Origin of the sequence: Thalassospira sp. A3_1, assembly GCF_017744215.1 — a bacterium.
In the GTDB taxonomy this organism is placed as follows: Bacteria; Pseudomonadota; Alphaproteobacteria; order Rhodospirillales; family Thalassospiraceae; genus Thalassospira; species Thalassospira lucentensis_A.
This window is the reverse complement of the sequence record NZ_JAGHQQ010000001.1, coordinates 864375-922045: the sequence shown is the minus strand read 5'-3', so window position 1 is coordinate 922045 and position 57671 is coordinate 864375. Positions and strand designations below refer to the sequence as shown.

Genomic DNA, 57671 nt, shown 5'->3' with positions numbered 1-57671 from the left:
ACATTGCTGATCGCGCCGGCGCTCAAACGTGCCGGGTTTGATTTGCGGCATCTGGTTTCCGACGGGCGTGTTGAAACCCAGGCCGAAACGGAAAAGCGCATGATTGCGATCAATAGCGGCGACACGGCAGATTTGTTTGCTGCCAGCGCACCGGATCCCGATGCAGAGCTGGTTCTGGCACTTCAGAAGCAAATTGTAAAAGCGGCTCCGCTTGCAGATGACGCAATAAAATCCGGAAAACGGCAAAATAATTTCTAATATTTCATGTATTAAAATGCGTTATGGTCATTTTTTGAAAATGGTCATTTTGTATAATTTAAGTTTATATTTCATTCTATTTTACGAATATTGATACGCACAGGAATATGTATTTAAATCTGTAGTTGATGTTGTCAGCTGCAGGAGGATTCCATGGCGGTCGTTACAGGAACGGAAGGCAATGATAGCCTTGTCGGATCAGGTGATAATGACACGATTTATGGCTTGGCCGGAGATGATCAGCTTTATGGAGCTGGCAGGGATGACGAGCTGACAGGCGGGCCGGGAGCGGATTTGCTTGACGGTGGCCCCGGCGGACGTGATAGCGCCAACTACGATACCGATACCGCAACAGAAGGCGTGATTGTTGACCTTCAGGATGGAACAGGTCATGGCGGCGAGGCACAAGGTGACCGGCTTGCTGGTATCGAAGTGGTTGAAGGAAGTCCGTTCGACGATACTTTAATTGGCGATGCCGAAAGTAATGTGCTGTGGGGGCGTGGCGGCAGCGATTTGCTGCTGGGCGGTGACGGGGACGATTTCCTGTATGGTGATTATCTTGGCAATGATCCCGGCAATGACACCCTTCTGGGGGGCAGAGGGGACGATACCATCACGGGGCGCGACGGCGAGGATACCCTGTTGGGGGGTGATGGGGACGATATGCTAAGCCCCGGTGCCGATGCTGATTATGTCGACGGCGGCGCTGGAAGCGACACACTGCGCTACAATGGAGACAGCGGCGTTTCGATCAACCTTGAAACCGGTGTTTTTCAGGGCGGCGAAGCCGAAGGCGACGTTGTCCATGATATCGAAAATCTTTACGGCACAATCCATGATGACCTGTTGATCGGCGATGCTGGTCGGAATGTCCTGCAGGGGCATTTTGGCGATGATGTTCTGCGTGGTGGGGACGGGCATGATGTCCTGCACGGTGGAAATGGTCATGACATCATCGAGGGTGGCGATGGCAACGATTTCCTGCGCGGCAATAGTGACAGATATCCGCAGGATGATGGCCCCGATACGTTTTTGTGGCGGGTGTTCGAAGGGGGTGCCGAACGCGACCGGATTGCCGATTTTGAAACCGGCCCCGATGGTGACAGGCTTCAGCTTGGAAGCGAGTTTCAGGAAAAAAGCGGCATCCACGATTTTTCCGACTTCATCGCCCACGCCGAAGAAACAGACGCCGGATTGTATGTCGATTTCAGCGATGGTCGCCCCTATGACTATGGCGTGCTGATCGAAAATGCCGATCTTGCCGATTTCACCGAGGACAATATCGTCTTCGAAGATAGTGTCATCGGTTAGCAGCGGCGTTTTCCGGCCCTAGCCCATGATGTTATAGCCACCATCGACATGGATTACGTCGCCGGTAATCCCGCGTGACCGGTCGCTGGCAAGAAACGCCGCCAGTTCGCCGATCTCGTCGATGGTGACAAGCCTGCGCCCCGGTGATCGGCTTTGGGCCGTGTTCATCAGGGTGTTAAACTCGGCAATGCCCGATGCCGCGCGTGTCAGAAGGGGGCCGGGTGAAATCGCATGGACCTGAATGTTTTTCGGGCCAAGTTCGGCGGCCATGTATCGGGTTGCACTTTCAAGCGCGGCCTTGACCGGGCCCATGACCCCATAATGGTCAATAACCCGTTCCGACCCCATATAGGTGACGGTCAAAAGTGCGCCGCCATCAATCATCAATGGTTCGGCGCGTTTTGCCAGTCGCTGAAACGAATGGCACGAAATATCCATTGCGGTCAGAAAGCCGTCGCGTGAACAGTCGATCACCCGCCCATGCAGGTCATCGCCGGGGGCAAATGCGATGGAATGCAGGACAAAATCCAGTTTCCCCCATTGATCGGCGATCCTGTCAAACAGCCGATCCATCTGATCTTCGTTCTGAACGTCAAGCGGGGTGATGATCGGGGCACCGAGTCCTTCTGCCAAAGGTCGGACATGCTTTTCGGCCTTGTCATTCAGATAGGTGATCGCAAGCTCTGCACCCTCCCGGTTGAAAATTCGGGCGCAGCCATAGGCAATCGATTTGTCGTTGGCAATTCCGACGATAAGGCCCTTCTTTCCTGCCAGCACGGGGCATCTCCTGCTTTATTGTGTTTTGCGGATGCGAAACGGACTTCTGATTCGCGCACCAGATAAAGCTTAGATGATTTTGCAGCGCAGCAAAGTGTAAAATTCTGTGACAATCCCCAATTGGAATACAGGGTTCCGTCGATCTGAACCTATTGAGCGAACGATTTTTTTTTGTGCAGAAGCATAGTTTTTAGGCAGATGATCCGCTATGTGTAGCCTTGGAAGGAAGCTGCAGTTTTCCGTCATTTCCGGGTGTGGGGAACTTCAGGTTGTCTTCCCAAATACATGTGACATCCGAGGTGTGTAGTGCCGCCCGCAAAGGTCGGCACTTCGGTTCTGGCAAACAGAATCGATAAAAAGGGAAATTGGACATGAAAGCCCGAAGCGACGACCCGAAACGGGAAGTCATCGACAAGGTTGTCGAACAGATCCAGCAACGCTTGACCGGTAAGATGGCGAAGGATGCAGAAGCATTCGTTCGCCTTTTTTACAAGGATGTACCGCCTGACGACATGGCAGGTCGATCCGTCGACTCGCTCTATGGCGCGGCACTGACTTTATACAAATTTGCGCAAAAGCGCCCATCGGCCAATGCCGCCAAGATCCGGGTCTATAATCCCGATCTTGAAGAGCATGGCTGGAAATCCGATCACACCGTGATCGAGATGATCAACACCGATATGCCGTTCCTGGTGGATTCCGTGACATCTGCCCTTCACGAATTCGACCTGACGGTTCATCTGGTTATCCACCCGATCATGCGTATCGCGCGTGATGATCGTGGTGAATTGCAGTCGGTCGAAGGGGTCGAAAGCTCGGATGCGCCACGTGAGTCCGTGATGCATCTTGAAATTGACGAACAGACCGACGAAGCCGTTCTGCAGAAAATCCGTGACCGTCTGGAAGATGTTCTGACCGATGTCAGTCTTTCGGTCGAGGACTGGCAGGCAATGCTGTCAAAAGTCGCCGAAGTTCTGGAAGGCATCAGAACCGCACCAACCGGTATTTCTGCAGAAGACCAGAAAGAAGCCCAGGATTTCCTGGGCTGGGTTCATAACGACCATTTCACCTTCCTTGGCTACCGGGAATATAAATTCAGCGGTACGGGCAAGAAAGCCAAGGTGGACGTTAATCCCCAAAGCCAGCTCGGGATTCTGCGCCGCGAAGGCACCCACATCTTTGACGAACTGCGCCAGATCGGCAACCTGTCGTCCGAAGTGCAGGCCTTTGTGGCACAGCCAAGCCTTCTGATGGTGACCAAGGCCAATAAACAGTCAACCGTGCACCGTCCGGTGCATCTTGATACCATTGTGGTCAAACAGTTTGATGACGATGGCAAGGTCATCGGCCAGCACCTGTTTGTCGGTCTGTTTACCTCGGTCGCCTATAACCTCAGCCCGCGTCTGATCCCGCTTCTGCGTATGAAGCTCGCCGAAACCATCAAGCGCGCCGGCTTCCCGCCAGCCAGCCACGATGCCAAGGCGCTGGTCAATATCCTTGAAACCTTCCCGCGTGACGAGCTGTTCCAGATCGAACTCGACGATCTGTATCATATCTGCATGGGCATCCTGCATCTGCAGGAACGCCAGCGGATCGCACTGTTCGTGCGCCGTGATGCCTTTGAACGGTTTGTTTCCTGTCAGGTTTTCTGCCCGCGGGATCGGTTCTCGACCAAGCTTCGCATGAAGTTCCAGTCGGTGATCGAAGCCGCCTTTGATGGCAAGGTCACGGCACATTACACCCTGATCGGCGATAGCCCCCTTGCGCGGTTGCACCTTCTGGTCAAAACCACGCCGGGCGAACTGCCGGAATACAATGTTGCCGATATCGAACGTCAGCTTGTCGAAACCGCACGTGACTGGGCCGATACCCTGCGTCAGGTGCTGGTGCGTGAAATGGGCGAAGAACGCGGTCTGGCACTTTACCGTCGTTACGGCGAAAGTTTCACGGGCGACTACCGTGATCGGTTCGGTGTCGATACCGCGGCTCTTGATATCGACCGTATCGAGGACGTGATCAAATCATCGGACCTGCGGGTGAACCTGTATCGCCCGATCGAAGCGGCCGAGAATGAACTGCGCTTCAAGATATACAACCCCGGTGCACCGGTGCCGCTTTCTGACGTCTTGCCGATGCTTGAAAACATGGGGCTCAAGGTCATTACCGAGAACCCGTTCAAGGTTGAACCGCGCGATACGGATGTGAATGTCCGCATTCACGATTTCGGGGTGCTGGTTGACGGCGAATTCCACCTGCATGATGTGCGTGACAAGTTCCAGGAACTTTTCATTCGCATGTGGCATGGCGAAGTCGAAAACGACGCCTTTAACCGTCTTGTTCTGCTGGGCGGGCTGCATTGGCGCGAAGTCGTCATCCTGCGGACCTATGCCCGATACATGCGCCAGATGGGATCGGCCTTCTCGCAGGATTACATGGCCAAAACACTCGCCAATAATGCGGGTCTTGCGGCAACGATTGTTGATCTGTTCATTGCGCGCTTTGATCCGGATCGCGATCCGGGGCTGGCTGTTGAAGCCGAGGCCATCGAAGGCGATATCATCACCCGTCTTGAAGATGTGATGAACCCGGACGAGGACCGCATTCTGCGCGCCTTCCTCAATCTCGTTCAATCAACGCTTCGCACCAACTATTTCCAGTATGGCAAGGACGGCAATCCGAAACCCTATCTGTCGGTAAAATTCAATTCCGGCATGGTAGAAGATCTGCCGCTTCCGCGTCCTTGGCGCGAAATATTTGTCTATTCACCGCGGGTCGAGGCCGTCCATCTGCGTGGTGGTCCGGTGGCGCGCGGTGGTATCCGCTGGTCAGACCGTCAGGAAGATTTCCGGACCGAGATTCTGGGTCTGGTAAAGGCCCAGATGGTCAAGAACGCGGTCATTGTGCCGGTCGGCTCCAAGGGCGGCTTTGTCGTTAAACGGCCTCCGGTCGATGGCGGTCGCGAAGCATTCCTTGAAGAAGGCATTGCCTGTTACAAAACGCTGATGTCCGGGATGCTTGATATTACCGACAATATTGTCGGTGGCGACATCATTCCGCCGGAACGTGTGCGCCGTCTTGATGACGATGATCCCTATCTGGTTGTTGCTGCTGACAAGGGGACTGCGACCTTCTCGGATATCGCCAATGGTGTTGCCCGTGATTATGGCTTCTGGCTGGACGATGCCTTCGCATCGGGTGGCTCGCAGGGCTATGACCATAAGAAAATGGGCATTACCGCACGCGGTGCATGGGAATCGGTCAAACGTCATTTCCGCGAAATCGGCAAGGACATCCAGAAAGAACCCTTCACCGTTGCCGGTGTGGGCGATATGTCGGGTGACGTGTTTGGCAACGGCATGCTGTTGTCCGAACAGATCAAGCTGGTTGCCGCCTTCAACCATATGCACATTTTCGTCGATCCCGACCCGGATCTGGCGAAAAGCTTTGCCGAACGGCAGCGACTGTTTGATATGCCGCGTTCAAGCTGGGCCGATTACGATACCAAGGTCCTGTCAAAGGGCGGCGAAATCTTTGACCGCAAGGCCAAGACGCTTGATCCCTCGCCCGAGGTCCGCAAGCTGCTTGATCTTGGCACCGGCAAGGTAACACCGGCCGAGATGATGAAAGCCATCCTGAAATCCGATGTTGAACTTCTGTGGTTCGGCGGGATCGGGACCTATATCAAATCATCGACGGAATCGAATGCCGATGCCGGGGACCGGGCCAACGATGCCATTCGCATCAATGGCAAGGATATCCGCGCAAAGGTCATCGGCGAGGGTGCCAACCTTGGTTGCACACAGCGCGGTCGTATCGAGTATGCCCATGCTGGTGGACGGTTGAATACGGACGCCATCGATAATGCGGCGGGTGTCAACTGCTCGGATCACGAGGTCAATATCAAGATCCTTGTGGGCGAGGTGGTGGCCGCCGGCGACATGACCGAAAAGCAGCGTAACAAACTGCTGGTCGAAATGACCGACGAGGTCGGTGATCTGGTGCTGCGTGATAACTATCTGCAAAGCCAGGCGATCTCGAACGCCTTTGCCGGGGGCGGGGATGCGCTTGATGCGCAGGTTCGCCTGATCCGGATGCTCGAACGCGAAGGTCGCCTGAACCGGGAAATCGAATATCTTCCCGATGACGAGGAACTGGCACGTCGCACGGCTGCCCATCAGGGCCTTACCCGTCCGGAAATCTCGGTTCTGATGCCCTATGCCAAGCTGTGGCTGTATGACGAGGTGCTTAAATCCGATCTGCCCGATGATCCGATCCTTGTCGAGGAACTGGTGCGGTATTTCCCGACGGCAGTTCGTAAAAAATACAGCGCGGCGATTTCCAACCATCGTCTGAAACGCGAAATCATCGCAACCGTGGGAACCAACAGTCTGGTCAACCGCGTTGGCGGGACCTTCGTGCATGACATGATGGAAGCAACCGGGCTTTCGGCGGTGGATGTATCGCGCGGTTATCTGATTACCCGTGCGGTGTTCGGCCTGCGCAAACTGTGGTCGGGTATCGAGGCCCTCGACAACAAGGTCGATGCCAAGGTTCAGATCGCGATGTTCTCCTACATCAATCGCATGGTCGAAGATGTGACCCTGTGGTTCCTGCGCAATTGCGAGGAATTGAATGTCGGGGCAAAGATCGCGCTGTTCCGTCCGGCGGTTGCCAAGGTGATCGAGGCGTTTGACGATATTGTCCCTGCCGATGCGGCCTTCCGCACGACCCTGGATCAGAAATCGCAATCCCTGATCGACCGGGGCGTGCCCGAAGATCTGGCCCGCCGGGTGGCAGCGATGCAGCAGATGGTCGCCGTTTGCGATATCGTCCGCATCGCCGAGGCAACCGGGCGTGATGTCATCGATGTCGGGGCAACCTATTTTGCCATCGGCGCACGATTCCAGCTTGGCCTGCTGCGTGCAGCAGCCGAGTCCATCGAAGCCGAAACCCATTGGCAGAAACTGGCCCGTGCAGCCGCAATTGATGATCTGTTCGGTCATCAGCGCGAACTGACACGTGTGGTGCTTGCTTCCGGCAAGAATGGCACGGTTGGCGGTGATCTGGTTCGGAAATGGGTTGATGATCATCAGCGCGGTTGTGCCCGTTGTGACCAATTGATCGACGAGCTGCGTGCCGCAGGGCAGATCGATCTTTCGATGATCACGGTGGCCAACCGTCAGATCAGGGCCATGGTCGGCGGCTGATCGGCCCGTCACGGATTTTCGCAAAAAGGGGGCGCTTCAGTGCCCTCTTTTTTTTGGCTTCGCCGGGGTGTGGATATCTCCCGAAATGTCAGGAGCACCCGGATGCCAGTTGGTTGGCAACTTTTTTAAAGAGGGTACAGGCCACGAAGTAATTGAATCGATTTAATTTACTGCCATCCTCCTGCCGTTTTTATATGATGAAAATACAATAAAGGCCGTGGAAGCCTTGAAAAATACCAACCGGTACGTATATTGAATACAGAAGACGAAAAAAATGGTGTGAAAATGAGGAACGCTGCCGAGACCCGGACAAAGCTGCTGGAGACAGCCATACAATTGCTGTGGACCAGCAGTTATCACGATATTGGTGTCAGTGATGTCTGCAAGCATGCAGGGGTCACCAAGGGCGCATTCTATCATCACTTTGACAGCAAGGCGGCCCTGTTTGCCGCCTCTGCCCGTCATCACTGGGACAAGGGCAAGGATGAACTCAGATCCATCTTTTCCCCTGAAATCGCCCCGCTTGATCAGTTGAACCGCTATATCGACCTGGTCATGAACAAGCAGAAAACACAGGGCGTACCGGGCGATACAGAGGTCTGTGTCTGCCCCATCTTTACCGCCGGTGGCCAGGTCGGCCCCGAAGACATCGAAATTCAGGACTGTTCACGCGAACTGGCCGAGGAACAGATCAAGTATCTTGCCTCGATGATTCGCGGCCTGAAGGGCGAAGGCATGCTTTCGGGCGATGCCGACGTCACGACTCTTGCGCGTCTTGTTTTCCAGTTCGTGCATGGCACGCTGACATATGGCAAGGTTTTTAACTGTGCCGATACTGTTCGGTCTGATTTGCGTGTCGGCATCTGCCGAATCCTTGATTTGCGCTGTGAATTCAGGGATATGAAGGCCAAAGAGGCCCCATTGTCGGCTGCCGAATAATCCGTAAAATTTAGAACGGCTGCAATTTTTTTTCATTTCGCTCTTGCGAACAAACCGATCGGTACGCATCTTCCCGTTATTCTGTCCGCGAATGCGCGGGTAACGCTATTGGGAAATGGAAAGATGCAATCACGATCCAAACTGAGAATGTTGCTGCCAGCCACAGCTGCAATCGTTGCGATTGCTGCCGGTGGTTACGGGCTTAGCATGATTGGTTCCGCCGGTGCCGACGAAGCCGTCGCACAGGCCGAACCGCAAATCACCCCTGTTACCGTCCAAGGCGTCCATAGCCAGTCCGTAAGGCTGTGGAACAATTTCTCCGGCCGCTTGAGCGCGGTTGAGGAAGTCCAGCTTCGCCCGCAGGTCAGTGGTGCGATTGTCGATATCCGTTTCGAAGACGGCCAGATCGTCAAGGAAGGCGATATTCTGGCAGTCATCGATCCCCGCACCTACAAGGCCGCCGTTGACGAAGCCAAGGCCGAACTGGCGGCTGCCCGCCAGACCCTGTCGCTTGCCGCCAAGGAAAAGGCACGTGCCGAGAAACTGGTGGCCAATGGCACCGTTTCCAAACGTGTCTTTGACGAACGCGTCAACACCCATCAGGTCGCTCAAAGCCAGGTCAACCGCGCCCTGGCGCAGCTCGAACTTGCCGAAATCGAATTTGATCATGCCTTCGTCAAGGCACCGATTGACGGTCGCGTCAGCCGGGTTGAGCTGACCGTCGGCAATCAGGTGAATGCCGGGCCGAACGCACCGGTTCTGACCACGATTGTCTCGACAGGTAAAATCTATGCCGATTTCGATCTGGACGAACAAACCTATTTCGCCAGCATCTATGATGCCAACAAGGTCGGCGGTGCAGCACAGCAAATCCCGGTTCGCATGACTGTCGCCGGTGGCGAAACCATTTCCGGCTTCGTTCACAGCTTTGATAACCGGATTGATACCCGTACCGGAACCATCCGCACCCGTGCCCTGTTTGAAAACAGCAACGGCGCCCTGCTGCCCGGAAGCTTCGCCAGCCTGCAGCTTGGTACACCGGGTCAAAAGGATGTCATCCTGATTTCACCAGAAGCAATCAGCACCGATCAGGACCGTAAATTCGTTTACGTGGTCCAGTCGGATAACACGGTTGCCTATCGTCAGGTGACGCTGGGTTCCGAAGTTGACGGGCGCCGCATCGTGACATCCGGGCTTGAACCCGGTGACATGGTGATTGTGAACGGGATCATGAAAGTTCGACCCGGTATGCCTGTTGCTCCTGAAATTCTGCAGGCCTCGGCATCCTGACGGATGCTTGACTGCGCGCAAAGACTAGGCTGACCGTTATGCAGAATATATCCAGATTCTTTGTGGATCGCCCGATTTTCGCTGGCGTTCTATCCGTCCTGATATTGTTATCAGGTTTAATTGCCATGCTGAATTTGCCGATTTCCGAATATCCGGAAGTCGTGCCGCCGACCGTCGTGGTCGAAGCGCAATTCCCCGGTGCAAACCCGGCCGAAATTGCGCAAACCGTCGCCTCCCCGCTTGAAGAACAGATCAACGGGGTCGAGGGGATGCTGTATGTCAACTCGCTGGCAACGACCGATGGCCGTCTCAGCCTGACCGTGACCTTTGAAATCGGGACCGATCCCGATCTGGCACAGCAAAAAGTCCAGAACAGGGTATCGCAGGCCGAACCGCGTTTGCCCGATATCGTCCGTCAGCTTGGCGTGACGGTGTCAAAGCAGTCCCCGGATCTGACGATGGTGGTGCATCTGCTCTCGCCAAATGACCGCTATGACATGCTGTATCTGCGCAACTACGCGACCCTGAATGTCAAGGATCAGCTAGCGCGTATCAAGGGCGTCGGGCAGGTCGGTCTGTTCGGGTCGGGTGATTACGCGATGCGCATCTGGCTTAACCCGGACAAGGTTGCCGAACGCGGCCTGACCGCGGGCGATGTTGTTTCGGCCATTCAAAGCCAGAACGTGCAGGTCGCGGCGGGTACGATTGGCGGCGCACCGTATGATACCGGTGTGCAGTTCCAGTTGCCGATCAATGTTCACGGGCGCCTCGAAACGCCCGAGGAATTTGCCGAAATCATCATCAATCGTGACGAAGACGGCACTGTAACCCGCCTTGGCGATGTCGCCCGGGTCGAGCTGGAAGCACAGCAATATGCGCTGCGTTCCCTGCTTGATAACAAATCGGCCGTCGCCCTTCCGATCTTTGCATCGCCGGGTTCCAACGCGCTTGAAATTTCAAGCAACGTTCGCGCAACCATGGCGGAGCTTAAGGAAAACTTCCCCGAAGGTCTTGAATACAGCATCGTTTACGATCCGACTGTTTTCGTTCGAAGCTCGATCAAGTCGGTGATCAAAACCCTGCTCGAAGCCGTCGCCCTCGTTGTTGTGGTGGTGACAATCTTCCTGCAAACATGGCGTGCCTCGATCATTCCGCTGCTGGCCGTGCCGGTGTCGATTATCGGGACATTTGCCCTGATGCTGTTGCTGGGATTCTCGATCAACGTGCTGTCGTTGTTCGGTCTGATTCTCGCCATTGGGATCGTGGTCGATGATGCCATTGTGGTGGTCGAAAACGTCGAACGTAATATCGAACGTGGCCTGTCGCCGCGCGATGCAACCGTGGCCGCGATGCGCGAAGTCACCGGGCCGATCATCGCAACCTCGCTTGTGATCACCGGCGTCTTCGTTCCGATTGCTTTCATCAGCGGCCTGACCGGGCAGTTCTATCAGCAGTTCGCCCTGACGATCGCCATTGCAACGATCATTTCAACCATCAACTCCCTGACGCTCAGCCCGGCTCTGTCCGCACTTCTGCTGAAAGGGCATGACGCACCGAAAGACTGGCTGACCCGTGCCATGGACTTTGTCTTTGGCTGGTTCTTCCGCTGGTTCAACCGGTTCTTCAATCGCAGTACTGAACTGTATGGCGGTGGTGTCAAACGGTTGCTGGGGATGAAAACCATCATGATGGCGGTTTACGCCGGATTGCTGGTTCTGACCTGGCAGGGTTTCCAGATTTTGCCATCCGGCTTCATCCCGCTGCAGGACAAGCAATATCTGGTCAGCTTTGCACAATTGCCGCAAGGCGCGACACTGGACCGTACCGAAGAAGTCATTCGCGAAATGTCTGAAATCGCATTGGCTGAACCCGGTGTCGAAAGTGCCGTGTCCTTCCCCGGCCTGTCGATCAACGGCTTTGTGAATAGCTCAAGTGCCGGCATCGTCTTTGTGACCTTGACCGACTTTGCCGAACGCAAATCCGATGATCTGTCGGGGCTGGCGATTGCCGGAAAGCTGCAACAGAAATATGCCGCACTTGACGAAGCCTTCGTTGCCATCTTCCCGCCACCCCCGGTTCAGGGTCTTGGCACGGTGGGCGGTTTCAAACTGCAGGTGCAGGATCGCAGCGACCAGGGATATCGTGCGCTTGATGACGCCATGAAACAGGTACTGGCCAAGGCATGGGCAGCACCTGAACTGACCGGTGTCTTCTCAAGCTACAATATCAATGTCCCGCAATTGCAGGCCAATCTTGACCGTACAAAGGTCCAGCAGCTCGGCATTCCGGTCGATGAAATCTTCCGGACCATGCAGATCTATCTGGGTTCCATGTATGTCAACGACTTCAACCAGTTCGGTCGTACCTATCAGGTGATCGCACAGGCGGATAAACCCTATCGGTCCAGTCCGGAAGACATCCTGCGTCTGCAAACGCGCAATGCGGATGGCGATATGGTTCCGCTTGGCAGTGTTCTTTCCGTATCCGAAACATTCGGTCCGGATACCGCCATGCGTTACAACGCCTTCCGTTCGGCTGATCTGAACGGCAACGCCGCACCGGGTTATTCCAGTGGCGAGGCCGAGGCCGCGATTACAAAAATCCTGGAAGAAACATTGCCACCGGGAATGTCCTATGAATGGACGGACCTGACCTATCAGCAGATTCTGGCGGGTAACACGGCAATCTTCATCTTCCCGATCTGTATTCTGCTGGTCTTCCTTGTTCTGGCGGCCCAGTACGAAAGCCTGACCTTGCCGCTGGCGGTCATCCTGATCGTCCCGATGAGTACGCTTTCGGCTGCCTTTGGTGTCTATCTGTTTGGGGGTGACAACAACATCTTCACCCAGATCAGTCTGTTCGTTCTGGCCGGACTGGCATCAAAGAACGCCATCCTGATTGTCGAGTTCGCCCGCGAACTTGAACATCAGGGCCGGACAACCGTTCAGGCGGCAATCGAAGCCAGCCGCCTGCGCCTGCGGCCGATCCTGATGACGTCGCTTGCTTTCATCATGGGCGTTGTCCCGCTGGTGATTTCAAGCGGTGCGGGTTCTGAAATGCGCCAGGCCATCGGCATCGCCGTCTTCTCGGGGATGCTGGGTGTGACCATCTTCGGTCTGATCCTGACACCGGTGTTCTACGTGCTGGTGCGCAAGATGGGCCGACGCAACGAGGTTCGTTCACTTGATGGGGCTGACGCGCAGCAGCCCGCGGAGTAACGAAAACCGTTGCATAACAGCCGGACCATAAAGTTCCCCCGACCCCGTGGTCCGGCTGTTTTCTTTTCTTTCCTGTGACGTTGATCTCATCGAATTCCGGTCGTGCTTGCCTTGGCGTAACTTCTCCCTATCTTCTGGCCGAAGTATTCGTCAAAGGAAGTGTCGACCATGAATTATGTGCGTACAGGTTTGCTGCTGGCCGGTTTGACTGCACTGTTTGGTGTGGTTGGCATGATGATCGGTGGACAGCAGGGCATGATCATCGCATTGCTGTTTGCCGCGGCGATGAATGTGTTTGCCTACTGGAATGCGGATTCCATGCTTTTGCGCATGCGTGGCGCAAAACAGGTGGATGACCGCACCGCACCCGAACTGGTATCGATGGTGCGCGAACTGGCGCAGAATGCCGGGCTGCCGATGCCCAAGGTCTATGTCATCGATAATCCCCAGCCCAATGCTTTTGCCACCGGGCGCAATCCCGAAAATGCAGCCGTCGCCGCAACCAGCGGCCTGATGCAGTTGCTCGATCGCAACGAGATTGCCGGTGTGATGGCCCATGAACTGGCCCATATCAAAAACCGCGACACTCTGACCATGACCATCACCGCAACCATTGCCGGGGCGATTTCCGCCTTGGCGAACTTTGCCATGTTTGCCGGGATGTTTGGCGGTGGTCGAAACGATAACAACAATCCGCTGGGCGGGGTGGGGATGATCCTTGTTGCCATTCTGGCACCGCTTGGCGCGATGCTGGTGCAAATGGCAATCTCGCGTACCCGCGAATACGAAGCCGACAAGATCGGGGCGGAAATCTGCCGCCATCCGATGTGGCTGGCATCGGCGCTGAACAAACTCGACAAGGGTGTTCGGACCATTCCCAATATGGATGCCGAACGCAATCCTGCGACCGCGCATATGTATATCGCCAACCCGCTTTCGGGCAAAGGCGTGGACAACCTGTTTTCAACCCATCCGAGCATGTCCAACCGTATCGCCAAATTGCGCGAAATGGCCGGCGCGCCACAATCGGGAACGACAGCGCCGACAAAATCCGGCCCGTGGTCCGGCTCGGCAAAGGAACGCCGGGTGCGTCGTCGTCCCTGGAATTAATCTAAGTTACTAAAATCCGGGGGCATTTTCCGACCGCTCCCTATACGTAACGGGCCTCTTTATCCTTCTGTATGGTGTGAAATGGGGCGGCGTATTATTGACGCCGCCGCCGCCACAAGTGATTATATCACAATCATCTAAGTCAACCTCCGGCCACGGATGACGAAGGACGTTTGAGAAGGGGATAAATGGCGGGCTTCTGGTCCATGGTGGGGCTTGTTTTCAAGTCCATCTTTACAACCGGGGAAATGGTTGAAGACGGTTCTGCTCCGGCCGATATGCCGGGGGACCGTGTTGAGCCATGCCTGTATGCCATTGCCCATTTTGTTCCCGAAGATCCGTCCGGAACGCCTTTGCCCGATCAGGCCGGTGACTGGCTGAAACGAACCCTTTCCGATATTCCTGATACCGCAGCATTGATGCTGGGTCGGCATGTCGCAATCAATACCGATATTGCGGATGCCTTTCAGGCCGTGCGCGAAGCCCATGCCGGTGTGTTAAACTTGGCCCGGCGTCAGGATGCCACGGCGGTATTCTGGGGGCAGACCAATCCGGATACCGGCGGGCTTGATGTTCATTTCAGCAACGATTTGCTGGCCTCCCCGCTTTATGAATTGCTGCTGCCGCTTGTTCATTCCTTTCGCCAGCCGCAGCACAAGGATACGGCTGCTGCCCTGCATATCCTGCTGACCTGTGAATTGCTGGCACGCGCGCGTGGCCATGATCAGCGCGCCCTGCAGGTGGCACGTCTGACATCCCACCTCGCAGACCTTCAGGAACGGATCAATAACGGCGAAAGCTTTGACGATGTCGGGCAGGGTGTGGCAACCGCCTATGCCTTTGGTGCCGTCATGCTGGCTGAAACCGGCGAACGCAGCTATTGCGTCAGCGCCATTCGCACCATCGAACCAATCGTCCGTGAATTCCTGACCATGGCGGCAGAACCGCCAAAAGAAGTCAAAAAGGCCAAGCAGCCAGCCGGTCTTTTGCATGAACGCGTTACCCAGCAACAGACCGTCGAAACCGTTGCCAAAACCGAAGACATGCTTCGCGGGATCGGTGATCTGTCCCTGATCAATCCTGAACGTTCAGCAGTTCTGGCGCTGTATGGCACGCTTTTGAACTGGTCTATGGTCAGCAACATGAACGCGCGTTCGGGTGCGACGGCGATTGGCCTGTGGAAGCTTCTCGAACGTCGCTTTGAACTGATGGCCGGTACGCCCGTTTCCCGCGCAATTGCCATTGGCAAACTGGGCGAGGCCATGATGATTCACGCCAAGGAAACCGAAGATATCGAAATGGCGCAAACCGCGAGTGGCCATTATCGTCGGGCGCTGGGGCTGGTGAATGCAAAGGCGCACACGGTGCTATATGCGCAGATCGCTTATGGCCTGGCCGAATCCGTTGTCGCCCAGTCCTCTATCGGCAGCATCGGCGTCCCCGCCGAACAGGTGATCCCCGTTTTTCAGGCCGCACTCAAGTTTTGCTCCAGACGGGATCATCCCTACCTCTGGGGGCGGGCCATGTTTGCGCTTGGCAGTGTCCAGTTTTCGACCGGTGCCGCGGAAAAGGATATCAAGCTGATATCCCAGGCGCGGATGAATTTCTCGCAGGCCTACGAGGCATTTGACGAGGCGGCTGCACGCGGTGCGGCGCGCGCGGCTTCGGGCAGCTTTACCCGGGCTGAAAACATGCTTCACCAACTCGCTCAGCGCCAATCGGTGATTGATGCAACCGGTGGCACCAGCGAAGCCAAGGCGTCGTAATCCGGTTCCTGTCACGTTCTAAACAGGCAAAAGAAAACCCCGCAGCCTTTCGGATGCGGGGTTTTCCGACTGCGAATGCCGGGATCAGTTCTATTCGCGATTACCGAAGAACTGAAGCAGCATTACGAACAGGTTCACGAAGTCCAGATAGAGCTGCAGGGCGCCAAAGATGGCTTTTTTGCCTGCGGTCGCCTGATCATCGTGCGCATGATAGCTTTCCTTGATCCGCTGGGTGTCATAGGCGGTCAGACCGGTAAAGATCAGAACGCCAGCACCAGAGATCACGAACTGAAGCATCGTGCTGCCAAGGAAGATGTTCACGACACTGGCCAGGATAATCCCGATCAGGCCCATGAACAGGAAGCTTCCCCAACCCGACAGGTCTTTCTTCGTCGTGTAGCCATAAAGGCTCATCGCGGCAAAGGTGCCTGCGGTGATGAAGAAGGTCCGTGCGATGCTTTCACCCGTGTAAACGAGGAAGATCGACGACAGCGACAGACCCATCAGAGCCGCATAAATCCAGAATGTGGTTTGTGCAGCACCAAAGCTCATCTTGTGGATGCGGAAGCTCAGGAACAGGACGAGGCCGATCGGGGCCAGCATCACGATCCAGTGCAAGCCGGTTCCGAAAATCGCCTGCATCAGGGTAGGGCTGGTCGACACAGCCATCGCGACGATACCGGTCAGGGCAAGTGCGGATGCCATATAGTTGTAGACACGCAGCATATAGGCGCGGAGACCTTCATCAATCTCGGCCGCCGACCGGCCAACCGAGACGTCATAGCCGCGTTGACGCGTTTCAAAAGCCATTGAAATCCCTCTTTGATCCATAACGGGCAGAATGTTCATAGAACTCTGCGATGCTGAAAATATGGCAGGATTTCCGTGAAAAGCAACGGTTTGGCCGATGACCTTTCGTTTCGGACTGACGATATTGTGATCTTGTTCACTTGGCTGCGCGGGATGTGCTCTCGCGACTTTCTGGTCAATTCGGCCTATAATCACGTATCAGGTTTCACGAACCGTGCTTTTCTGCCGGTTGTGATTACGGATTGATCGGGCATGCGAAAAAAGTTTTTCGATATCAATGATATGTCAGGAAACCCGGATCGGTCTTTACCGGTGACTTTGCTGCGGCTTGTTGTCGGATTGCTGGTTGCCGGCATCGTTCTGCTTGTCACCCTGTCTGCGGCATCCGCCCAGAATCCCAATTTTGTCGCATCGAAAAAGGCCAACGAGATACCGGTTTTCAACGCGGTTTATCCCGAAGATGAATTTTGCGCGACAACCGGCGTGGGCGGACTTTGTGCCGCCATGCCCGTCGACGTGCCCGAATTCGATGCCAATTTCATCTATCGCTTCGTCGCTTACGAGGCACAGCGTCCTTTTGACCGCTTTTCATGGCAATCCTTTGTTTCGCTGCTATGGCCCCATGATAATGCGGGTGCGCCGATTGCGACCGGATATCGCCAACCCGATGCGGGGCATGGGCTTTGGGAAAGCTATGCCACCAAGAATGATGTGTTTGGCGATATCGCAAGGGCCAATGCCTCTTGCCGCGTCGGGTTGCCTGACGGGCATCTGCTGCTGTCGGCATTTATCCAGTCATCGGGCGATATCCTGATTGATCAGGCGGGCAATTTCATCCTCTATGACACGCGGATCAATGATGTCGCGGCTGATTATATCCGCTGGAATGGTCTTGGGACGGCGCAGGGTCGTCTGACCTTCGCCCAAAGCGGCCAGTCGGTGGAATTCCCGATGCTGACCCTGTCGGCCGGCGGAAAGGTTGCCGATAATTCGGAATTGCTCGCCAGTGACAAGACCTGGCTGACACCTGGTGCGCAACTGACCAAATTCGCATGGCGGATCATTACCGGGGCGGCTGATCAGGATCGTTACTATACCCGCCCGGCCCGGATTGCACTTGCTGCCGATGATACGCTTGACGGCACCGCCAAATGCCTTGATGTCACGGTCGGACTGGTCGGGTTGCATATCGTTCAGCGGGTCAAAAGCGGTAACGGGGATCGCTGGATCTGGTCAAGCTTCGAACATGCTGACAATGCACCGCTGGCCGATAATGCCCGACGTCCCAACAGCATCATCGCCAATGATCTTTTCCCCGATGGCTGTCTGGCACCCGAAAAAACCGACCGCGATTACATCTTTTATGGCGGGGGTGAACTGGGAGGTAAAAAGGATCGCGTAGCAAACGGGATCATCAGGTCCGATCTGCGCTGGGCCGATCAGCCGCCCTATGCCCGCGATCCCGATGGGAACAGGGTTGCTGCCCCCGATATTGTCCGATGCTGGCGGCTGTTTTCCGGCACGGCCGAAGCCAATTTTGTCTGGCAGCGCAAACTCGAAGGCAGTGTCTTGCAGAACTATTTTCTGCTCGGAACGCAATGGATCGGTAATGGCGGCGGTGCCCCGTTTGGTGTTGGGGAAATTCCGCGTTTTCTGACCAATACCGCGCTCGAAAGCTTTATCCAACATCAGGCCGATGGCACCTGCCTTGGCTGTCATGCCACGGCCTTTACCGATGCTGGCCAACCGGCCAATTTTACCTTCCTGCTTGATCCGGCGCGCTAGAGCCCTTTCCGTTTAGATTGAACAGTTCGGTATGACACCGGGCTGTGCCTGATGGCGCATGACAAAATGGTTCATATTTGCGGATGCATCGACTAGCATGTCGCCGACCAAAACGTCGTGAAATCAAAAAATCAAAAAGACGTGGCGGATACAGGGAGGAAACATGCTGCCGGTTCGTGCGGATTACGCGTCGGTGCGTTCGGATTTTGTCTGGAACGTACCCACCCATTTCAACATTGGTGTCGATGTTTGCGACAAGTGGGCAGACGATCCGGATCGTCTTGCGCTGATGTATCGCAGGCGCGATGGTTCACGCCGCGATTACAGCTTTGCCCAGCTTAAACGCCTGTCGAACCGTTTCGCCAATGTCATGCGCCGCCATGGCATCCGTCGCGGGGATCGGGTTGGCATCCTGTTGCCGCAAAGCCCCGAAACCGCCGTCGCCCATATTGCCACCTATAAAATGGGCGGCATTGCCGTGCCGCTTTTTACCCTGTTCGGGGTCGAGGCCCTTGAATACCGGCTTGGCAACTGTGCTGCCAAGGCACTGGTGACCGATCGGGAAGGGGCACGCAAGATTGCTGAAATCCGCGATCTTTTGCCGGCGCTTGAATATGTCTATGTCATTGATGGTGCGCCTGAAGGCTGTTTTGATTTCAAGGCACTCTCGGCCGAGGCCAGCGATGATTTCGAACCGGTCAAAACCCGGGCCGATGAACCGGCCCTGATCATTTATACGTCCGGCACCACCGGCCAGCCAAAGGGCGCGCTGCATGCCCATCGTGTGTTGCTGGGTCATTTGCCCGGTGTCGAAATGTCGCATGACTTTTTCCCGCAGGACGGCGATGTCATGTGGACCCCGGCCGACTGGGCGTGGATCGGCGGGTTGCTGGATGTCCTCCTGCCCGCCTGGCATCACGGCAAGCCGGTCGTGGCCCATCGGTTCGAAAAATTCAGTGCCGAGGCCGCCTTTGGCCTGATTGCCGAATATGGCGTGCGCAATACCTTCCTGCCGCCAACCGCGCTTAAGATGATGCGCGCCGCCGGGGATGATGTGGCGGCAAAGTTCAAATGCAATATCAGATCCATCGCAAGCGGTGGCGAAACTTTGGGTTCAGAACTTCTTGATTGGGGGCGTCGCGTGTTTGGCGTCACCATCAACGAGTTTTATGGCCAGACCGAATGCAACATGGTCGTCAGTTCCTGTCAGTCGATTATGGAACCCAAGCCGGGCGTCATGGGTCGCCCCGTGCCAGGCCACGACGTTGCGGTGATCGATATGGCGGGGAATGTTCTTCCGGCTGGCGAAATGGGCCGGATTGCGGTTCGGTCGCCCGATCCGGTGATGTTTCTGGAATATTGGCGCAACCCCGAAGCCACCCGCGATAAATTCATCGGCGAATGGCTTCTGACCGGCGATATGGGCGAACTTGACGCGGATGGCTATATCCGCTTTGTCGGGCGCGATGATGATCTGATCAGTTCGGCGGGGTATCGCATCGGCCCGGGCGAGATCGAGGATTGCCTGATCGGCCACCCGGCCGTGCGGATGGCCGGTGTGATCGGCAAGCCCGACGAACAGCGCGGCCAGATCGTCAAGGCCTTCGTCGTGCTGGCCGATGGCTTTGCCCAAAGTCCGGAGCTTGAGGCCGATATCCGCGACTTCGTCAAAACCCGTCTGGCAGCCCACGAATATCCGCGTGAAATCGCCTTCATGGACCAATTGCCGATGACGACAACCGGCAAGGTCGTCCGTCGCGCCCTTCGCGATCTGGCATAGTTCCGGCCGATACCAGGTCAAAATGAAAAGGGCCGGTCTGTGATGGACCTGCCCTTTTTGTTGTTATGTCCTGCCCGCTACTCGTTGCGCAAAAGCGGTGCCGCAGGGCTGCGTAACGCCTGCCAGGTCCCGATAAAGCCCGCCGACAGGGTCGCAAACAGACCAATCGCAATCGGACCAAAGATCGTCATCGGCAGGAACGTCCAGCTCGCTTCCATGATCAGCACCAGAACCGACCATGCCGCAAGACTGCCAAACAGGGCGGCAATCACCCCGGTCGCAAGGCCCAAAATCCCGTATTCCAGCGCATAGGCATAAAGGATATTGCCGCGTGTCGCCCCAAGCGTTTTAAGAACAACCGCATCATAAATCCGTTTGCGCCGCCCGGCCGCGACTGCACCGGCAAGGACCAGAACACCGGCGACAATCGCGATTGAACTGGTCGCGTTAAGTGCGGTGCCGATCCCGGCCAGAATGGCATTGGCGGCCTCAAGCGCCTCGCGTACCCGGATCGCCGACACATTGGGGAAATCAATGCCGATCATGCGATCAACCGGTTCTTCCATCTCGCGCGGCATATGCGCCGTCGCGATCAGGCTATAGGGTGCCTTGTCGATCAGGCCCGGCGAAAACACCATGGCGAAATTCATCCGAAGGCTCTGCCATTCGATTTCGCGCCAGTTGGCAATCTCGGCGGTGATATCCCGGCCAAGTACATTGACGGTCAATGTATCGCCGGGCTCCAGCGAGAACGCCTCGCCAATATCGCGCGAGATGGAAACAAGCGGCTTGGCGGCATCGTCATAATCGGCTGGCCACCATTCCCCGCGCACGATCTGGGTTTCGGGCGGCGGGCTTGCCGCAAAGGTCAGGCCACGGTCACCGCGCAGGAACCAGCGATCATCCCCCGGACCAACATCATTGGCATCCACCCCGTCAATCGCAACCACGCGCCCACGCAGCATCGGTGTTTGTTCGATATCCGAAACGTTATCTTTTTCAAGAAGTTGCGTTTTGAACTGATCCATCTGATCAGGCTGGATATCAAGGAAGAAGAAGGCCGGGGCGGAGTCCGGCAAGTTCTCGTTGATCTCGTGATCCAGATTTCCCTCGATCCCCGAAATCGTCACCAGCAGCGTCAGACCAAGCCCAAGCGACAGCGCAACCGGCACCGTGCTCGCACCCGGCCGGTGCAGGTTCGCCAGCGCCAGACGGCTAAAGGCATTCCGCCCGCCGGTCATCCGTTTTGAAAGCGATACAATTGCCTTGCCCGCCGCGGCAAAAACCGCAATCGCCAGAAGCGACCCGGCGATAAAGCCAAGCGCGATTTCGCGATCCGTTGCGGTAAACACCGTAAGCAGAAGCAACAGGATAAGCGGAATACCGACATAAGGCAGATCGCGTTTACGCAATGCACTGCCATTCATCAATCCCGCACTGGCCCGGAAAAGCCGTGCTGCCGGAATTTCGCGTGCACGCAAAAGCGACGGCATGGCAAAGACCAGTGTGGTCAGAACACCAAATGCGGTTGCAATCAGAAGCGACGGCAATGCCGGGCCCAATGTCACATCAATCGGCAAACGTCCGGCCAGAAGCGGTGCGATGATCGCCGGTGTGACCGCCCCGATCAGAAGCCCGATGCCAATCCCGACAAGCGACAGCATCAGGATTTGCAGGAAGTAAATCCGAAGCACCAGCCCATGCGATGCCCCGATGGATTTAAGCGTCGCGATAACGGATGTTTTGCTTTCGATATGGCTGCGCACCGCATTGGCAACCCCAATCCCGCCAACCAGCAGGGCCGACAATCCGACAAGGGTCAGGAACAGCGTCAGCCGTTCAATAAACCGCCGCAGGCCCGGATTGGCATCCGATACGTCGCGCACGCGCCATCCGGCATCCTCGAACTGCGCGTCAAGCCGGTCGCGAAACACCTTTGGCGTTTCCGCATCATTCAGATCCAAAGCGTAATAATAATTGATCAGGCTGCCGGGCTGCACCAGCCCGGTATCGGCAAGCGCCTCCATCGACACCATCAAACGCGGGCCGAAATTGAAAAAGCCAACCGCCTTGTCGGGTTCGGTCGCGATCACGCCACGCACCTGGATATTGATATCGCCAAGGCGCACCGTATCACCGACATTGATCTTCAGCCGTTCCAGAAGCCCGGCCTCGGCAACACCGCCCCAGACACCGTCCTTTTTGGAAAGCGCGCCATCAAACGGAATACCGTCGGCAAGCTCCATCTCGCCAAACAGCGGATAGACATCATCAACCGCCTTAAGCTCGACGAGCCTGCGCTGCTCCGGCCCATAGGCGGTGGCGCGCATGGTCGCAAGCTCGCCCATGCGTTCGGTATTCTCCGAAAGCCAGGTCTGCTGTTCCTCACTGGCGGGCATATGCACAAGGCGAAGTTCGACATCCCCGCCCAGAAGGGCCCGGCCATCGCGCTCAAGCGCATTTAAAACGGATTCCGAAACGTTTCCAACCGCGGCGATTGATCCGACGCCAAGTGCCAGACAGGCCAGAAAAATGCGAAAGCCGGAAAACCCGCCGCGCAATTCCCGTCGGCAGACCCGCCAGGCAATCGACCACAGCTTTTCCGCCCCGTTGGTGGATTGGGAAATACGGCTCATATGTCGGCATCCTGTTGCGTAACGATTTCCCCGTCGCGCAGCATGATCGACCGGTCGCACCGCGATGCCAGCCCCGGATCATGCGTAATCAGAAGCAAAGTCGATCCCTTGCGCTTCGCCAGATCAAACAGCAATTCGATAATCGTTTCGCCCGTGGCCCCGTCAAGGTTGCCGGTCGGCTCGTCCGCCAGAAGCAGTTCCGGGTCGGTCGCAAGCGCACGTGCCAATGCCACGCGCTGCTGCTCGCCACCACTCAACTGCCCCGGATAATGCCCGATACGATGACCAAGCCCGACGGCCTTAAGCTCTGCCTTGGCGCGTTCAAACGCATCCTTGCGTCCGGCAAATTCCATCGGAAGGGCGACGTTTTCAAGGGCTGTCATGGTCGGGACAAGGTGGAAGTCCTGAAACACGATGCCGACATGATGGCGGCGATAAAGGGCCAGACCATCTTCATCAAGCTTGCGCAAATCCTCGCCACAGATATTGATCGTGCCTTCCTGCGCCTGCTCCAGCCCGGCAATCACCATCAAAAGCGACGTTTTGCCCGATCCCGATGGGCCGACAAGGCTGACACGTTCGCCGGCATCAATCTGGATATCGACCCCTTTGAGGATATCAACAATCCCCGCCGGTCCCTTAAGGCTCAGCTTAAGCCCGGAAACATCGACGGTACGCTGACGCCCGGCCTCGGTCGTGGCCGTGTTTTTATCCGCGATAGTGGCAGTTTCGGTAACACTCATTACAGGTCCAATCGGGCTAAGGCATTGCAAGGTTAGGCAAACGGGTTAAATAACTGTACGGAATTTAGTATCGGCGGTTCAAACTTGTTTATACCAAGGGAGCCAATAGGTAACCAATGAGTGACCAGCAGGTAACCAACGGGTAACCGTCCGTGCAGGATGACAAAACATAAGGTGAGATTTGTGGCATATACGCTGTTCGGGCAAGACCCGGCTGTTAACCAGTTCACTTTCAAACAAAAAACCGGACTTTTGGGTGGGCTTTCCCGCCGGTTGTTCCGCTGTGCCGGTATGGCTTTTGGCATTCTGATTGGCGCGATGAGCCTGTTTGGCATCCATGATGCCCAGGCGGCTGACAATGCGGCAAACACTGCTTCGGGCAATGCCCCGCAAACCCTGATGCTTTATGGCGACAGCCTGATGGCGGGTTACGGCCTCTCGCACGAGGATGGCTTTGCCCCACGGCTTGAAGCCGCCCTTCGCGATGCCGGGCATAACGTCAAGGTTATCAACAGTTCGGTTTCCGGCGATACGACGGCTGCGGGCCTTTCGCGCCTTGAATGGGCGCTGGTCGATGATCCCGATGTGGTGTTGCTTGAACTGGGTGCCAATGACGCGCTGCGCGGGGTCGAACCGTCCCAGACCCGCGAAAACCTTGATGCCATCATCGGCAAACTGCGCGATCGCGATGTGGAAGTTTTGCTGGCCGGAATGATGGCACCGCCCAATATGGGCAAGGAATACGGGGCTGAATTCAATGAAATCTACCCCGAACTGGCGGCTGAATATCAGTTGGCCTTCTATCCCTTCTTCCTTGATGGGGTGGCTGCCGATTCCAGCCTTAATCTGGATGATGGCATCCATCCCAATGCCGACGGGGTCAAGGTGATCGTTGAACGCATCCTGCCCCAGGTGATTAACGTGCTGGAAGCCGATTCCTGATTTTCCCGAACATTTGACGATCCAAAGGCTGTGACGCCCGTCACAGCCTTTGTCGTTTTTGGGCGGATTTCTGAAAAACCGTTCAATAACAATGTGGTAAAGGGTGCCAAAATGCTCCCGGACGGGTGTGGAACCGCCCCGCAGGCACGGCAATTTCGTCGAAATCCAACCAAAAAACTACATTCGTAGATAGAATTAGGAAACAAACCGAAACGATACTGTCGCCATAGCCGTGATCAATTGCGATGAAACTGGAAATTCCAATTTAATCAAATTAAATCAATTGTTTAATGTGTTGCGGACGAGCGTTTTAAATCATCAAAACGGACCCGAAAACGGGCAAAAACCGCTCAAAACACCTGATCAGGTGTGAAATTAACACACCATTTACTTTCGGTTATGTTTCGAATATTGCCACCTGCAACTGCATTTGTAGGTAACACGCTTTGGCATGACCACGACGCAGCAGACCGGCACACCGGATGGATGAAAATGCCGGAAGCCCACCCAACTGCAATGCACTTCCGGAAATTCCGAATAATCATTTTATTACAATGAACTAGCTGGAAATCCCCGCGCGACCTTGTGTTCGTAAGGCCGTCGCGGATTTTTGCTGATGAAACACCAAAGATGCGCCCGGCGAATTTCTGCAAAACCAAAAATATCATTTAATATCAGTGTATTAAGTTGGGGTGTCTTCTCAAATTATCAAACAGAAACCGCCGATTTTCCCTGTGGATGAATCGGAAGCGATTCAATTTTGCCTACAAACGCAGTTGCAGGCCGAGTCCCCGACCGCTACACTTTGCCTCAACAGGCAGTTTCACGAACGGCAATATCTGAAAGCGTGATCTAACAGGCTGATTTTACAGCTAAAAATAGGGCAGGGGGCGATAAGGGGGCGATGGCAACACAATCCGTCAAACAATCCTATACCATTCCGTGTTCATCGGTTTTCCGTGATGCCGTTCTGGCGCTGGCGACCAAGCGCGGTGTGAATGCCGCCGATCTGGCGCGTTCCGTCATGCTGATTGTGCCCCAGGGCGCGATTGAGGATTACGAGGATCCAGGTGATCCGCCCCCCGGTGACCGTGAAACCATCGTCCTGAAATCCGGCCCCGCCGAAGGCCGCCCCTGGCGGCGCAAACCAAGGCTGCAATTGCGTTTGCCACCGGGGCATTCGATCATCGCGGTGCGCAAGGCGCTCAATATGGCGCTGCATTTCGACAAGGGCGAAGTCAAGATGCGCGTTGAAAAGGCCGATATCCTTGCCGCCGAACGCAAGGCCCTTGAAGAAGCCCACGCGATGAAAAAGCGGCAGCACGAGCCACCCGTCGAACTCTTGCAATCGCGCGAGGAACTCGAACGTCTGCGCGCCATCGTCGATAATCTGGCGTTCGAACCGCTGGATCGCGGGGTCACGACCTTTAACGAAGCCCTGCATGTCATGGGTTTTGCCCCCAATGCCCGGCCCGACATAAAGTCGATCCGCGCCAAATATCGCGTTCTGGCCGCCATCCACCACCCCGACAGCAATTATGGATCGCATCAACGCATGACACAGCTTAATGCCGCCATGGACCTGTTGCGCCGGCATATTGCCTGACGGGTTACAGGCTTTGTCGTGGCGGGAATGAAATCTTTATCCGCCCATTGTGAATGGCCCCCCCGAATGCTTAGATAGAGCTTGGATAACCACAAGACCAAGAAAACGGACCGCCACATCATCAGGCAGGTTTTCAAAAAGCGGGAGAATGCATGACGGCTGAATTTCATGCGGCACATGCCAGCGGGGAAAATTGGGCAGCAGTCGCCACCGAACTGGCCGATCAATTGCAAACACAGCCATTGCCGCAACAGGCACTGGCTTTTTTATATGTGTCCGAGGCACTGGCCGCCGATCTTGGCAGCATCCTGACTTTCCTGCGCTCCCGCCTGTCGCTTGAACACTGGGTTGGCACCGTCGGCATTGGTGTCTGCGGATCAGGCCGCGCCTATTTCGGCGTTCCGGCGGCCTCCGTGATGGTCGCCCAGATCGACCCGGACGATTTCCATATTTTCGAACCGCTTAAAACCGATGCCGATCTTGACGCGCCGGAATTGCAGCGCGCGATTGATCGCCTGCAACCGATCTTTGGTCTTGTCCATGGCGATCCGGCGGCCCCGGAAAGTCTCGCAACACTGTCCGAACTGGCACGCATGGGATCAACCTATCTGGTGGGCGGTATTGCATCGGGCGAACGCGGTGCCCCGCAAATTGCCGACAGGGTCGTTAATGGCGGCCTGTCGGGTGTTCTGTTTGCCGGCAAAACAATGGTACAGGTCGGCATCAGTCAGGCCTGCACCCCGGTCGGGCCGGTGCATCGCGTGACCGAGGGACGCGAAGGAATTATCGCCACCCTTGATGACCGTCCGGCACTCGACGTTTTCAAATCGGAAATGGAAGCCGACGGCAGCGAGCATTCCATCGCCTCGGGCCGCTATCACGTCGCCCTGATGGTGCCGGGGTCGGACACCGGCGATTTTGTTGTTCGTAACCTGATGGGGGTCGATCCGCACAACAACCTGATGGCCATCAGTGGCGATGTGCAGGTGGGCGATACCATCCGTTTTGTCCGGCGCGACGGCGTTGCCGCCGAACAGGATCTGCGCCGCATGCTGGCTGATTTGCAAAAACGCCTGCCGGGCAAACCGCGCGGTGCTCTTTATTGCAGTTGTGTCGCCCGCGGGCCGCATCTGTTTGGCACCGAAAGCCGCGAAATGATGATCATCCGCGATGAAATCGGTGATCTGCCGCTCACCGGATTTTACGGCAGTGGCGAGGTCTGCAATGATCGCTTTTACAGCTATACCGGGGTTCTGACCCTGTTCATCTAGGCTCTAATCGGTCGAAAATTCATTGCAATTCCATGATGTTGCAAGAAAATTCGCGCTAAAAGCTTTCATCACTCCGCGACCGGGATATATTCATACCATTGAAAATAAAGTGCGCCCAATCAGGGCGCAAAAGGGGATTGATCTATGGAATATCGTCGATTGGGACGAACTGACATCAATGTCAGTGTCATTTGCCTGGGCACCATGACCTGGGGCCAGCAGAACAGCCAGGACGAAGCTTTCGAACAGCTTGACTACGCCACCAGTAACGAAGTCAATTTCATCGATACCGCCGAAATGTATCCGGTTCCGGCGATGGAAGAAACCTTCACCAAAACCGAAACCATCATCGGCAACTGGCTTGAAAAACGCGGTCGCCGCGATGATCTGGTGATCGCCACCAAGATTGTCGGCCCGGCCGAACGTTTTCCCTATGTCCGGGGCGGCCCGCGCCTGACCCGCGCACAGATCAACGAGGCGATTGACGGTTCGCTCAAACGGCTCAAAACCGACTATGTCGATATCTATCAGCTCCATTGGCCGGACCGGAATTCCAACTTCTTTGGCAAGCTCGGTTACGTCCATGACGCGAACGAGGAATTCACCCCGATCGAGGAATCCCTCGAAGCCCTGCATGACCTCGTGCAGGCGGGCAAAATCCGTCATATCGGGCTGTCGAACGAAACCCCGTGGGGCTTGATGAAGTTCCTTGAACTGGCCGAGAAAAAAGGCTGGCCGCGCGTGGTTTCGGTGCAGAACCCCTATGGGCTTCTGAACCGCACCTATGAAGTCGGTCTGGCCGAATGCTCGATCCGCGAAGATGCCGGTCTTCTGGCGTATTCGCCGTTGGGCGGTGGGGCATTGTCGGGCAAATATATCGGCGGTGCGCGGCCCGAAGGCGCACGGACAACCATCTGGCCGCAATATTTCGGCCGTTACCTGACGGAAAATGGCATCAAGGCGACAACGGCCTATGTCAAACTCGCCAAGGATAACGGGCTCGACCCGGCACAGATGGCACTCGCTTACGTCAATACCCGCCCGTTCCTGACCGCCAATATCATTGGTGCGACCAGCATGGAACAGCTGAAATCCAATATCGGCTCTGCCTATGTTGAACTGTCTGACGACGTTCTGGCCGAGATCGAGAAAATCCAGACCACCTGGCCCAACCCTTGCCCGTAAGGCAGGTTCGAACCAGATTAGTCTGAAGCAGACCTAAAAAGGAGGCGGCGCATGTCCACACTGATCTCTGGCAAGGAAGCCAATCTTGGTCCTCTGTCCGTGCGCCGCGTCCTGCCACATCGGGATGTCCGGTCTGTCGGTCCGTTTGTGTTTTTTGATCGCATGGGACCGGCATCGTTCGAACCGGGGCAGGGTGTTGACGTTGCCCCGCATCCCCATATCGGCCTTGCCACCGTCACCTATCTTTTCGAAGGTGCGATCCGCCATCACGACAGCCTTGGAAGCCTTCTTGAAATCCAGCCAGGCGATCTGAACTGGATGAGTGCCGGGCGCGGCATCACCCATTCCGAACGCGAAACCGATGCGGTGCGCAATAGCCATCATAAACTCGATGGCCTGCAATTGTGGGCCGCACTCCCCGAAGACGAAGAAGAATCCGATCCGGAATTTTTCCATATCGCCGGGGATGACCTGCCGGTCATTGATGATGCCGGTTTGCATATGCGCCTGATCGCGGGCGAGGCATTTGGCAAAACCGCGCCGGTTCCGGTCAAGTCCAAGCTGTTTTATCTTGATGTCCGCATGGATGCCGGTGCGCAGCTTCTGCTGCCCGGTGAAAATCAGGAAGCCGCCCTTTATGTCGTTTCCGGCAGCCTGCGCATTGACGGCGACCTGTATGAACCGGAAAACTTCATCTATGTCCCGCCCGAAGAAATTCCCGATATCGTCGCCCAATCCGATTGCCGTGTGATGCTGCTCGGCGGATTGCCGGTCGGTTATCGCCATATCTGGTGGAACTTTGTTTCCAGTTCCAAGGAACGGATCGATAAGGCCAAGGCCGACTGGGCCGCGGGCCGTTTCCCGCAAATCCCGGGCGAGGATGACATCATCCCGCTGCCGGGCCGTTCGACCGGATAAATCCCGGGTGGTCGCCCGCTTAAAGATCAAATCCCCATCTGCCAGATTGTCGTGCGTGAGTTCCGAATATGCGTTTGTTTGTTGGCGTCGAAATACCGGCTGATATTGCCGACGACCTTTACCCGTTGGCGCGCGGGATCCGGGGGCTCGATGCCCAGACCCCGGAAAACATGCACATCACGCTGAAATTCATCGGCAATGTCGACCCCGGTCTGGCCCGTGAAATCGATGCGGCCCTGTCAGAACTCCCGTTCGAACCCTTCGATCTTCGCGTGCAGGGCCTTGGCATCTTCGCATCCGCCCGGAAACTGCGCATTTTCTGGGCCGGTGTCGCCGATCAGCCCGCCTTGCACAGTCTTGCAAACCGCGTGGAAAAGGCATTGCTGCGGCTTGAAGAATGCCCGGATATGGATATGCGCAAATTCAACCCGCACATCACCCTTGGCCGTAACCGCGACGCCGCCCGTGCGACCGTCGAACAGGCGGTGGCCGACAATATCGGCCTGACATCCCGGACTTTTACCGTTGACCGCTTCTGCCTCTACGAAAGCCACTCAACCGTCGATGGCCCGGAATTCCGGGTGGTCGCGGCCTATGACGGATCAAACGGGTAAGGCTTCCATTGCCCTGTTTCCTACCAATGACCACGGAAGCATGACAGCGACAACAGCAGGGCAACCAACCCCAAACCGGACGTCCCGCAACTGACGAAGCCCGAACAAACCTGGGGCTCCAGAGACGACCATCATGCTCACGGCCCACGTCACGGTGCCTTCCGGCGACACGGCACTTTCGGCAACGCTGGACAAATCTCATGCCTTCACCAGCCTCGCCACCAGACGCCCCCAGCCTCGCTGCCCGTTCCGGCCCCTTCGCCAATGCCACGACCATGAAGCCCGGACAAACCTCGGGCTTCCAGCAACCTCGCCAACTGACGCCCCACGGACCGCCCACCGGTTCGTTGCCCGCTCCCGCCACGGCGACAATCTGCCACCCCGACGTCCAGACACACCTCGGGCGTTCGCCATTTTTACCGACAGACGGTCTTCGGGCGTATTGCCCCCAACCTGTCCACCACCAACGGGCCACAATCCGATGCCGCCACTGCTGCCATTGCTGCCGCTTCCGGCAAATTCGGGGTCCATTCCCCGACAAGACGCACCTCTCCCGTCATGACAAATAAGCGTGTTTGAAACGTACTAGAACTAACGTGGAATGCCGCCGTAATGGCTCCGCCATCCCCCTACCCATATCCTGCGGACTGCCCCGCCACCCTGCCTCAATCCTTGCCGCTGCATCCTGATACCCTCTTTGATCCGGCCCCAAACGCAAAAACCCGCGAGGCTCAGGGCCCTGCGGGTTTCGGTCCGGGTGCATTTCTCCCGTTGACTTGACTCTTATGCCATAATTAAAAGAACAAATCAAGAACTTTTTAGGGAATCTGAAAAAAAGGGGCGGATATGCGCAGAAACCAAAGGCTCTGCGGAAGGTCTAAAGTGCCGTATGCATCCGATATCCCGGCGCAAACACCAGCCGGGCCGAGGTAATGCCCTTTTCCCCCTCCCAGGTCGTGCGTTCGATCAGGAACAGCGGTTCATTTTTTTGGGTGCGCAGGATTTTGGCTTCGTTTTCGGATGCCAGCACAGCGGAAAATGAAATGTCGCCCTTGGTGTAGGGGGCATGAAGCACCAGCCATTCATTGGCACTGATTTTCGAGAGGTCAGCATCAACAATTTCCGGGGTGGCGGCGACCGAAACCCAGCGTTCTTCAAACATATAGGGTTTGCCATCCGCCAGATGCAGCGACGTGATATGCAGCATGTCGCTATCCGCGGTGACACCCAGATTGGCGCAGATTTCCGGCGGCGGGCTGCGGCGCTCGCTCAATAGCAGGCCATAGGTATATTTCTGGCCGCGGCCCTCGATCTCAAGCCGAATGACCGGGATGTCAAGCCGCGCGCGTCGCACCGGGTGGGCGGCAACACGGGTTCCGGCCTTGCGGCGGCGATCAAGGAAGCCCTCGGCGGCAAGTTCACGGAGTGCCCGGTTGACGGTCGCACGCGCGCAGCCCAGTTCCTCGGCCAGCTCGACTTCCTTGGGGATCTGGTCGCCGGGCTTCCATTCACGGGTGTGAATGCGGCGCAGGACCTCGTCATGGACCGATTGCCAGTTTGTCAGTTCCGTGGTGGTGCTCACACCGCTTCCTTGAGTTGTTCCATCACCTTGCGATACCGGCTCGTGATCGTATCATGTGCGATATGGCGGCCCTCGGTCACGACATGGCGACCGGCCGACCAGACATCACGCACCATACGATCATCTCCGGCAAAGACATATGTATCGAGGATCGTATCGCCTGTCCGACCAATAAGGTCAACTGCCGTGCCATCAAGCGCCATCAGGTCGGCCAGCGCACCAACCTCGATCCGGCCGGCATCGCGGCCTGCCGCCTGTGCGCCACCTTTGGCAACCGCATCAAACAAACGGCGTGCGGTGGATTTTTCCGGGGTGGCAAGGGCAGCACGCGATTTATCGCGCAGACGCTGGCTGTATTCCAGTGTCCGAAGTTCTTCGGAAAGGGAAATACGGATGTTGGAATCCGATCCGACACCAATGGTACCGCCCGCATTCAGGTAACGCACACCATCAAAGATACCGTCGCCAAGGCTGCTTTCGGTGATCGGGCAAAGCCCGGCAACCGCACCGGTTCTGGCGAGTCCAAGTGTTTCGTGTTCCTGCATCTGCGTGCAATGGATCAGGCACCAGTTTTCATCAACATCGGCATTTTCAAGCAGCCATTCGACCGGGCGCTTGCCCCAGGACGCCTCGACTTCCTCGACCTCGGCGACCTGTTCGGCCAGATGCATGTGAACAGGGCCGTCCTTTGACAGGCGCGTGGTGGCGATCAGGTCCTCCCGCCCCACGGCGCGCAGCGAATGCGGGGCAACCCCCATGCGTGTGTCGGACGGCATGGATTTTAACGCCTTTTCGCTTTCCTCATACAGTCTGGCAAAGCGTTCCGGATCATTGCCAAACCGGATTTGTCCCGCGCCAAGCGGGCGTTTGTCGCAACCGCCGAACTGGTAATGTACGGGCAAAAGCGTCAGGCCGATACCGGTGATGTTTGCCGCCGCAGCAATGCGTTCGGCCATCTCGGCGATATTGTCATAGGGAACGCCGCCCGGTTGATGGTGCAGGTAATGGAACTCGGTATTATTGGCGTAACCGGCTTCGAGCATTTCCATTTGCACAAAGGCCGCAATGTCCTGCACGTGATCCGGGGTGAGCTGATCCAGGAAGCGGAACATCAATTGCCGCCATGTCCAGAAGGTATCGCGGGGATCGGGGCCACGTTTTTCAGTCAGTCCGGCCATCGAACGCTGGAACGCGTGGCTATGCAGGTTTGATATAGCGGGCAAAAGCGTGCCAACACGGTTGCCAGCAGCAGGGGAATCGGCCTGAACCCTAGAGATTCTGCCGCTTTGATCGATCTCGATCAGAACGTTGTTTTCCCAACCCGAAGTCGTAAGTGCCTGATTTGCCCAGATAACCGTCATTGCCTATACCCGTCTTGACAGTGATATTATGTACGTACATATTATATTTAATAACAGACTTATCAAGGGTGAGCTTTACATGCTTTTGGGAAATGCGAAAATTGTCGCGATCGATAAAGCGCCGGGCAAAGATCAACTGTCATATTGCATGATTGATAATGGTGCCGTCGCGATCGAGGGCGAGAAAATCGTCTGGGTCGGCGATGCCGACGCGATCCCCGAAGACTATAAAGACAGCAAAAAATTCCCTTATCGTGACCTTGGCGGGCGGTTGGTCACACCGGCCCTGATTGATTGCCATACCCATGTCGTGCATGGCGGCAACCGTGCCGTTGAATTCGAAATGCGCCTGCAAGGCGCAAGTTACGAGGAAATCGCCTGTGCAGGCGGTGGTATCGTTTCAACCGTAAGCGCAACGCGCGCCGCCAGCGTCGAAGAATTGCTGGCAAGTGCCCTGCCGCGGGTTGATGCGCTGCTGGCCGAGGGTGTAGCCGTGATCGAGGTCAAATCTGGTTACGGCTTGGACCGCGAGACGGAACTGAACATGCTGCGCGCAGCTCGCGCGATTGAAAAACATCGTTCGGTCCGGATCAAAACCACCTTCCTTGGTGCCCATGCCACCCCGGCGGAATTCAAGGGTGAACCGGATCGTTATATAGACGAGGTCTGCATCCCGACTTTGCGCGCCGCCCATGCCGAAGGGCTGGTCGATGCGGTTGACGGTTTCTGCGAAGGCATCGCGTTCGATACCGCACAGATTACCCGCGTGTTCGATGTCGCCCGCGCGCTTGGAATCCCGGTCAAACTGCATGCCGAGCAGCTTTCAAATATCGGCGGCACCAAACTGGCCGCGAGCTATGGCGCGTTGTCGGTCGATCACGTCGAATATGCCAACGAAGAAGACGCGATGGCGATGGCCAAAGCCGGGTCGGTCGCGGTCCTGTTGCCCGGCGCGTTTTATACCCTGCATGAAAAACAGTTGCCGCCCGTCGCCGCCTTTCGAAAGCATGGTGTGCCGATGGCGGTCGCCACCGATTGCAATCCGGGCACATCGCCGCTGATGTCGATCCTGCTCACGATGAATATGTCCTGCACATTATTCCGCCTGACCCCCGAAGAAGCCTTGGTCGGCGCAACCGCCCATGCTTCCCGCGCGCTGGGTCTGTCCGATACCGGGCAGGTCAGGGCAGGGATGCGTGCCGATCTGGCGATCTGGAATGTGTCGCACCCGGCAGAGCTTTCATACCGCATCGGGTTCAACCCGCTGTTCGAACGTATTTTTGGTGGGGTTCCGGTCACGCGCTAGGCGCCCTGAACTCTGCCCACGTGCCCCGAAACCTGTATTCGACAAGGATGCAAAATGACCGTCACCCTGATCCCTGCTTCAGTGAAACTGGCCGATCTTGAACATATCTGGCGCAGTCAGGCTGCCGTGAAGCTGGACCCGTCGGCCAAGGCTGGGGTCGAGGCCGCCCATGCGATGGTACGTGCCGCTGCCGAAGGCAGTGATGCGGTTTACGGGGTCAATACCGGTTTTGGCAAACTGGCATCGGTCAAGATTGCGGCCAAGGATACCGAAACCCTGCAACGCAACCTGATCCTCAGCCATTGCTGCGGTGTCGGGGATGCGCTTGATATTCCGACCACGCGTCTGATGATGGCGTTGAAATTGCTGTCGCTCGGGCGCGGTGCATCGGGTGTGCGCTGGGACATTATCGACCTAATCGAGGGGATGCTGGAATATGGCGTAACCCCGGTTGTCCCGTCACAAGGATCGGTTGGGGCATCGGGCGATCTGGCACCACTTGCCCACATGACGGCCGTCATGATCGGGGCGGGCGAAGCGGTCTATCGCGGTGAAACCATGGCCGGTGCGGATGCCCTGAAAGAGGCAGGTCTGACGCCGGTGGTCCTTGGCCCGAAAGAGGGTCTTGCCCTGATTAACGGCACACAGTTTTCAACCGCATGTGCATTGGTCGGGCTGTTTTCAGCCTGGCGCAACGCCGCAAGTTCGATTGTGACCGCCTCGCTTTCGACCGATGCGATCATGGGATCGACCGCCCCGCTGGTGGACGAAATCCATACGCTGCGCGGTCATCCGGGGCAGATCAATGTCGCGCGGTCGATGCGCGACCTGATGGACGGATCGGAAATCCGCGAAAGCCATCGCGAAGGCGATACCCGCGTTCAGGACCCGTATTGCATCCGCTGCCAGCCGCAGGTGACCGGGGCCGCGATGGATTTGCTGCGCTTTGCCGGGCAGACACTGGAGATCGAGGCCAATGCGGTCACCGATAATCCGCTGGTTCTGAAAGAAGATGGCCGGATTGTTTCGGGCGGCAATTTCCATGCCGAACCGGTGGCCTTTGCTGCCGATCAGATCGCGCTTGCCGTTGCCGAAATCGGGGCGATTGCCCAGCGCCGCGTGGCATTGATGGTTGATCCGACACTTTCACATGACCTGCCGCCGTTCCTGACCCCCGATCCGGGTTTGAATTCCGGTCTGATGATTGCCGAGGTCACGACGGCAGCGCTGATGAGCGAGAACAAGCATCTTGCCAATCCGTGTTCGACCGACAGCACCCCCACAAGTGCTAATCAGGAAGACCATGTATCGATGGCCGCCCACGGCGCGCGCCGACTGGCACGGATGAATGCCAACCTTTCCTACATTCTGGGGGTTGAGCTGATCTGTGCGGCACAGGGCGTTGAATTCCGCCGTCCGCTGAAAACCAGTGCCGGTTTGCAGGACGTTCTGGCGATGGTCCGCAAAGACATTCCAAGCGTCGAACAGGACCGCTACATGGCCCCGGATCTGGAGAAGGCCGCGGAACTGGTAACCGATGGCAGCCTTGTTTCGGCCGCGAAACTTTCGGGTTTTGTCGTGGGGGGGAACGCATGACCAAGAGCAATCCGGTTGAAGTCAGGCACGGCGATGGCCCCATCGTTCTGGGATTGCCCCATACGGGAACCTATGTTCCAGACGACATTGCCGCAAAACTGAATGATCGCGGGCGCGAACTTGCCGATACGGATTGGCATATCCATACCCTTTATGACGGGCTTCTGGATAATGTCACGACGGTTCGGGCAACGTTCCACCGTTACGTGATCGATGCCAATCGTGACCCGGCAGGGGTCAGTCTGTATCCCGGTCAGAACACCACGACCTTGGTGCCGTTAACCGATTTTGATGGTGAAAATATCTGGGATCAGGCCCCTGACGACGATGATATCGCGTTTCGGGCGCATCATTTTCACAGGCCCTATCATCAGGCATTGGCAGGCGAACTTGATCGGGTGCGTGAAAAGCACGGGGTTGCGATCCTCTATGATTGCCATTCGATCCGGTCACACATCCCGTTCCTGTTTGACGGGAAGCTTCCCGATTTCAATATTGGCACCAATCTGGGCACGACCTGCGATCCGGTGATCGAGGCGGCAACGCGTGATATCTGTGCCGCGGCGAAGGATTACACCAGCATCCTCAATGGCCGTTTCAAAGGCGGCTGGACCACGCGCCATTACGGTCGCCCCGATATCAACCAGCACGCCATCCAGATGGAACTGGCGCAATCAACCTATCTTCAGGCCGAGGCAGCACCCTGGGCCTATGACGAAAGCCGTGCCGCAAAACTGCGCACGCATCTGACTTCCATTCTTGAAAAATTGGCCGAACTGGCCCCGACGTTAAGAGGCAAATCATGAGCAAAAATCCGCGGCATAACCAGCGCGACGTCTATCCGGCAACCGGCACGGAAATCACCGCGAAAAGCTGGCTGACAGAAGCACCGATGCGCATGTTGATGAATAACCTGCATCCCGATGTGGCCGAAAACCCGCATGAATTGGTGGTTTATGGCGGCATTGGCCGTGCGGCGCGTACCTGGAAGGATTTCGACCAGATCGTTGCCAGCCTGAAGGAACTGGAAGATGACCAGACTCTTTTGGTGCAGTCGGGCAAGCCGGTGGGCGTGTTTCGCACCCACAAGGACGCGCCGCGTGTCTTGATTGCCAATTCCAACCTTGTACCGCATTGGGCCAATTGGGATCATTTCAACGAACTCGATAAAAAAGGTCTGGCGATGTATGGCCAGATGACGGCGGGGTCGTGGATTTATATCGGATCACAAGGCATCGTTCAGGGCACCTATGAAACCTTTGTCGAGGCCGGGCGTCAGCACTATGGCGGCAGCCTTAAGGGCAAATGGATCCTGACGGGTGGTCTTGGCGGGATGGGCGGCGCACAGCCATTGGCCGCCGTGATGGCCGGTGCATGCTGTCTGGCCGTGGAATGCGATGAAACCCGCGCCGATTTCCGCCTTCGTACCCGTTATGTCGATGAAAAAACCCATTCGCTGGACGAAGCACTGGCGATGATTGATCGCTGGACCAAGGCGGGCGAGGCAAAATCGGTTGCCCTAATCGGTAATGCTGCCGATGTGTTCCCTGAACTGGTCAAACGTGGCGTTCGCCCGGATATCGTGACCGATCAGACATCGGCCCATGACCCGGTTCATGGTTACCTGCCAAAGGGTTGGTCTGTGGCCGAATGGCGCGAAAAGCAGGAATCTGATCCGAAAGCCGTGGCAAAGGCGGCGCGTGCATCCATGCGCGTTCAGGTCGAGGCGATGGTTGCCTTCCATGATGCGGGTATCCCGACCGTCGATTACGGCAACAACATTCGTCAGATGGCACTCGAAGAAGGGTTCGAGAACGCCTTTGCTTTTCCGGGATTTGTTCCGGCCTATATCCGGCCGCTGTTTTGCAAGGGGATTGGTCCGTTCCGCTGGGCGGCGTTGTCGGGCGATCCCGAGGATATCTACAAGACCGATCAGAAGGTCAAGGAACTGATTCCGGATGACAAGCATCTGCATAACTGGCTGGATATGGCGCGTGAACGCATTTCGTTCCAGGGGTTGCCCGCGCGTATTTGCTGGGTCGGTCTGGGGCAGCGTCACCGTCTCGGGCTTGCCTTTAACGAGATGGTCAAAAACGGTGAACTGAAAGCCCCGGTGGTGATCGGTCGCGACCATCTGGACAGTGGTTCGGTTGCAAGCCCGAACCGTGAAACCGAGGCCATGAAAGATGGTTCGGATGCGGTCAGTGACTGGCCGTTGCTTAATGCGCTGCTGAATACGGCATCGGGGGCCACATGGGTCTCGCTGCACCATGGTGGCGGTGTCGGAATGGGCTTTTCGCAGCATTCCGGCATGGTAATTTGTTGTGACGGTACGGAAGATGCCGCACGTAGGGTCGAACGTGTCCTTTGGAATGATCCGGCAACCGGTGTGATGCGTCATGCCGATGCGGGATATGACATCGCACTGGATTGTGCACGAGAACACGGGCTTAATCTTCCCGGGATTCTTGGCAAGTAATCTGACGAAATACGGGCCGGGGGCAGATGCCCCCGACCAATCAGGGTTCTTCATCAAGGAGGCTATATAAAATGAAAAGACGTGAATTTCTGACCGCCGGTGTTGCCGGTGCCGGGGCTGCTGCTGTCGCAGCGACCTTTGCCACCCCGGCCATTGCACAGGACAAGCGACAGTGGAACATGGTGACCGCATGGCCCAAAAACCTGCCTGGGCCAGGCGTTGCCGCACAGAAACTGGCTGATCGCATCACGACCCTTTCGGGTGGCCGGATCGAGGTCAAGTTGCATGCCGCCGGTGAACTGGTGCCGGGCAACGGCGTGTTTGATGCGGTTGCCGAAGGGACTGCGGACATTTATCACGCGGTTCCGGCTTATTGGGGATCGAAATCCAAGGGCATTCTTCTGTTCGGGTCGCAGCCGTTCGGCCTGCGCGCGGATGAGCAGGTTGGCTGGCTGACCCATGGTGGCGGTCAGGAACTTTATGACGAGATTTATGGCCAGTTTGGACTGAAACCGTTCCTTTGCGGGAACTCCGGCCCGCAGTGGGCCGGCTGGTTCCGCAATGAAATCAAATCGGCCGAAGACCTTAAGGGGCTTAAATTCCGTACCACCGGCCTTGCATCGGAAATGTGTGCAAAGCTTGGCATGGCGGTTCAGGCCATGGGCGGGCGTGATATGTTCCAGGCATTGCAGTCTGGTGCGCTTGACGCGGGCGAGTTCATCGGTCCGTGGTCCGATAGTGCGCTTGGCTTCTATCAGGTTGCCAAGAATTACTATTGGCCCGGTGTGGGCGAGCCGTCCTCGGCCGAGGAATGCGCGGTAAATGCCAAGGCATATGCTGACCTTCCCGACGATCTTAAGGCCGTGGTCAAATTTGCCTGCGACAGCCTTTATAACGAGGTCTGGACCGAGTACGAGACCAAGCATGCGATGGCGCTGAAACAGCTTGTTGCCGAGCAGGAAGTCCAGGTGCGTATGTTGCCCGATGATGTGATCGAGGCAATGGGCAAGGCAGCAGCCGAAGTCATTGGCGAGCTTCGCGAAAGTGACGATGCACTGACACGCAAAACGACTGAGAGCTTTGTTGCGTATCGCGATCTTATTGGCGGGTACATGACCTATGCCGATAATGGTCAGATGAATGCGCGCGCCAAGGTCCTTGGCTTCTGATAGAACTGAAGACCGGCGCGGGTTTGCTCGCGCCGGTTTTGTCGTTTCGCGGGGGATTTCATGCAACGCCTTGCTGATGCACTGGATCAGGTGAACCAGTGGACCGGAATGACCGTGCGGTGGTTCGCACTTCTGATGGTTCTTTTGCAGTTTACCGTGGTTTTGCTGCGCTATGTGTTCGGGTTCAGTTCGATCGCGTTAAATGAAAGCGTGCTTTACCTGCATTCCGGGCTTTTCATGCTGGGTGCGGGTTATACGCTTCTGGTTGATCGTCATGTACGGGTCGATATTTTCTATGCCGCAGCGCATGAAACGACCAAGGCCAGGATTGATGCCTTTGGCTATGTCGTGCTGGCGATCCCGTCGATGGTGACGTTGCTGTATTGGTCATGGCCGTCGGTGGTTAATTCCGTTTCGATGCTGGAAGGGGCGATTTCGGTAGGGGGTATTCCTGCCGTCTGGTTGCTTAAATCCCTGATTCCGGCCTTTTGTATTCTTTTGATTATTCAGTCGGTTGCCTGTCTTCTGCGGCAAATTATCATTCTGCGGGGGCGTGCAGCCTGATGGAATATCTTGATCTATTGATGTTCGCGGCCCTGATGGGCTGCATTTTGCTGGGCTTTCCAGTGTCGTTTTCCATTGCCGGCGTTGCGGTGATTTTTGCCTTTATCGGCTGGGCGACGGACGCGATGAATATTGCGTTGATGGGCGCCCTTGGCCAGCGGGTGTTTGGCGTTCTGACCAATGACGTGCTGATTGCCATTCCGTTATTCGTTCTGATGGGCGTGGTTCTTGAAAGATCACGCATCGCCGAAGATCTGTTGCATACCATGGGCCGGTTGTTTGGCCAGTTGCGCGGCGGGCTTGGCATTTCGGTCGTTCTGGTGGGCGCGTTGCTGGCGGCATCGACGGGGATTGTTGGTGCAACCGTGATTGCCATGGGCATGATCGCGCTGCCGACCATGTTGCGCACGGGCTATAACCCGAAAATGGCATCGGGGCTTGTATGCACGGCGGGGACATTGGGGCAGATCATTCCGCCGTCTACACTGCTGATCATTCTGTCGGATGTGATGTCATCAGCCTATCAGCAGGCGCAGTATGAACAGGGTAAGTTCACCATCGAAACCATTTCGGTCGGGCAGATTTTTGCAGGCGCCCTGATCCCTGGTCTGACGCTGGTGGTGATTTATATCGCCTATATCCTGCTGCGCGGTTTTTTCCGGCCAAATGATATGCCGCCAGTCAAAAGTGACGATGGTCGCCCGGATGTGGGCGAGGTGATCCGGGCGATCCTGCCGCCGGTTTTGCTGATTATTGCGGTTCTGGGTGCGATCCTTGGTGGAATCGCGACCCCGACGGAGGCCGCATCGGTCGGCGCGATTGGGGCGATCCTGATGGCGGGTATCCGGCAGGGTGCCAGTCGCAATCTGGTGCTGGCGGGAACTGCGGCCCTTCTTGTCCTTGCTGTCATGGCCGGGATTGCACCGGTCCGGTTTCAGCGCAACGATCTGGACGGGCTGGATTACGTTTTTGGTGCGGGTTATGTCGTGCTGGCGATCATCGGTGTTGCGGCTATTGCCGCCTGCTTGAAGCAGGCATGGAAGGCGGATGTTCTGAAATCCGCCCTGACATCGACGATGACGGTGACGGCAATGATCTTTGCCACCATCCTGACCGCCAGCATGTTTTCGCTGGTATTTATCGGGTTGGGCGGCGAAGACCATGTCGCGGAAATCCTTGAATCCATGCCCGGTGGCCCGATGGGGGCGTTGTTCTTCTGCATGGCGGTGATTTTCGTTCTGGGCTTCTTCCTTGATTTCGTGGAAATCACGGTGATCCTGCTGCCATTGATCGCACCTGGGCTGATCATGATGGGGCATGATCCGGTGTGGCTGGCGATCCTGATTGCGATCAATCTGCAGACGTCGTTCTTAACGCCGCCATTCGGCTTCTCGCTGTTTTACCTGCGCAGTGCCGCACCACCTGAAATCACCACCGGACAGATTTATGCTGGTGTGGTGCCGTTTATCGCACTTCAGGTGTTTGGCATCTTCGTGATCTGGCTATGGCCGTCTTTAGCCAAATGGTTGCCAAGCGTGGTTTTCTGATGCCTTTGAATAAAAAACGCCCCGGAAAACCGGGGCGTTTTTGTTGATCAGGCGGGGGACCTTGATCGGTTATGCAGCGCGACGATGTTTGCCTTCGCTGACTTCCTCGACAATCTTGGAAACAAAGGCATCAAGATCGTTAGGATTGCGTGACGTGATAATCGCCTGATCGCAGACCACGGGTTCATCGCGCCAAACCGCACCGGCATTTAGCAAGTCGGTTTTGATCGAACTGTATGAAGTTGCGGCGCGCCCGCGCAGGGCACCGGCTTCGACCAGAAGCCATGGGCCGTGGCAAATTGCAGCAACCGGTTTGCCGGACGCGACGAATTCGCGGACCAGACTGACGGATGCCTCGTCATTGCGCAGAAGATCGGGATTGATCTGGCCGCCGGGGATAACCAGTGCGTCGTAATCGTTGATATCGACATCTTTGACTTCGATATCGACATCGACCGTGTCGCCCCAATCCTTTTTATCCCAGCTTTTGATCGGAGATGATTTGGGAGATGCGATTTTGACATCAGCCCCGTGGGTCGACAGTTTGTCGCGCGGAACACGCAATTCCGAACGTTCATAGCCATCGGTCGCGAGAATAAGAATCTTTGCGGTATCGATCGCAGGCATAACGTCTCTCCTTTCATTGATGTCGAGCGCTACACCTCACCAACGGCTATGATTTCAAAACGTTCCAAATTTTCCTGTGGCAATTTTGTGCCGATGTCAGAGCCAACTGGAAACTGCGGCTCTTATTGACATCGAAGGGCTGCAAACTAGCTCTGAAGAGAGATTTGCACCGAAATTGAAGAAGTCGGAGACGCGATATGGCAAGGGTTTTCATCATTGGTGTCACGGGTGGCATCGGTCATCGTCTGGCGCCGATTTTACTGGCAAACGGGCATCAGGTTACAGGGCTGCATCGTAAAACCGAACAGGCCGATAACCTCAGGAATGCAGGGATTATACCGGTTGCTGGTGACCTGATGGAACTGACTGCCGAAACGCTTGCCCCTTTGATCCGGGGGCATGACATTGTTGTTTTTTCATCCGGGGCGGCGGGCAGCGGCCTTGACCGGACCACGCGAATTGATGGCGACGGGCCGGGGCATGTGTTGGCGGCGATGAAGCAGGAAGGCATTTCGCGGCTTTATCTTGTTTCCGCCTTCCCCGAAGCCGGACGCGGCAAAGACCCCAATCCGCGGTTTGAACATTACATGACCGAGAAAAAGCGCGCCGATGCGGATGTTGCGGCATCCGATGCTGATTGGGTGATCCTGCGACCGGGGACATTGTTGCATGAAGATCAGGACGGGCGTGTGAACGCCGGATTTGCGATTCCTTACGGCACGGTCAAGCGTGGCAATGTTGCGCAGTTTCTGGCCAAATTGATTGAAACCCCGGAAATCCGACGGGAGATTATCGAACTGACCGATGGTGGAACGGAGATTTCCGATGCGGTAAATCGGATCGTCCGGAAATAGGTTGGCTGCGTCTTTATGCTTCCGGGTTTTCGGTTGTTCTGCTGTGGCGGCTTCAGCTAGGGTCGGCAAACCGTCAATTTCAAACACCGGAATATCATGCATATCGACCTTGCCAGCTTTGTCCCACAGTCTGATCGTGACCTGGAAAATCACCTACGTATCAGTGACTTTATCGCAGGTGAACCCAAGGCATTTGAAAATGATCCGGTAACGTCACATGTCACGGGATCGGCCTTTGTCGTGAATGAAAAGCGCAGTCATGTGGTGCTGACCCATCACCGGAAGCTTAAACGCTGGCTTCAGCTTGGCGGGCATTGTGACGGAGTGCGTGATGTGTTGTTTGTTGCCCAGCGCGAGGCTTATGAGGAAAGCGGGCTTTCGTGGATACGGCCCCTGTCATCTGCGATTTTTGATATCGACATTCACGAAATTCCAGAAAATGCCAAGGGACCAGCGCATTTGCATTATGATATGCGGTTCCTGTTTGAAGCCGACATGCGCGATCCTCTGAAGATCACCGATGAATCCGATGATCTGACATGGGTGGCGCTTGACCGGTTAGAGGATTACACCGACGAGCATTCGGTTCTGGTGATGCGCGACAAGCTTCGGGGTTTTGCCCAAGGTTAACGGAGCGGACAATTACAGCCGCGACATTGCCGGATCATCCTTGTTGGTGCGCGCATCATTGCGGTCAAGCTGATAGCTTTCATGAACCTTTGCCATGCCGGCAATGCGGCCTTCGGCCACTTGGGCGTGCAGCATATCGATATCCCGACGACGAAATTCATCTGCAATCTGATCAATGACATCGTGTTCGGTTTCAAGCATTGAAAGCCCGTGGCGTGCCATGGAAACACCTGCATCAAAGGTTTCGCGATAAAGCTGTTCGACGCCAAGCCCGATTTCCATAAGATCGAGTGCATGGTTGCGGTCGTAAACACGCACCAGCAATTTCGGTTTGGGAAAGAGTTCGCTGATATATTTGGCGGCCTGTCTGGTCGCCTCACGATCATTGATACACAGGCAGATCAAATCGGCATTCGCGGCTCCGGCGGTGGCAAGAACATCGCTTCGCCGGACATCGCCGAAATAGACCTTGTTGCCATAAAGGCTGGCCATCTGGATGCGTTTCGGATCATTGTCGATCGCGGTGGCGTTGATGCCACGGGCTGCCATGACACGTGAAATGATTTGTCCGAAACGGCCAAAGCCGACAATGATCACGGATTGCAGTTCGGCCATTTCGATGCCGTCCACATCCGGCTGGTCATCCTTGCGCAGTTTGGCAGACAGTTTTTCGGCAATCGCACCGACAAGCGGGGTGGCAGCCATCGAAAGGGTGACGATGGCGGTCAGAAGGTTGGCGCGTGTGGCACTGATGACGGCAAGCGATGCCGCCATGCTAAACAGGACAAAGGCAAATTCACCCCCCTGCGGGATGGTGATCGCGGCCCGCCAGGCGGTCGCGTGACATTTGCGAAAAATCCGGCACAGGCCATAAACCACGATCCCCTTGATTGCCATCAGCCCGGCAACCGATGCCAGAACAATTCCGATATTATCGACGACCAACGGCCAGTTGACCGACATGCCGACCGCGATGAAAAACAGACCCAGCAGGATGCCACGGAAGGGCTCGATATCGGTTTCAAGCTGATGTCGATATTCGGAATCTGCCAGCATCACACCAACCAGAAACGCGCCAAGTGCCATCGACAGACCGACTGCTTGCATCAGAAGGGCCGCGCCGATCACCAGCAGCAGTGCGGCAGACGTGAAGATTTCCTGTGCCCGGGTCAGGGCGATGATACGGAAAAACGGATTAAGCAGATATTTGCCCGCCCCGATAACCAGTGCAATCGCACCGATGGTCTTGGCAATATAGATCCAGTCGGTTCCGGCTTCGCCGCCGTCGCTTGTCGGACTGAGCCACGCGACAAGGGCGATCAGTGGCACAATGGCAAGGTCCTGAAACAGCAGGATCGAAAAGGCGGTATTGCCATGGTCGCTATTGAGTGTGCCTTTTTCTTCAAGGATTTGAAGGGCAAAGGCGGTTGAGGAAAGCGACAGGGCAAGGGAGGCAATCACGGCCTGCTGCCACGGCCAGTCAAAAGCAATCAGCACGGCATAAAGAAGAGCGGCAGTGACGGCAACCTGCATCAGACCCAGTCCGAAAATCTCGCCTTTCATCGCCCACAGGCGTTGGGGACGTAATTCAAGACCAATAATAAACAGCAAAAGAACAACGCCAAACTCGGCGAAGTGCAGGACTTCTTCCGGTTCTGCAATCAGGGCAAGGCCAAATGGTCCGATCAATGCCCCTGCGGACAGATACCCCAGCACGGAACCCAGACGCAGTTTTTTAAAGATAGGCACTGCGATCACGGCTGCACCAAGGAAAAGGACCGCCGTGTGCAGGAACCCGCCTTCAATTACTGCCATTTTGTCGTTGTCCTCGTGCTTGATGTGGTTTTTTGCCAATTATATCGGGTGGCTTGTCCCCGGATTTTCAGTTTAGCGGGCGCGTAAACATCGCGCATCTAAAACCTCGTGCCGAAAGAGAGTGACATCATTTAACAGAATGGTTGACTCAGCGTGGGGTCGAATTTACATTCAACCGTATGGTTGAATTAAATGCACAGCAGATGAATGCGGTTTTTCACGCGCTTGGTGACCCGACGCGTCGGCAGATGCTTTCTGATCTGTCGGAAGGGGAGAGGACTGTCAGTCAGCTTGCGGAACCATTTGCCATTTCACTAGCCGCGGCATCGAAGCATATCAAGGTGCTGGAAAGTGCCGGATTGATCCGGCGCGAAATCAGATGGCGCACTCATTATTGCCACCTTGATCCTGCCCCGCTGGCGAGTGCCTATGAATGGCTTGGCTTCTATGCGCGGTTCTGGAACGAGCGGCTTGATGTTCTGGAAAATCTGTTGCGCAGGGATGACGCTAAGAACAGCCCCAACTCCAGGACGGGAGACACCCAATGACCAATATTGGAAAGATAGACGATTTCGGCACATTGATTGAGCCCGCGACGCTTAAAATCCAGCGACTTTTGCCCGGCCCGATCGAAAGGGTCTGGTCCTATCTGACCGAAGATGAGTTTCTCAGCAAATGGCTGGCATCGGCCGGGATGGAATTGAAAGTCGGCGCACCGTTCGAATTTGTCTGGCGCAACGATACCCTGACCAACCCGCCGGGAAACAAACCGGCCGGGTTTGGCGGCGAACACCGGATGCAAAGCAAGATTACCGCGCTTGAACCGCTACGCAGGCTTGCCTTTACCTGGGATGGCAGCGGGGATGTGTCGTTCGAGCTGGAACCAAGCGGCGATCAGGTGTTGCTGACAATCATCCATCGCCGCCTTGCCGATCGGTCGAACCTGCTCAGTGTCAGTGCCGGATGGCATGCGCATATCGATATTCTGACCGGTCGGATTTCAGGCATTGAGCCCGAGCCGTTCTGGAATAATTGGGCGCGGCTGAAGGATGCCTATGGTCGCAAAATACCTGCGTAATTGTGATCAGCAGTAATCAGGATGTTTGAATATTGAGTGGGGGAGGGGATTGCCGTCCCCTGCTATCGTTCTAAACGTAGAGATTATCGGGGAATGCAATCGGTCACGTGTTCATGACTGATAAAGTGGCAGAGAGGAGGGGATTCGAACCCCTGAGGGGCTTACACCCCAACACGCTTTCCAGGCGTGCGCCTTAAACCACTCGGCCACCTCTCCACATGCGATCTTGTATATATCGCGAAAGCGGGCGGACATTAGCCGACCCGATCCCGGTTGACAAGGCAAAATCCCGTACTTTTTGATGTTTGTTCAGGTCGCTATCCAAGCGGCGAACAAGTGCCCTTGTTACAATAACTTGACGGATAAAGTTGTAGCAATTTGTCCAATATTTACTTCTTGTTGATCAATCGCCTCTAAGGTTTCAGGCTATGGTTCCAGATGTACCGGGACGATAGGGTGATTCGCGGAAACCTTCACGCTGGCGGGGCAAAGCCGGTAGCGTGGCCGCGATCATAACGAAAACGAAAAGTTCTGACCGGGAATTCGGAGACGGCTATGTGGCTTTTCAGGGCGTTGGGATGGATATTGCTGTTTGCCAGTCTTGCTGTGCTGGTCGGTGATGGCATTACCGCGCTTCAGACAGGAACGTTCCGCTTTGTGGCGGCAGGCGAGCTCTGGTATCGGTTGGATGCCGGAAGCCTGAACCTGTTGCAGTCCGTGATCCAGCGTTATATCTCGGCTTGGATTTGGGACAATGCGTTTGTTCCGGCTCTTCTTGCCCCGGCCTTCATCATTTTGCTGGTGCCGGGTATCCTGCTGTTGCTGATGACCCGCAAACGCAGGCGTCAGAAGTTTTTCTAAGACTTTTTCATCTTTGTCTTTTGTCGGGCTTTTCCTTGTCGGATCGGTTTGCGCGCGGCACACTGTCTGTGATCGGGCAGGATCACGATATGGAAAACAGCCATGAAGGCATGGATATGCAAGGCATTTGGCGACGCGCCGATGCTGATCGATTGCGATGAACCGTTCGCACAATCCCGTGACGTCATCATTGATATCGCAGCGTGTGGCGTCAATTTTGCCGATACGCTGATCCTTGAAGGCAAATACCAGAAGCGCCCCCAGGGTCCGTTTGCGCCAGGGTTTGAAATTGCCGGGACAGTTTCGGCGGTTGGTCCGAATGTGCGGGGCCTTAAAATCGGGGATCGGGTTATGGCAATGCCCGACTGGGGCGGGTATGGGGAAAAGATCGCGGTGGATGCAGGATCTGTAACTATCCTGCCCGATAATGTCGAATTTGATTCGGCGGCTGCATTTCAGATTGCTTATGGAACATCATGGTTTGGATTGAAATATCGCGCCAACTTGCAGCGCGGGGAAGTCGTTCTTGTCCACGGGGCAGCAGGGGGTGTTGGCCTTACGGCGGTGGAGTGCGCCAGACTTTTGGGTGCCACCGTCATCGCGACCGCGGGTGGGGAGCCAAAATGCGCCATCGCCAAAGCGCATGGCGCGGATCATGTGATTGACTACAAATCCGAAAGCATTCGCGACCGGGTAAAGGAAATCTGTGCCGGGATCGGGCGAACGGGGGCGGATGTGGTTTATGACCCGGTCGGTGGCGACGTGTTTGATCAGAGCCTGCGTTGTGTTGCGCCCGGCGCACGTATCCTTCTGATCGGATTTGCCAGCGGATCGGTGCCGCAAATTCCGGCCAACATCCTTCTGGTCAAGAATGTCGCCGCACTTGGCTTTTATTTCGGGGCCTATCTGGAACAGAACCCGGATATCGCAAAGGCAGGCATGGCCGAGCTTCTGGATCTGCTGTCATCGGGGAAGATATCGCCAATGGTGCCGGCGGTTTATTCGCTTTCCGACGCGATGGAGGCACTTGACGCGATCCGGAACCGGACTGCGACGGGGAAGCTTGTGATCCGCTGCGGCGAATGAGTTCGTCGCCTGACGATTATTCTATTAATCAAATCCTTGAAATTTTATAGGATGTTGCCGTCCCTGATATCGTTCCGTCCTGCGGGCTCCCTGTCGGGCTTGCTAAAGCACCTGTTGATCCATTGGAATGCCGCTGATGTCCGAAACCCGGAAAAAGCCAGACGAGCCAAAAGCGTCCGATAAAACGCGGGCACAATATGAAACATTCCCCTACCCGGCCCGTGATCCGAAGGATGAAGACCAGCGCCTCGTCGTGGGATCACCAGGAAACTGGGACGAAGTGGTTCATTTCGTGTTTGGTGGCCACGATCCGTCGGCGAATGACAAAAAGATAAAGATACTTGTCGCAGGCGGTGGTACCGGGGACGCGCTGGTGATGCTGGCGCAGCAGGCGCGTGATCGCAAGGCCAAGGTCGAGATTGTCTATATCGACCTTTCGGAAAGCTCGCGCGAGATCGCCGAGGCACGGATCAAACGCCGCAACCTTGAAAAGAACGTCAAATTTGTTACCGGATCGTTTGTTGATCTGGCCGGAAAATATGGTCCGTTTGACTATATTGATTGCTGTGGTGTGCTTCATCATCTGCCCGACCCGGATGCCGGGTTAAAGGCTTTGGCTGATGCGCTCAAACCCAAAGGCGGTATGGGTTTGATGGTTTACGGCGAACTTGGCCGGATCGGCGTTTATCATATGCAGGAGATGATGGATCGCCTTTCGGCGGAAGCTGGTGGGCGCAAAAGGCTTAATCTTGGCAAGGCACTGTTTGACTCATTGCCCGGTACAAACTGGCTGAAGCGTAACCCGTTTGTAAATGATCACATCCAGGGGGGAGACTCCGGGTTTTATGATCTGCTTTTGCATCAGCAGGATCGAGCATATCGCGTTGACGAGGTTTTTGATTTTGTCGAGAAAGCCGGTTTGCGGCTTCAGCAATTCATCGAACCGATGCGCTATGACCCGACGACCTATTGTTCGCGCCACGACGTTCTGGACAAGGCCGTACATGTGCCGTTCCGCAAGCGCGCCGCATTGGCCGAATTGATGGCAGGCAACATTACCAAGCATCTGTTTTATGTGGTGAAATCGGAAAACAAGGTCAAACCGCCCGTACCTGATCGCAATGCGGTGCCATTCTTTGTACGTATAGACGGGGCTGCCTTGGCGCGGTCTGTTGCCAAAACCGGCCATATCAAGATCAATTTTACCGGATTATCTGTAACGCGCAGCCTGCCCCCGGCGAGCCCCGGCATTCTGACGCGCATCAATGGCAAACGCACGGTCGGCCAGATTTACGAGATGTTTGACCCGAGACCCGACAAATATGAGTTTGATGCCCAGTTCGCGGTGATGTATTCGGTGCTGAATGCAGCAAACCTGATGTACCTGCATCCAGAGAGGTAATCCGGTTCGGGGTTATCCGGGTAACAAAAATGCCGACCATCGGGGGATGGTCGGCAATCAGGAACACAAAACCGTCAATAACGGGTACGAATCTCGGTCTTGCGTGTCGGGAGACTGAAGACGCTTGTCAGCGCTTCAATAACCTGCAGGGGGAATGAAAGCGGCCCCTGCAAGCGGAAAAGTCGGGGAGACATAATAAATACTCTCGTTTTGGCGCCTTTAAGCGGAATGCTCAGGCTTTCCAGAATGGCTTGGCGGCTTCGATACGTGCTTCATATACGTCCCAGCCAATGTCGCGCAGCAGATGGCTATCCATCGTCGCAAGCTTCTGGCGGAGAACATAACGTTTTGCCCACTGACGCGGCAATTCCATAACATTTACGCTGTTGTGGTGACGGCGGGTGGTGACAAAAGCACCGGCGTCTTTGGTGATCGCGACCATGATCTCATTCCTTCAATCTATCGGCCTGCTCTCGGTTTGTATGCGGCCTGAATGTGTCTCGTTCTGTTAAACCCAGAGTTACGCTTAAAAACACTTGCGCTCAAACCATCTTTTGTCATCATTGCATGAGTTTTAATCATGTAAGTTGGTTGCCGTGAAACGCCGCCCATTACCGCTAAACGCGCTTCGTGCCTTTGAAGTTGCCGGCCGTCTTGAAAGTTTCACCAAAGCTTCACATGAGCTTAATGTGACGCAAGGGGCGGTCAGCCGACAGGTGCAGCATCTTGAGGATGTGTTGGGGCGGCAATTGTTTGAACGTCATCACCGGCGCCTCAAGCTGACGCGACCGGGACGTAACTTGCTGTCGTCGTTAACTGCGGCATTTGATTCGATCGAGCTGGCCGTGTCGCGGATCGAAAACCGGCCGGATGACACGCAGCTTAAGGTCCTGTCGCCTCTGACATTCGCGATGCGCTGGATCGTGCCGCGCCTTGGACGGTTTCAGATGGAACATCCCGACCTGCAAGTGCAGTTGGGAACATATAGCGACGATGCCGCCCCGGTAGATTTTAACGAAACCGATATTGCCATCCGTTTTGCCGATACGCCCGGTGATCAACTGGTACACGAATTTTTGACCGGTGAACGGCTTTTGCCGGTGTGCCACCCCAATCTTGCGAAAGAACTGAAAACCCCAGAAGACCTTGGTCGCGTTACCCTGCTGCATTGTTCGGCTCAGCGAGAAGATTGGCGCATATGGCTGAAGGGTACGGGGATAGAGGGGGTTGATCCCGACCGGGGGCCGGTTTTTGCGACCCTTGATATGGCGATGGAAGCTGCGGCCAGCGGATTTGGCGCGGTGATTTCAGACCCGGCGATGATTGGGGAATATGTGGTAACCAATCGTTTGACCGTGCCGTTCGATTTGCCGGTAGATAGCCCGTATGCCTATTCACTGTGTTATCCCGAGGGACGTCTGGAGCGGCGCAAGGTGCGGGCGTTTCGCGACTGGTTGATGACCGAAATCAGGATGGAGACGGACAAGCGCAAGCTTTTGCAAAAAGAATCAGGGGCAGAATGACAGTTTCAAGATGATGCCTTGAAATTGAACCATTTTATTCCTCATTATGAATATGTCGTTTGGATCAAGATGCGTTGCGGACGTAACGTCGGCGTATCCGGTCCCCGTTATTCTTGGCGGGAATTGTCCGGAACGTTTCGAACAGTGCGTCCGTAATTGTGTCAGATGATCCAATGATGCGTATTGGCCCTGCCGGGGTTCGGGCTTCGAGCCGGGCACATTTCAGGAATAAATATGACGCGGCAAGCAGGCGAGACGTGCATCGCACGGAAAACGGGGAGCCCGGGAAAAATTTCCCGCTATTTCGGGGGCGCATTTGGGGCGCTGATATTCGCAGCATCGTTGACGGTTTCGACGGCAGCGATGGCACAGAATGGCGATAAACCCGATATTACAGCCGCTCCGACCGTGCGGGTCGATGAGGAGCAGCTTAAACCCCTGACCACCGTTTCACACGGCATATCGCTTTATGGTGATTTGAAATATGGGCCTGATTTCCGGCATTTCGATTACGTCAATCCGGATGCCCCCAAGGGTGGGACGCTTGTGCAGGGCTCTATCGTCGCGTTTGACACATTAAACCCCTATACCCTTAAAGGCACGGCTGCCAGCGGGCTTGGCCTGATCTATGACAGCCTTATGGTATCTAGCGCGGACGAGCCTTCGTCGCTTTACGGGTTGATTGCACGCAGCATTGAATATCCCGCGGATCGGTCATTTGCCATTTTCCACCTTGATCCGCGCGCGCGGTTTCAGGATGGTACGGACATCACCGCCGAAGATGTCGTGTTTTCGTTCAATATCCTGATTGAAAAGGGCAGCCCGGTTTATCGGCAATATTACGCCCAGGTCGCAAAGGTCGAGGCGATTGACGATTTGACAGTCCGGTTTGATTTCAAACCGGGCAACAACCGTGAAATGCCGATGATCGTGGCCGAGCTTGCCATTATGCCCAAGCATTACTGGGAAGGGCGGGACTTTTCCAAAACCACCTTTGATATCCCGGTAGGTAGCGGCGCCTATAAAATCCGTGATTTTGAATCCGGTCGCCGGATTACCTATGAACGGGTCAAGGATTACTGGGCAGAGGATTTGCCGGTTAATCGCGGCAGCAACAATTACAATACGTTGCGGTTTGACACCTATCTTGATCCCGATGTGCAACGTCAGGCGTTCTTTGCCGGGGAATATATGATCCGCAGCGAACATTCTTCGCGCGAATGGAGCACGGCATACAACACGCCCGCAGTCCAGAATGGCCAGATCAAGAAGGAATTCCTGCCCGATAATCTGCCAAATGGCATGCAGGCCTATGTGTTTAACACGCGCAAACCGCAATTTGCCGATATCCGCGTACGGGAAGCCCTGCAATATGCGTTTGACTTCGAATGGCTGAACCGTGCGATGTTCTATGGCGCGTATAAACGCAATGTCAGCTATTTCGCCAATTCCGAACTGGCGGCGACCGGTGTGCCGCAGGGCGAAGAGCTTGATATCCTGAAAGGATTCAGAAGTCAGCTTCCGCCGGAGCTGTTTACCCAGCCACCACAATTGCCGAACTTTGATGCACCGAATGGCCGACGCGAGGCATTGCGCCATTCGATGCAGCTTTTGCAGGATGCGGGCTGGGAATTGCGCAATATGCAGCTGGTCAACAGCAAGACCGGTGAACCGTTCCGGTTTGAGCTGATTATCCGTCAGCCGGGGCTCGAGAAGATCGCGCTGGTTCTGAAGGCGCGCCTGCGCCAGCTTGGCGTAACCATGGATATTCGCCTGATCGATACCGGGCAGTGGGTCAATCGCATTCAGGCCTATGATTTCGATATGACGACTTTCTGGTGGACACAAAGCCTTTCACCGGGGAACGAACAGCGGATTTTCTGGTCATCCGAAGCCGCCGACCAACCCGGCAGTCGCAATTTTGCGGGTATCAAAAGCCCGGTTATTGATGAACTGATCGATCTGGTTGTGGATGCCGACAGCCGCGAAAGCCTTGTGCAGCGTGTGCGTGCACTTGATCGCGTGTTGCAGTGGGGATTTTATGTGATCCCGCAATATTATCTTGGCGGGGACCGGATGGCCTATTGGGATGTGTTCGGAAGACCTGATGTGGTGCCACTTAAGGGATCATCCGTCATGACATGGTGGATTGATCCCGAAAAGTCGCGACAGCTCCGGAAAGGGGGGTATTAGGCCATGCTGAATTATATCCTGCGTCGCCTTCTGCTGATTCCGGTTACACTGTTTGGCATCATGGTGCTGAACTTTGCCATTGTGCAATTCGCACCGGGTGGACCAGTCGAACAAATGATTGCCCAGTTGCAGGGCACCGATGTTGCCGCAACTGCCCGCATCAGCAATCAGGGTGCGGATAGTGGAGGTGGCGGTGGTGCCGGCGGCGGGAACAATTTTTCCTCCACCTCGACCTATCGAGGGGCACAGGGACTGGATCCTGAAATCATCACCCAGCTTGAACAGCAGTTCGGGTTCGATAAACCGGCTTATGAACGTTTCTGGATGATGATGAAAAATTATCTGACGTTCGATTTCGGCCAAAGCTATTTTCAGGATCGCGATGTGGTCGATATCGTGATCGACAAGATGCCGGTCTCGATATCGCTTGGCCTTTGGTCGACATTGATCATCTATATCATTTCCGTGCCGCTTGGCGTTGCCAAGGCCGTGCGGGACGGGTCGAATTTTGATGTCTGGTCATCGGCGGCGATCATTGTCGGTTATGCCATTCCGGGCTTTCTTTTTGCCGTGATGCTGATCGTGGTGTTTGCCGGTGGAACCTATTTCGATCTGTTCCCGTTAAGGGGGCTGACATCATCGAATTTTGATGAATTGTCGCTTTTGGGCAAGGTTGCGGACTATTTCTGGCACCTCGCATTGCCGATTACAGCATTGACCATTGGCGGATTCACCACACTTACGATGCTGACCAAGAACTCGTTCCTTGATGAAATCAACAAACAATACGTTGTCACCGCACGGGCCAAGGGGGTGACGGAAAAGCGGGTTCTTTACGGGCATGTGTTCCGCAATGCGATGTTGCTGGTCATTGCCGGTTTCCCGAGTGCATTGATCGGGTTGTTGTTTACCGGTTCGGTCCTGATCGAGGTGATTTTCTCGCTCGACGGGCTTGGGTTGCTTGGTTTTGAAGCCGTGATGAAGCGTGATTACCCGGTGATGTTTGCGACACTTTATCTGTTTACGTTGTTTGGTCTTGTGTTGAACCTGATCAGTGACCTCAGCTATCACTTCGTTGATCCGCGGATCGACTTTGAAGCGCGGGAGAATTGATCATGGGTAACATCATTCTTTCGCCGCTGAATAAACGCCGCATGGCAAATTTCCGGGCCAACAGGCGTGGCTATTGGTCGTTGGTTGTTTTTGCGATCCTGTTTGTGATCTGTCTGGCAGCCGAACTGGTGGCCAACGACAAACCGATATTTGTCAAATATGACGACAACTGGTACGTCCCGATCCTGTCAGATCATCCTGAAACTGCCTATGGCGGGGATTTTGACGTCGAAACGGATTTCTACGATCCCTATATCCTTGGCAAGATCGAAGAACATGGTTTTGCCATCTGGCCACCAATCCCGTTTTCCTACAACACCATTGATTTCGAAATGCGCGAGGCACAGCCGGCCCCGCCATCATTCCGTCATTGGTTGGGAACAGATGACCTTGGGCGTGACGTGCTGGCGCGTCTGATTTACGGGTTCCGGATATCGATCCTGTTTGGTCTTGCTCTGACCGCGATTAGTTCGGTGATCGGGATAGCGGCTGGTGCGGTGCAGGGTTATTTCGGCGGCTGGGTCGATCTTGGTTTCCAGCGTGTGATCGAAATCTGGGCCGGATTGCCGCAGTTGTTCATCCTGATCATTCTGGCCAGCCTGTTTGCGCCGGGTTTCTGGACGCTTTTGTTCATTCTTGTGCTGTTTAGCTGGATGAGTTTGACGGGTCTTGTGCGTGCAGAATTCCTGCGGGCACGTAATTTTGAATATGTTCGGGCCGCGCGTGCATTGGGCATGACCGACTATCGCATCATGTATCGTCATGTGCTGCCAAACGCGATGGTGGCGACGATTACATTCCTGCCTTTCGTGTTGAACGGTTCGATCGTGGCGCTGACATCGCTTGACTTCCTGGGGCTTGGAATGCCGCCCGGCTCGCCGTCGCTTGGTGAATTGCTTGCGCAGGGGAAAAATAACCTTCAGGCACCGTGGCTTGGCATGACGGCGTTCTTTGCGATTGCCCTCATGCTGAGCCTTCTGATCTTTATCGGCGAGGCGGTGCGTGATGCCTTTGATCCGCGCAAGACATTTTAAAGGAAACGGTTATGACGACCAATCAATCGACACAGCCGCTTCTTGAGGTAAAGGACCTTTCGGCGAGTTTTGCCGGGGTTCCGGCGATCACGGGTGTTTCGTTTGCCATGAAGCGCGGCGAGACGATGGCGCTTGTTGGCGAAAGTGGATCGGGTAAATCGGTGACCGCACTTTCGATCCTGCAATTGCTGCCCTATCCGCGGGCAAGTCATCCGGGCGGTTCGATTATCTTTGACGGGCAGGAAATGCTCGGCACGGATGCGAAAATCCTGCGCAAGATTCGGGGAAACCGGATCGCGATGATTTTCCAGGAGCCGATGACATCGTTAAATCCGCTGCATAATATTGAAAAGCAGATCGGGGAAGTATTGCTGCTTCATAAGGGGCTTCGCGGCCGCAAGGCGCGGGAACGCATTCTTGAACTGCTTGATCTGGTGGGTATTCCCGATCCCGCGTCGCGATTGAAGGCATTGCCGCATGAATTATCAGGCGGCCAGCGCCAGCGGGTAATGATTGCGATGGCACTGGCGAACGAACCGGAATTGCTGATTGCCGACGAGCCGACCACGGCTCTTGATGTGACCATTCAGGCGCAAATCCTTGAGTTGCTAAAAGAGCTGCAGGCCAAGCTTGGTATGGCGTTGCTGCTGATTACTCACGATCTTCAGATCGTGCAGAAAATGGCCGATAATGTTTGTGTGATGAAGGATGGCGAGGTGGTCGAGCGCGGCACGGGCCGCGGGCTTTTTGACAATCCGCAGCATCCCTATACCCAAAAGCTTCTGGCGGCAGTGCCAAGTGGCAATGCGCCACCTTTGCCCGACAATGCACAGGAACTGATCCGGACAAATGACATTCTGGTAAGGTTCCCGATTGGCAAGAAGGGGCTGCTTGGCCGCCCGGAATATTACCTTGATGCGGTCGATCATATTTCGCTTAGCCTGAAACAGGGCGAAACATTGGGCATTGTTGGCGAAAGTGGATCGGGGAAGACGACACTTGCGATGGCAATTCTGCGTCTGCTGTCATCGACCGGCGATATTCGATTTGATGGTAAAGATGTCCGGCAATTTTCCGGGGGTGATTTGCGCGCATTACGTCGCGACATGCAGGTAGTGTTTCAGGACCCGTTCGGATCCCTGAGCCCGCGTATGTCGATCAGCCAGATCGTCGGCGAAGGGCTTGAAATCCATAACCCGGAAATGTCCCGGCAGGAACGCACTGAACGCATTGCCGAGGCGTTGCGCGAAGTCGATTTGCCGGTGAACGCCATGGATCGTTATCCGCATGAGTTTTCTGGCGGGCAGCGCCAGCGCATATCCATTGCGCGTGCACTGGTCTTAAAACCGCGTTTCATGGTTCTTGATGAACCGACATCGGCACTCGATATGTCGGTACAGGCACAGATTGTCGAACTTTTGCGTGATCTTCAGGCGCGCCACAAGATGGCCTATCTGTTTATCAGCCATGACCTTCGTGTGGTGCGCGCTCTTTCGCATCGGGTGATGGTGATGAAGGGCGGGCGGCTTGTCGAAAGCGGAAATGCCGACGAAGTCTTTGAAAATCCGAAGGAATCCTATACAAAGGCATTGTTGGCTGCGGCACTTGATTTGCGTGCAGCCGGGTCGGAGTTCGTGCAAAGCTAAGTCCGACGGGAACCTGACAAGGGCTCACCGCGTTCGTCG

General features: G+C 55.7%; 44 protein-coding genes and 1 tRNA gene (1 of these 45 only partly in view). 35 read left to right on the top strand and 10 right to left on the bottom strand.

What is annotated here, in order from left to right:
- Together J7395_RS04070 and J7395_RS20995 are read left to right on the top strand one after the other, a co-directional pair.
- Positions 1-258, top strand: partial view of a DUF488 domain-containing protein gene (locus J7395_RS04070; protein WP_247741950.1) — the 3' end only. Its footprint begins 390 nt before the window's first position; 258 of the gene's 648 nt are visible here — the last part of the coding sequence; its start codon lies off the left edge, out of view; the stop codon is at positions 256-258.
- 153 nt (positions 259-411) lie between these two features.
- Positions 412-1569 (top strand): calcium-binding protein, encoded by a 1158-nt coding sequence (locus J7395_RS20995; protein WP_209220606.1) that lies wholly within the window; start codon positions 412-414, stop codon positions 1567-1569.
- A gap of 18 nt (positions 1570-1587) precedes the next feature.
- On the opposite strand, the gene fabI is transcribed toward J7395_RS20995, so the two are convergent.
- The gene (gene fabI, locus J7395_RS04060; protein ID WP_097051692.1) at positions 1588-2346 is read right to left on the bottom strand and encodes an enoyl-ACP reductase FabI; all 759 of its coding nucleotides are present in this window, start codon (positions 2344-2346) and stop codon (positions 1588-1590) included.
- A 371-nt stretch (positions 2347-2717) separates the two neighbouring features.
- Between fabI and J7395_RS04055 the strand changes: the two genes are divergently transcribed.
- The 6 genes from J7395_RS04055 to J7395_RS04030 all read left to right on the top strand — a co-directional run bounded on the left by J7395_RS04055 (position 2718) and on the right by J7395_RS04030 (position 15876).
- Positions 2718-7553 (top strand): NAD-glutamate dehydrogenase, encoded by a 4836-nt coding sequence (locus J7395_RS04055; RefSeq protein WP_209220605.1) that lies wholly within the window; start codon positions 2718-2720, stop codon positions 7551-7553.
- A gap of 285 nt (positions 7554-7838) precedes the next feature.
- A complete protein-coding gene (locus J7395_RS04050) occupies positions 7839-8492 on the top strand; it encodes a TetR/AcrR family transcriptional regulator (RefSeq protein ID WP_062951351.1) in 654 nt (217 codons plus the stop codon).
- Positions 8493-8615: 123 nt separating this feature from the next.
- Positions 8616-9782: an efflux RND transporter periplasmic adaptor subunit gene (locus J7395_RS04045; RefSeq protein ID WP_062950953.1), complete on the top strand. Its 1167-nt coding sequence runs from the start codon at positions 8616-8618 to the stop codon at positions 9780-9782.
- 38 nt (positions 9783-9820) lie between these two features.
- Positions 9821-13000 carry a multidrug efflux RND transporter permease subunit gene (locus J7395_RS04040; RefSeq protein ID WP_062950956.1) on the top strand — a complete coding sequence of 1060 codons (3180 nt, stop codon included), beginning with the start codon at positions 9821-9823 and terminating at the stop codon, positions 12998-13000.
- Between the two features lie 168 nt (positions 13001-13168).
- Positions 13169-14110, top strand: coding sequence for a zinc metalloprotease HtpX (gene htpX, locus J7395_RS04035; protein ID WP_062950958.1), 942 nt, complete (start codon positions 13169-13171; stop codon positions 14108-14110).
- Between the two features lie 188 nt (positions 14111-14298).
- Positions 14299-15876 (top strand): hypothetical protein, encoded by a 1578-nt coding sequence (locus tag J7395_RS04030; RefSeq protein WP_209220604.1) that lies wholly within the window; start codon positions 14299-14301, stop codon positions 15874-15876.
- A gap of 90 nt (positions 15877-15966) precedes the next feature.
- On the opposite strand, the gene J7395_RS04025 is transcribed toward J7395_RS04030, so the two are convergent.
- Positions 15967-16686, bottom strand: coding sequence for a Bax inhibitor-1/YccA family protein (locus tag J7395_RS04025; RefSeq protein ID WP_062950961.1), 720 nt, complete (start codon positions 16684-16686; stop codon positions 15967-15969).
- Between the two features lie 252 nt (positions 16687-16938).
- On the opposite strand from J7395_RS04025, the gene J7395_RS04020 reads away from it, so the two are divergent.
- Together J7395_RS04020 and J7395_RS04015 are read left to right on the top strand one after the other, a co-directional pair.
- Positions 16939-18471, top strand: coding sequence for a hypothetical protein (locus tag J7395_RS04020; RefSeq protein ID WP_209220603.1), 1533 nt, complete (start codon positions 16939-16941; stop codon positions 18469-18471).
- 163 nt (positions 18472-18634) lie between these two features.
- On the top strand, positions 18635-20251 hold the full coding sequence (locus J7395_RS04015) for an acyl-CoA synthetase (protein ID WP_209220602.1): 1617 nt from the start codon (positions 18635-18637) through the stop codon (positions 20249-20251).
- A gap of 77 nt (positions 20252-20328) precedes the next feature.
- Here J7395_RS04015 and J7395_RS04010 read toward each other — a convergent pair whose 3' ends face one another.
- Together J7395_RS04010 and J7395_RS04005 are read right to left on the bottom strand one after the other, a co-directional pair.
- Positions 20329-22887: an FtsX-like permease family protein gene (locus tag J7395_RS04010; protein WP_209220601.1), complete on the bottom strand. Its 2559-nt coding sequence runs from the start codon at positions 22885-22887 to the stop codon at positions 20329-20331.
- Positions 22884-23630: an ABC transporter ATP-binding protein gene (locus tag J7395_RS04005; protein ID WP_209220600.1), complete on the bottom strand. Its 747-nt coding sequence runs from the start codon at positions 23628-23630 to the stop codon at positions 22884-22886. The genes J7395_RS04010 and J7395_RS04005 overlap by 4 nt, the downstream gene beginning before the upstream one ends.
- A gap of 183 nt (positions 23631-23813) precedes the next feature.
- Between J7395_RS04005 and J7395_RS04000 the strand changes: the two genes are divergently transcribed.
- The 6 genes from J7395_RS04000 to thpR all read left to right on the top strand — a co-directional run bounded on the left by J7395_RS04000 (position 23814) and on the right by thpR (position 30166).
- Entirely contained in the window at positions 23814-24572 is a 759-nt protein-coding gene (locus J7395_RS04000; protein ID WP_348541205.1) for an arylesterase, read from the top strand.
- A gap of 904 nt (positions 24573-25476) precedes the next feature.
- The gene (locus tag J7395_RS03995) at positions 25477-26178 is read left to right on the top strand and encodes a J domain-containing protein (protein WP_062950972.1); all 702 of its coding nucleotides are present in this window, start codon (positions 25477-25479) and stop codon (positions 26176-26178) included.
- A gap of 152 nt (positions 26179-26330) precedes the next feature.
- Positions 26331-27449 (top strand): FIST C-terminal domain-containing protein, encoded by a 1119-nt coding sequence (locus J7395_RS03990; RefSeq protein WP_062950973.1) that lies wholly within the window; start codon positions 26331-26333, stop codon positions 27447-27449.
- Between the two features lie 144 nt (positions 27450-27593).
- Entirely contained in the window at positions 27594-28634 is a 1041-nt protein-coding gene (locus tag J7395_RS03985; protein ID WP_209220598.1) for an NADP(H)-dependent aldo-keto reductase, read from the top strand.
- A 51-nt stretch (positions 28635-28685) separates the two neighbouring features.
- Positions 28686-29552: a pirin family protein gene (locus J7395_RS03980; RefSeq protein ID WP_209220597.1), complete on the top strand. Its 867-nt coding sequence runs from the start codon at positions 28686-28688 to the stop codon at positions 29550-29552.
- A gap of 68 nt (positions 29553-29620) precedes the next feature.
- On the top strand, positions 29621-30166 hold the full coding sequence (gene thpR, locus J7395_RS03975; RefSeq protein WP_209220596.1) for an RNA 2',3'-cyclic phosphodiesterase: 546 nt from the start codon (positions 29621-29623) through the stop codon (positions 30164-30166).
- A gap of 877 nt (positions 30167-31043) precedes the next feature.
- Here thpR and J7395_RS03970 read toward each other — a convergent pair.
- The gene (locus tag J7395_RS03970; RefSeq protein ID WP_062950979.1) at positions 31044-31748 is read right to left on the bottom strand and encodes a GntR family transcriptional regulator; all 705 of its coding nucleotides are present in this window, start codon (positions 31746-31748) and stop codon (positions 31044-31046) included.
- On the bottom strand, positions 31745-33109 hold the full coding sequence (locus tag J7395_RS03965) for a formimidoylglutamate deiminase (protein ID WP_209220595.1): 1365 nt from the start codon (positions 33107-33109) through the stop codon (positions 31745-31747). Before J7395_RS03965 ends, J7395_RS03970 begins: the two co-directional genes overlap by 4 nt.
- A gap of 79 nt (positions 33110-33188) precedes the next feature.
- On the opposite strand from J7395_RS03965, the gene hutI reads away from it, so the two are divergent.
- The 7 genes from hutI to J7395_RS03930 all read left to right on the top strand — a co-directional run bounded on the left by hutI (position 33189) and on the right by J7395_RS03930 (position 41770).
- A complete protein-coding gene (gene hutI, locus J7395_RS03960) occupies positions 33189-34415 on the top strand; it encodes an imidazolonepropionase (RefSeq protein ID WP_209220594.1) in 1227 nt (408 codons plus the stop codon).
- 54 nt (positions 34416-34469) lie between these two features.
- Entirely contained in the window at positions 34470-36011 is a 1542-nt protein-coding gene (gene hutH, locus J7395_RS03955; RefSeq protein WP_209220593.1) for a histidine ammonia-lyase, read from the top strand.
- On the top strand, positions 36008-36817 hold the full coding sequence (gene hutG, locus J7395_RS03950; protein WP_209220592.1) for an N-formylglutamate deformylase: 810 nt from the start codon (positions 36008-36010) through the stop codon (positions 36815-36817). The genes hutH and hutG overlap by 4 nt, the downstream gene beginning before the upstream one ends.
- The gene (gene hutU / locus J7395_RS03945) at positions 36814-38490 is read left to right on the top strand and encodes a urocanate hydratase (protein WP_209220591.1); all 1677 of its coding nucleotides are present in this window, start codon (positions 36814-36816) and stop codon (positions 38488-38490) included. The genes hutG and hutU overlap by 4 nt, the downstream gene beginning before the upstream one ends.
- A 71-nt stretch (positions 38491-38561) precedes the next feature.
- On the top strand, positions 38562-39659 hold the full coding sequence (locus J7395_RS03940) for a TRAP transporter substrate-binding protein (RefSeq protein WP_062950993.1): 1098 nt from the start codon (positions 38562-38564) through the stop codon (positions 39657-39659).
- A gap of 60 nt (positions 39660-39719) precedes the next feature.
- Positions 39720-40223, top strand: a complete 504-nt coding sequence (locus J7395_RS03935; RefSeq protein ID WP_209220590.1) for a TRAP transporter small permease subunit — start codon at positions 39720-39722, stop codon at positions 40221-40223.
- Positions 40223-41770 carry a TRAP transporter large permease subunit gene (locus J7395_RS03930; RefSeq protein WP_114109406.1) on the top strand — a complete coding sequence of 516 codons (1548 nt, stop codon included), beginning with the start codon at positions 40223-40225 and terminating at the stop codon, positions 41768-41770. Before J7395_RS03935 ends, J7395_RS03930 begins: the two co-directional genes overlap by 1 nt.
- Before the next feature lie 69 nt (positions 41771-41839).
- Here the strand turns inward: J7395_RS03930 and J7395_RS03925 are convergent, their stop codons facing one another.
- Entirely contained in the window at positions 41840-42397 is a 558-nt protein-coding gene (locus J7395_RS03925; protein WP_062950997.1) for a type 1 glutamine amidotransferase domain-containing protein, read from the bottom strand.
- 197 nt (positions 42398-42594) lie between these two features.
- On the opposite strand from J7395_RS03925, the gene J7395_RS03920 reads away from it, so the two are divergent.
- Entirely contained in the window at positions 42595-43251 is a 657-nt protein-coding gene (locus tag J7395_RS03920) for an NAD(P)H-binding protein (RefSeq protein ID WP_209220589.1), read from the top strand.
- Positions 43252-43347: 96 nt separating this feature from the next.
- Entirely contained in the window at positions 43348-43881 is a 534-nt protein-coding gene (locus J7395_RS03915; protein ID WP_209220588.1) for an NUDIX hydrolase, read from the top strand.
- 12 nt (positions 43882-43893) lie between these two features.
- Here J7395_RS03915 and J7395_RS03910 read toward each other — a convergent pair whose 3' ends face one another.
- Complete coding sequence (locus J7395_RS03910) at positions 43894-45696, bottom strand: monovalent cation:proton antiporter-2 (CPA2) family protein (RefSeq protein ID WP_209220587.1); 1803 nt, start codon at positions 45694-45696, stop codon at positions 43894-43896.
- 179 nt (positions 45697-45875) lie between these two features.
- On the opposite strand from J7395_RS03910, the gene J7395_RS03905 reads away from it, so the two are divergent.
- Together J7395_RS03905 and J7395_RS03900 are read left to right on the top strand one after the other, a co-directional pair.
- Positions 45876-46244, top strand: coding sequence for a metalloregulator ArsR/SmtB family transcription factor (locus J7395_RS03905; RefSeq protein WP_247741949.1), 369 nt, complete (start codon positions 45876-45878; stop codon positions 46242-46244).
- Positions 46241-46774: an SRPBCC family protein gene (locus J7395_RS03900; RefSeq protein ID WP_209220586.1), complete on the top strand. Its 534-nt coding sequence runs from the start codon at positions 46241-46243 to the stop codon at positions 46772-46774. Before J7395_RS03905 ends, J7395_RS03900 begins: the two co-directional genes overlap by 4 nt.
- Positions 46775-46900: 126 nt before the next feature.
- Here the strand turns inward: J7395_RS03900 and J7395_RS03895 are convergent.
- A tRNA-Ser gene (locus J7395_RS03895) sits at positions 46901-46990 on the bottom strand.
- Between the two features lie 339 nt (positions 46991-47329).
- Here J7395_RS03895 and J7395_RS03890 point away from each other — a divergent pair.
- The 3 genes from J7395_RS03890 to J7395_RS03880 all read left to right on the top strand — a co-directional run bounded on the left by J7395_RS03890 (position 47330) and on the right by J7395_RS03880 (position 50123).
- Positions 47330-47635, top strand: a complete 306-nt coding sequence (locus J7395_RS03890; protein ID WP_062951010.1) for a hypothetical protein — start codon at positions 47330-47332, stop codon at positions 47633-47635.
- 102 nt (positions 47636-47737) lie between these two features.
- Entirely contained in the window at positions 47738-48721 is a 984-nt protein-coding gene (locus J7395_RS03885; RefSeq protein WP_209220585.1) for an NADPH:quinone oxidoreductase family protein, read from the top strand.
- A 136-nt stretch (positions 48722-48857) separates the two neighbouring features.
- On the top strand, positions 48858-50123 hold the full coding sequence (locus J7395_RS03880) for a class I SAM-dependent methyltransferase (protein ID WP_209220584.1): 1266 nt from the start codon (positions 48858-48860) through the stop codon (positions 50121-50123).
- Positions 50124-50355: 232 nt separating this feature from the next.
- Here J7395_RS03880 and J7395_RS03875 read toward each other — a convergent pair whose 3' ends face one another.
- Positions 50356-50565 carry a DUF1127 domain-containing protein gene (locus J7395_RS03875; RefSeq protein WP_062951014.1) on the bottom strand — a complete coding sequence of 70 codons (210 nt, stop codon included), beginning with the start codon at positions 50563-50565 and terminating at the stop codon, positions 50356-50358.
- A gap of 154 nt (positions 50566-50719) precedes the next feature.
- On the opposite strand from J7395_RS03875, the gene J7395_RS03870 reads away from it, so the two are divergent.
- The 5 genes from J7395_RS03870 to J7395_RS03850 all read left to right on the top strand — a co-directional run bounded on the left by J7395_RS03870 (position 50720) and on the right by J7395_RS03850 (position 57632).
- Positions 50720-51646 (top strand): LysR substrate-binding domain-containing protein, encoded by a 927-nt coding sequence (locus J7395_RS03870; RefSeq protein ID WP_062960571.1) that lies wholly within the window; start codon positions 50720-50722, stop codon positions 51644-51646.
- Positions 51647-51880: 234 nt separating this feature from the next.
- Entirely contained in the window at positions 51881-53839 is a 1959-nt protein-coding gene (locus J7395_RS03865) for an extracellular solute-binding protein (RefSeq protein WP_209220583.1), read from the top strand.
- A 3-nt stretch (positions 53840-53842) separates the two neighbouring features.
- Positions 53843-54952: a microcin C ABC transporter permease YejB gene (locus tag J7395_RS03860; protein ID WP_209220582.1), complete on the top strand. Its 1110-nt coding sequence runs from the start codon at positions 53843-53845 to the stop codon at positions 54950-54952.
- A 2-nt stretch (positions 54953-54954) separates the two neighbouring features.
- Complete coding sequence (locus J7395_RS03855) at positions 54955-55986, top strand: ABC transporter permease (RefSeq protein WP_062960574.1); 1032 nt, start codon at positions 54955-54957, stop codon at positions 55984-55986.
- 11 nt (positions 55987-55997) lie between these two features.
- Positions 55998-57632 carry an ABC transporter ATP-binding protein gene (locus J7395_RS03850; RefSeq protein WP_209220581.1) on the top strand — a complete coding sequence of 545 codons (1635 nt, stop codon included), beginning with the start codon at positions 55998-56000 and terminating at the stop codon, positions 57630-57632.
- Positions 57633-57671: the final 39 nt, after the last annotated feature.

Excerpts from the sequence above, each read along its gene's own strand:
- J7395_RS03910 (WP_209220587.1), bottom strand. The coding sequence starts at position 45,696 with ATGGCAGTAATTGAAGGCGGGTTCCTGCACACGGCGGTCCTTTTCCTT.
- J7395_RS04050 (WP_062951351.1), top strand. The coding sequence starts at position 7,839 with ATGAGGAACGCTGCCGAGACCCGGACAAAGCTGCTGGAGACAGCCATA.
- J7395_RS03860 (WP_209220582.1), top strand. The coding sequence starts at position 53,843 with ATGCTGAATTATATCCTGCGTCGCCTTCTGCTGATTCCGGTTACACTG.
- J7395_RS03885 (WP_209220585.1), top strand. The coding sequence starts at position 47,738 with ATGAAGGCATGGATATGCAAGGCATTTGGCGACGCGCCGATGCTGATC.
- J7395_RS03995 (WP_062950972.1), top strand. The coding sequence starts at position 25,477 with ATGGCAACACAATCCGTCAAACAATCCTATACCATTCCGTGTTCATCG.
- J7395_RS20995 (WP_209220606.1), top strand. The coding sequence starts at position 412 with ATGGCGGTCGTTACAGGAACGGAAGGCAATGATAGCCTTGTCGGATCA.
- J7395_RS03890 (WP_062951010.1), top strand. The coding sequence starts at position 47,330 with ATGTGGCTTTTCAGGGCGTTGGGATGGATATTGCTGTTTGCCAGTCTT.
- J7395_RS04025 (WP_062950961.1), bottom strand. The coding sequence starts at position 16,686 with ATGGCTTTTGAAACGCGTCAACGCGGCTATGACGTCTCGGTTGGCCGG.
- J7395_RS03900 (WP_209220586.1), top strand. The coding sequence starts at position 46,241 with ATGACCAATATTGGAAAGATAGACGATTTCGGCACATTGATTGAGCCC.
- hutG (WP_209220592.1), top strand. The coding sequence starts at position 36,008 with ATGACCAAGAGCAATCCGGTTGAAGTCAGGCACGGCGATGGCCCCATC.
- J7395_RS03990 (WP_062950973.1), top strand. The coding sequence starts at position 26,331 with ATGACGGCTGAATTTCATGCGGCACATGCCAGCGGGGAAAATTGGGCA.
- J7395_RS03940 (WP_062950993.1), top strand. The coding sequence starts at position 38,562 with ATGAAAAGACGTGAATTTCTGACCGCCGGTGTTGCCGGTGCCGGGGCT.
- J7395_RS03965 (WP_209220595.1), bottom strand. The coding sequence starts at position 33,109 with ATGACGGTTATCTGGGCAAATCAGGCACTTACGACTTCGGGTTGGGAA.
- J7395_RS03930 (WP_114109406.1), top strand. The coding sequence starts at position 40,223 with ATGGAATATCTTGATCTATTGATGTTCGCGGCCCTGATGGGCTGCATT.
- J7395_RS04010 (WP_209220601.1), bottom strand. The coding sequence starts at position 22,887 with ATGAGCCGTATTTCCCAATCCACCAACGGGGCGGAAAAGCTGTGGTCG.
- J7395_RS04040 (WP_062950956.1), top strand. The coding sequence starts at position 9,821 with ATGCAGAATATATCCAGATTCTTTGTGGATCGCCCGATTTTCGCTGGC.
- J7395_RS04020 (WP_209220603.1), top strand. The coding sequence starts at position 16,939 with ATGCGAAAAAAGTTTTTCGATATCAATGATATGTCAGGAAACCCGGAT.
- J7395_RS04030 (WP_209220604.1), top strand. The coding sequence starts at position 14,299 with ATGGCGGGCTTCTGGTCCATGGTGGGGCTTGTTTTCAAGTCCATCTTT.
- htpX (WP_062950958.1), top strand. The coding sequence starts at position 13,169 with ATGAATTATGTGCGTACAGGTTTGCTGCTGGCCGGTTTGACTGCACTG.
- J7395_RS03915 (WP_209220588.1), top strand. The coding sequence starts at position 43,348 with ATGCATATCGACCTTGCCAGCTTTGTCCCACAGTCTGATCGTGACCTG.
- J7395_RS03850 (WP_209220581.1), top strand. The coding sequence starts at position 55,998 with ATGACGACCAATCAATCGACACAGCCGCTTCTTGAGGTAAAGGACCTT.
- J7395_RS04015 (WP_209220602.1), top strand. The coding sequence starts at position 18,635 with ATGCTGCCGGTTCGTGCGGATTACGCGTCGGTGCGTTCGGATTTTGTC.
- J7395_RS03880 (WP_209220584.1), top strand. The coding sequence starts at position 48,858 with ATGTCCGAAACCCGGAAAAAGCCAGACGAGCCAAAAGCGTCCGATAAA.
- J7395_RS03925 (WP_062950997.1), bottom strand. The coding sequence starts at position 42,397 with ATGCCTGCGATCGATACCGCAAAGATTCTTATTCTCGCGACCGATGGC.
- J7395_RS04005 (WP_209220600.1), bottom strand. The coding sequence starts at position 23,630 with ATGAGTGTTACCGAAACTGCCACTATCGCGGATAAAAACACGGCCACG.
- J7395_RS03905 (WP_247741949.1), top strand. The coding sequence starts at position 45,876 with ATGGTTGAATTAAATGCACAGCAGATGAATGCGGTTTTTCACGCGCTT.
- J7395_RS03920 (WP_209220589.1), top strand. The coding sequence starts at position 42,595 with ATGGCAAGGGTTTTCATCATTGGTGTCACGGGTGGCATCGGTCATCGT.
- hutH (WP_209220593.1), top strand. The coding sequence starts at position 34,470 with ATGACCGTCACCCTGATCCCTGCTTCAGTGAAACTGGCCGATCTTGAA.
- J7395_RS03935 (WP_209220590.1), top strand. The coding sequence starts at position 39,720 with ATGCAACGCCTTGCTGATGCACTGGATCAGGTGAACCAGTGGACCGGA.
- J7395_RS03985 (WP_209220598.1), top strand. The coding sequence starts at position 27,594 with ATGGAATATCGTCGATTGGGACGAACTGACATCAATGTCAGTGTCATT.
- J7395_RS03865 (WP_209220583.1), top strand. The coding sequence starts at position 51,881 with ATGACGCGGCAAGCAGGCGAGACGTGCATCGCACGGAAAACGGGGAGC.
- J7395_RS04055 (WP_209220605.1), top strand. The coding sequence starts at position 2,718 with ATGAAAGCCCGAAGCGACGACCCGAAACGGGAAGTCATCGACAAGGTT.
- hutI (WP_209220594.1), top strand. The coding sequence starts at position 33,189 with ATGCTTTTGGGAAATGCGAAAATTGTCGCGATCGATAAAGCGCCGGGC.
- J7395_RS03855 (WP_062960574.1), top strand. The coding sequence starts at position 54,955 with ATGGGTAACATCATTCTTTCGCCGCTGAATAAACGCCGCATGGCAAAT.
- thpR (WP_209220596.1), top strand. The coding sequence starts at position 29,621 with ATGCGTTTGTTTGTTGGCGTCGAAATACCGGCTGATATTGCCGACGAC.
- hutU (WP_209220591.1), top strand. The coding sequence starts at position 36,814 with ATGAGCAAAAATCCGCGGCATAACCAGCGCGACGTCTATCCGGCAACC.
- J7395_RS04045 (WP_062950953.1), top strand. The coding sequence starts at position 8,616 with ATGCAATCACGATCCAAACTGAGAATGTTGCTGCCAGCCACAGCTGCA.
- J7395_RS03875 (WP_062951014.1), bottom strand. The coding sequence starts at position 50,565 with ATGGTCGCGATCACCAAAGACGCCGGTGCTTTTGTCACCACCCGCCGT.
- J7395_RS03980 (WP_209220597.1), top strand. The coding sequence starts at position 28,686 with ATGTCCACACTGATCTCTGGCAAGGAAGCCAATCTTGGTCCTCTGTCC.